Source organism: Streptomyces sp. NPDC001822 (assembly GCF_042892135.1).
GTDB lineage: Bacteria > Actinomycetota > Actinomycetes > Streptomycetales > Streptomycetaceae > Streptomyces.
The window spans coordinates 57,672-103,405 of record NZ_JBIATW010000022.1 but is presented as its reverse complement, the minus strand read 5'-3'; the positions used below and the strand labels follow the sequence as shown (position 1 = coordinate 103,405).

The following is a 45,734-nucleotide window of genomic DNA, read 5'->3' as shown; positions in this document are numbered from 1 at the left end:
AACTCCTGGGGGTAAGGCTTGGGCACAGCGACATCCTTCCCACCTGCCCTACAAGGCAAGCCAGTTCAGATGTCACCCGATCGTGCATCAGACCCATGTGTGCTGTGGGCGGCCTCACCCTTCTGATGTCCGCACAGCAGTCGAGTCCCCACCCCAGGCGCATCTGCAGCCGTGTGCCCCCATCCATCGTGTACAGGGCTCGGGTGAGGAGCCCGTGGGACTGCCGCCCCGGGGCCGGCCCCGGCCCCGGCCCACCAATGGTGCGTCAACTCGGGAAAGGAGCACGGTGGCCCGGGCAGTGGCGCCATGCCTGTGTCCACGGGCTCGCATCTCGCAACAAGTGCCGGCCAGGCGCTGATCAAGCAGCTCATCAAGGCGCTGATCAAGCTGTCAGGTAACTGTTGTCGCATCGACCGCCAAAGTGCTCACGGCGGATCGACAACCGTCACGACAACAGCCAGCTCGCACCCCAGTCCGGCCTCGTGGAGATACAACATCATGGCTATCCAACGCCCCTCGACCCGCCACAACTGCAGGTATTCGCAACCTGAGACGGGGTCGGCCCAGGGCTCGGCTATCCTCTCGCCCGCCATCATGCGTTCCTGCGCGCTCCACAAACTGACGGCCTGCGGTTCGCCCCAGCGAAGCGTGAGCAGTGTGAGCAGTGCGTCATGTTCCGCCAGGCACTGCGCGCGCCGCTGCGCAGGGTCTGGGGTGTCGTCTTCTCCGTCGAGGTCTTCTCTGACAAGTAGCGCTGTGTGGTAGCCGGGTCCGCTGACGCCTGTGCCCGAGTGGAGGCGCTCCGAAGGGAAGTCCTGGGTGCGCATTCCATCGATGAGGCCGAGGTGATGTGCGGTCGTCATATCGTCAGTAAACCCCTCCCCACTGACACATGGCCTTGCACTGGGACACATCCCGGGCCTGGACTCCACCAACGGGACGCTGACGTTGGTTCAGCCTGCCCGGCGTTCGGGGCGACCAGCCCGGGCCGTGGCTGTCGCTCCGCTCCCCGGGAGCACTGACCGCTCTCGCGCGAAACACGCACCGACCCGGTAAAAGCCTCCGTTCCCAGGCAGACCTTGAACCCCGGCCACCACTCGCCCGGCGGCTGTCGGGATTGGCGCGGTGCTGCCGCCGCACCCAACCAGGGAAACGTCCGGCGGGTCAGTTCTCTGGCCAGAGGGCGGCGTGAGTCATGTACTCACAGCTCTCGCGCCGCGAACCGCGTCCCTCGATGTACTTCCCGTGTCCCGCGATGCACGTCCCGTGTCCCGCTATGCACTTCGCGCATACGTGGCCCATCCCGTCCGGTCCACAGGTCCACCCCGCCTCTAGGCATCGCGTCGGCTCATGGACCACCACCCGGCGAGGAGCGCGAGGCCGGCCCACCCTGCGGTAACGGCAAGCCCCGTCCAGGCGCCCAGCCCTGCCTCGTGATGTGTGTGCAGTACCAACTGCCCGGCTTGGTCAGGGAGAAATTGAGCAGCGTCTCCGGCTATGTCTCCAATGACGAAGGACACGATCAGAATGAAGGGAATCAGCAGGCTCAGCACGGCGACCGCGCTGCGCAGGAGTGCTGTCAGTCCCGCCGCGAACAGCGTCATCAGCGCGAGATAGAGACCCCCACCGAAAGCCGCTCGTAGCGCACCTGGATGTCCCAGGCCGATCGCGTAGTCGCCCATGAACAGCTGCCCCACGAGAAAGGTGGTGAAGCTGGTGATCAGGCCCACGCCGAGAGCGAGCCCTCCGACCACCGACATCTTGCAGCCGTAGAGAAGGCCACGTCGGGGGACTGCGGCAAGCGATATACGCAAGGCGCCGTTCAGGAACTCCGACGACACGGCGGTCGCCCCGAAGCTTATGGCGGCGAGCTGACCGAAGTTCAGCGCGTAGAAGGCGGAGAAGACCGCATCGTAGGCCGCGTCATTCGCCTCGGCCTGCCCTACGGAGGCGAAGACGAGCACGGTGATGCACAGGGTCGCGCCGAAGACCGACATCAACGAACCGGACACCGAACGGACGGATATGGTCTTGATCCACTCGGATCGCAGGACCGCTTTTCCAGGCATTGTCACGGCGCTCAGATCTCCTTCCGGCCGACAGGCTCGTCACGCAGGGGCGCGGATGCGGAAAACTGGGTCTCGCTCGCGGTGAGGTCGAGGTACGCCTCTTCCAAGGTCGCCCGCATCTGCGTCAGCTCGATGAGAGGGATGCCCTCCCTGGCCGCTATCGCACCGATCTCCTCCACCTCTGCTCCTGCGATCGTCCAGTCCCCGCCGTCGTCCCCGACGGGCACGTGCCCCTCGCGCGTGAGGGCGCCCCGAAGACGAGAGGCCTCGGTGGTCCGCAACCAGACACCTGGTCGTGTGCGAGAACTGAGGAACTGCCGCATCGGCACATCGGCCAGGAGCCGACCTCTGCCCAGAACGATCAGGTGGTCGGCGAATGACGAGGTCTCGTTCATCAGGTGGCTGGAGACCAGGACGGTCCGGCCCTCGCGCGCCATGCGGCGCAGCAGCTCGCGGATCCAGACGATGCCCTCCGGGTCCAACCCGTTGGAGGGTTCGTCCAGCATCACCACCTCGGGCTCGCCGAGCAGCGCCGCGGCAATACCGAGTCGTTGCCGCATGCCCAGCGAAAAGGTCTTGATTCGCCGCCCTGCGACCTCTGAGAGGCCGGCCTCCTCGAGCGCTTCCTCGACCCTGCTGTCGGCTATGCCGTTGCTCGCGGCGAGGAAACGCAGGTGATGGCGAGCGGTCCGTGAACCGTGCGCCGCTTGGACGTCGAGCAGGGCTCCGACTCGGCGCAGCGGGTTGTCCAGGGCGGAGTAGGGCCGTCCGCCGATGGTGGCCGAGCCGGCCGAAGGACGGGCCAACCCCAGTGCGAGTCGCATGGTGGTGGACTTCCCGGCGCCATTGGGTCCGAGAAAGCCCGTGACGCGCCCCGGCCGCACACTGAACGTGAGGTGGTCCACAGCGCGGACAGGCCCGTAATCCTTGGTGAGTTCGTGAACTTCGATGCTGGTCATGGCTCAAGGCTGGCCTGCCTCTTACCCTCGCCGCCTCCCCCGCTGGAGGGGTCGATATCCCTCGCTCGGGGGAGCCGCCGGCAAGCGCGACGCTGACACGATTGCGGCATGCACCGTTTCCTCGGACCGCTGGCCCGACCCGTCACGTACAGCCGCTGGCTGCATTTGCTCATTCCATCCGCAGTCGTCAGCGTGTGGCTGTTCATTTCCATGGACACACCGTGGATGCCCTGTCTCTTCGCGGTACCGGTCGGTCTGCTGCCCGGGTTTCGCCTCGCGGAGGGCTTGCAGGCGCAGTTGCTCCTCACACCCGCAGAACGCGGCAAGCCCGGTGCCTCGATCTCAGCGGCTCCCGCAGCCACATGGGCCGAGCGGTGGCGGACCGTGGCCTGGCTCGAGGTCAGGCTGCTGCTCGCGGCAGCAGCGGGCTTCGCCACTGTCTGGTTGCCGGCGATAGCGTTCGACCTCGTGGGCGCCGCGATCGGCGCCCAACCGACCACGGACTGGCTGGCGGAGGTGCTCCCGGGGCGCTGGGTCTGCGCGCTGCTCGCGCCGGTGCCCTTGCTGTTGCTGCTCGGAGTGGTCGTCATCTGCGGTGAAGTGGCTACAGCAGCCGCACGCGGGCTGCTGGGCCCCTCCCCGGCCGAGCGCATGACCGCCCTGGAGGAACGCACCCAGCTGTTGCTGGAGCGCAATCGGATAGCCCGGGAGCTCCACGACTCCATCGGACACGCACTGACGATCGCGGTGGTGCAGGCAGGAGCGGCCAGGACCGCGGACAGCCCGGAGTTCACCGCACGCGCCCTCGCAGCCATCGAGGAGACGGGACGCGCTGCGCTGGAGGATCTGGAGCGGGTCCTGCGGGTTCTGCGCGAGCCGGACCTTCCCGTCGGCGGACGCCCGACGCTAATCGAAGCCGACAGGCTCCTGGATTCGGCCCGCGACTCCGGGGTGACCATAGACGTCGACATGACGGGATCACTGGATCTGCTTCCGGGCCCGGTGTCGCGCGAGGGGTACCGGATCCTGCAGGAGTCGCTGACGAACGTGCTCCGTCACGCAGGCGCTGTTCCCGTACGGGTGAGGATCGCCGTGGAGGAGACGCGTCTGGATCTGGAGGTGGCCAATCCTCTTGTGGGGTCGTCGCGCGGCCGCGGCGGCGGAAGCGGTCTGCGGGGCATGAGGGAGCGGGCCGCGCTGCTCGGCGGAAAAGCGAGGACGGGACCGCACAAGGGGGAATGGATCGTGCACGCGAGCCTCCCGCTGGACCGCATACGCTGACCTGATGCCGGTTACCGTACTTCTGGTCGACGACGAACCCTTGGTGCGTGCGGGGTTGCGCGCGGTCCTGGAGGCCCAGCCCGATATCGAGGTGGTGGGCGAGGCCGGAGATGGCGCGGCAGTGATTCCGCTGGTGAGCCGGCTTCGGCCCGATGTCGTCGCGATGGACGTACGCATGCCGTTGATGGACGGCATCGAGGCGACCCGCCTGGTCCTGCGGACCGTTCCCGATCCGCCAAAGATTCTCGTGGTGACGACATTCGAGAACGACGAGTACGTGTACGAGGCACTGCGGGCCGGGGCTGACGGGTTCCTCCTCAAGCGCGCCCGACCCTCGGAAATCGTGCATGCCGTACGCCTGGTGGCGGAGGGCGAGTCGCTGCTGTTTCCAGCAGCGGTCCGGCAGCTCGCCGCCGAGTACGGCAGCAGCAAGGCGCGAGAACGCATGCACAGAGCCGCGCTCACCGACCGGGAGGCTGCGGTGCTCCGGCTCATGGCGCGGGGGCAGTCCAACGCTGAGATCGCAGCCGAGCTCGTCGTCGGAGTCGAGACCGTGAAGACACATGTCAGCGCGATTCTCGCGAAGTTGGGAGCCAGGGATCGGACCCAGGCGGTCATCGCGGCCTACGAGTCGGGCTTCGTGGCTCCGAGCTGACCGGGACAAGCCTCCGCCCGCTCGGTGCACCCTATGCGGTGACCAGTAACTCCCGTCGGCTGGTGGTCGCCGTGGTTCGAGGCAGCGAGTACCATCCGGCAGACACGCACGACCTGGGAGGACACACGGTGGGCAGGCTGACCGGTGGGGATCCGTCTCTGCTCCGGCGGATCAATTCCGCAGTGGTGCTGCATGCCCTTCGAGGCGCGGATTCGCCCACACTCACGGATCTGACGCGAATCACCGGTCTGTCCCGTCCCACGGTCGAGGGGGTCGTCGAGGGCCTCTTCGGTGAGGGTCTGGTCGTCGAGGCGCTGCCCGACGACAGCGGAGCCCGCCGCCAGGGGCGGCCTGCCCGGCGGTTCAGGTTCCGAGCCGAGGCGGGGTATCTGCTGGGCATCGAGATCGGCCCCCATCGGGTGTCCGCCCTTCTCTCGGGGCTGGACGGCAGGGTGGTCGGGGCCGGGTCACGCGATGTCTCGGAAACGGCGTGTGCGGATGACAGGCTCGAACAGGTCAGGGCCATGATCGTGGATCTGTTGCGGCGTACCGGGGTGGCGAGGAGCAGTTTGCGCGCGGTGGGGGTCGGTAGCCCGGGCATCGTGGAGGCTGACGGCACCGTAAGACTGGGTACGGCGCTGCCCGACTGGACGGGGCTCGCGCTCGGCGAGAGGCTGCGGCGTTCCTTCCGTTGCCCGGTCCTGGTGGAGAATGACGCCAATGCCGCCGCGGTGGCCGAGCACTGGAAAGGTGCGGCGACCGAGTCCGACGACATCGTCTTCGTCCTGGCGGGCTTGAGCCCGGGCGCCGGTTCGCTGATCGGGGGACGACTGCACCGCGGGTTCGGTGGAGCGGCCGGCGAGATCGGCGCGCTTCATCTGCTGGGCAGGGACGTCACACCGGAACACCTTCTCTCCACGACGGACACCCCGCTAGATCCTCTGGACGAGCAAGCGGTCGCTGCGGTCTTCGCCAAGGCCAGGGACGGGGACTCGGGTGCCCAGGCAGCAGTCGCACGGTTCAATCAAAGGCTGGTCCACGATGTCGCCGCTCTGGTACTCGCGCTCGATCCCGAGCTCGTGGTGATCGGTGGGTGGGCCGCCGGCCTGGACGGAGTGCTGGACCCACTTCGCGACGAGCTGGCCCGCTACTGCCTGCGGCCGCCACGTGTCACTCTCTCGCTCCTCGGCGAGGCCGCCGTCGCCACAGGCGCGCTGCGGCTGGCCCTGGACCATGTGGAAGAGCAGCTCTTCGCCGTCGAGGGAACGATGACGGCCCGCCGCTGACAGCGGCGGGCCGTTCGAATGAGCTGGCCCACACCGGACTCGCTCCGAGGCGTCATCACGCAGACGTCGACCCGCACATGACATACCCGAGGCACCGAGGCACCGAGGCACCGAGGCACCGAGGCACCGAGGCACCGAGGCACCGAGGCACCCGCGAACGGTGTCAGGAGGCCTTGCGTTCCTGCTCAGCGTGACTGATTTCGAGGGCTCCCGAATCGCCGAAGGTGAGCCTGCAGGTATCAGCCCGGTAGGTGGCGACGGAGACGGCCGCTGTGGCCCGTGCCACGAGGTAACGCGTAGTGACGACGAGCACGGGGGCTCCTGGCAGCCGATCGAGCTCCTTGGCGTCATCCGCACGGGCTGACCCCAGCTCGACCGAACGGTCCTGGCCGTCGAGGTCGAGACGGTGCAGCTCCCTCAGGACGCTGCGGGCCCTGGCCGGCCCGGACGCCGCCTCGATAGCGGAGAGTTCGGGTACGGAGGACGCCGGGACGTAGAGGAGCTCAGCGGCTACGGCCTGCCCATGGGTCATCCGGATGCGACGCACCACATGCACCGTCTCACCGGCTTCGACGTCGAGCGCGGCAGCGACCACTGCGGGCGCGACGGCCATGGTGCACTCGACGGGTTGCCACGCCTCGTCCCCGTCGCCGGACCATCCGTGCTGCGCAGTCGCGACGGCCACTCCGACACGCGGCGGTGCGACGGTCGTGCCCACGCCGCGTCGGCGCTGCAGCCGCCCTTCGAGTTCGAGCTGCTCGAGTGCCTGCCGGAGCGTCGCGCGTGCGACGCCGAAGCGCGCTGCGAGATCCCGCTCGTTGGGCAGTACCTCTCCCACCGCGAAGTCCGAGTCGAGTGCCTCACTGAGCACGGTCTTGAGGTGCCAGTACTTCGGCTCCTGCACCGATTCCAGCTGCGTGGTCCCCACCCTGTCCTCCGCAATCGCTCGACAGCTTTTCCGCGACGTTATTTATTAAAGGTTCCTGCCTTAACGTTCAGACCTTAGGGCGGCTCACCACCTTGGTCAAGACCAATCCTCGCGCGGTAACGGAGAGAAACTGCTTCCTGCCGCAGAGCGTTCACGGGACGTTCGTGCGGCCGTGGGCGTAGGCAATGCGCCACCTCGCGACTGCCCTGATCCGTGCTGCCCGGATCCGTTGGGCCCACGAAGCATGAGAGAGGCGAAAGCACGGAACGCGCGGAAGCGTGATCGGCGCGACTGCGGGAGAGCTCCGGCGGACCAGTCAGGCGCTGCGGGCGGCACGCACGTGCCCGGGCGGTCCTGACACTTCGCCGACCTGACACCTCGCCTACCGGCACCTCGTCAACAAGCAGAGCCGAAGGCACCGGAACCCGGGTCACCGGAGTCAAGGGCGTCCTCAGAGAACATCACGAGCGAGCGGCCCGGTCCCCGTGCAGGATCCGGGCACATGCGAATGCCGGGCCTCCGAACCGCCCTGAGGCCCACCCCCGCAGGCCCGCAGGCCCCAGAAGCGCCCGGAAGTCCGACCCGGCCTCACACCTCGCGTCTCGCGCCACCCCGGCAGTCGCAGGACGGCCCCCGCACGGCGAGGTTCCTGCGCTACCTGACGCGCAGCCCCGTCAGCTTGTCGGGGTTGCGAATCACGTAGACACACCGGATGACGCCGTCGGTGACCTCGGCCTGGAAAACGGTGTCCACCTGCCCGTCCACACTGAACACCAGGGCGGGTCCACCGTTGAGTTCCAGGATCCGGGCCTCCATCCGCGAAGGCCAGTCGTGGGCCACCGCGAACAGGAAGCGTCCCACCTTGTCCGCGGTCTCGATGATCCGTCGGGGTGCCTTTGCCTTGCCACCGCTGTCACTGACGAGCCGCACGTCGGGCGCCAGCAGGGCGAGCAACTGGTCGAGTCCGCCGCCCGAGGCGGCGGCAAGGAAGCGCTCCGTAAGATCGCGCCGCTCGGCCGGGTCCACGTCGTAGCGAGGCCGGCCCTCCTCGACATGCCGCTTCGCGCGACCGGCGAGCTGGCGTACCGCCGCCTCCGACCGGTCGAGGGTGACGCCGATCTCCGCGTACGGAAAGCCGAACGCCTCGCGCAGGACGAAGACCGCGCGCTCCAGCGGGGAGAGCGTCTCCAGGACGATGAGGACCGCCAGGGAGACGGAGTCCGCGAGGACCGCCTGTTCGGCGGAGTCGGGAACCGCTTGCCCGAATCCGGTGATCACGGGTTCGGGCAGCCAGGGCCCCACATACGCCTCACGCCGGGACTGCAGGTGGCGGAGCCTGTCGATGGCGAGCCGAGTGGTGATACGCACGAGATAGGCCCGCGGTTCCCGCACATCGTCCCGATCGGCCGACGACCAGCGCAGCCATGCCTCCTGCACCACGTCCTCGGCGTCGGCGATGCGGCCGAGCATGCGGTACGCGACCCCGGTCAGGACGGGCCGGTGCTCTTCGAAGAGATCAGTCGCGGTGTCGGCAGTCACTTCCCCATCCCAGCCGACGCACCGGAGGGTGTCCAGCGGGAATCGGGGTGACCTCTTGAACTACGAGCTACCGGACGGCAATTCTTGTTGACGTGGAGTCTCATTCACTCCGTCCCCACGCCCGATGATCCCGAGGAGCGGTACGGCCGACGCGCTCTTGTTCGCCGCCGACTCCCCCGCAGGCTGGACACGGTCCGTCCGGCGTACGAACGAACAGGTGAGGGCGAGCCGTTGGTGCTGCTGCACGGCGTCGGTAACCACCGACAGGCCTGGGATCCCGCGCTGCGCATCCTGGCGGCGGAGCGGGATGTCATAGCCGTCGACCTCCCTGGATTCGGCTCCTCGCCATCGCTGCCGGACGGGCTCTCGTGCGGTGTGCGAACAGTGGTGCCGGTGCTCGCGTCGTTCTTCGAGGCAGTCGGCCTCGTACGCCCGCACGTCGCGGGCAACTCCCTGGGCGGTCTCCTGGCCCTGGAGCTGGGCCAGGAGAGAAGCGTCCGATCGGCCTCCGCCTTCTCCCCCGCCGGGTTCTGGACCCGAGAGCGAGCGCAGGTACGCCTTCGGGGTACTCCGCGCGATGCGCGGAGCGGCGCTCGCAATGCCGTTGCCCTTGCCCTTGATCACCCGTCTATCGCGCAGCGCTGCCGGCACCCTGGCGGCCGGGCGGTTCCCGCCTTCACCGACGATCTGCCCGGCATCCCCGTCACCGCCGCCTGGGGCGCCCGGGACCTGCTGCTCCCCGTCGGCAGGGCGTCAGGGTGAAGAGGGTCATCCCTGGTGCCCGGCTCGTCCGCCTGCCGCGATGCGGCCACGTCCCCATGAACGACGACCCTGACGCTGTGGCACGGGTCATCCTCGACGCCGGCTGCTGATCCCTTCTCGTCGTGCCGCCCGGGACCGGGCCGCGCGACGGCCTCGCAAGGACGGAGGCAGCGGGGAGCTGACGGTTCGACCGCGGGCAGATGGTGCCTCAGTCCTCCTCAGCAGGACACTGCAGCCGGGGCGCATCGGCCGGTGAGCGACTCCGCCCGCCACGTCCCTAGCCCGTCATGTCCGGCCCCCCTGAGCCCCCAAGCTCACGCCTGATCCCCCACGCTCATTCCTGATGCCCCACGCTCACCCCCACGCCCACGCCCGCAGAAAGGTGCCGAAGGCGATCAGAACGGCCGGATCCACACGTAACCCATCAGTCACAATGCGTTCGTGGTCAGGCAACACCGTTCGGTCACAGTGGCTGCATGACTGATGTGACATCTGCGAAGAGCGCCCGCCACCCGCACCACTGGCGGCGGGATCTGATCGAGCTGGCCGCGCTCTTCACCGCGGTCGCGGTGGCCGACGCAGTCGCCAACCTGATCGGGCACCAGCCCGACGGCCCCTACCTGCTCGTCGCCTCGGCCGTGGCCCTCGCGGCCACGGCCGCGTTCCACACATGGTGGGCACGACGCCACAGCCACGCACCGCCTCCGGATTCCGATACGGATACCGATATCCATGCCGAAACGGATGCCGGTACACGGGCGGAGCTCGCCTCGGCCGGCGCGGAGGATGAGCTGGAGACGGTGCTGTGGCGGATGCGGACGACCGTGCAGGACACCCCGGGTGCCCTGGCCGCCCTCTGCATCGCACTCGCCCGTCACCGGATCGACATCCTCACCCTGCAGACGCACCCTCTGGCGGAGGGCACCGTCGACGAGTTCCTGCTGCGGGCGCCCGGCGCGCTGCCGGCGCGGCGGCTCACCCGGGAGATCGCCTCCGCCGGCGGGACCTCCACCTGGATCGAGCGCGCGGACGCACACGACCTGGTCGACACCCCGACCAGGGTCCTCGGCCTCGCTACGCGCACGGCCATGGACGCGGCCGAACTCCCCCTGGCCCTGCGTCAGCTGCTCGGCCGCTGCACCATCCACTCGCTGCCCGCCCTGTCGGTCACCGGGCGGCCCACCGGGGAGAGTGCGCCCGTGGAAGGTGTCCTGGAGGACACCGTGATGAGGCTGCGCGATCCGTCCGGCGGTGTCATCAGCGTCGAACGCCCCTACCTGCCCTTCACTCCCACGGAGTTCGCCCGCGCGCGGGCCCTGGTCGAGCTCGATGCCCGGCTCGGACCTCGGGTGCCTCGCAGCGAGGACGTCCTCACGCTGCCGGAGGGCAACGAGATCACGGTCCGCCGGGCCGATCAAGGCGACCTGGAGGCAGCGGTCGCCATGCACGGCCGCTGCTCCGAGCGCACCCTGGGCCTGCGCTACCACGGTCCGGTCCGCGACGCCGACCGGTATCTCGACCACCTCCTGAGCCCGCGTTTCGGCCGCACCCTCGCCGTGCAGACGGCCTCCGGCCGGCTGGTGGCGCTCGGGCACCTGCTCTGGGACGGGGACGAGACCGAGGTCGCTCTCGTCGTCGAGGACGACTGGCAGCGCCGCGGCATCGGTTCGCAGCTCCTCGACCGCCTCGTGGGCCTGGCGGTCGAAGCGGGATGCGAGAGCGTCTACGCCGTGACGCAGGCCCACAACACGGGGATGGTCGCCGCCATGCGCGCGCTGTCGCTGCCCCTCGACTACCAGATCGAGGAGGGCACCCTGGTCATCACCGCGCGCCTGGCCCCGTCTCCCGCCCGGCCGGACGCGGAGCCGGCGGACCGGCCCGCTACCGGGCCTGCGGGACAGGCGCCGCGGCCGCTCCCCCGGTCCGGGCGGGCGGGACAGCCGTTCCGTCACTGAGCGCCTGGCACAGATCGGCCCACAGGTCCTCGACGTCCTCCAGGCCGACCGACATACGCAGCAGCCGGTCGCCGACGCCCGCGGCCCGCCGGTCTCCCTCACCCACGATGCGGTGGCTGATGGAGGCCGGATGCTGGATCAGCGTGTCCACGCTGCCCAGGCTCACCGCGGGCGTGATCAGGCGCACCCCGGCGATGATCCTGTGCGGATCCCCGTACACCTCGAAGGACACCATCGCCCCGCCCACCTCCGGGTAGTGGACACGGGCGATACGGGGGTCGGCCGAGAGCCTGCGGGCGAGTTCCGCGGCGGACGCCGACGCGGCCCTGACGCGTACCGGCAGTGTGGAAAGCCCGCGCAGCAGCAGATATCCGGCCATCGGGTGCAGCACGCCCCCGGTCGCGAACCGGACCTGCCGCAGGGTGGAGGCGAACTCCTCGTCGCAGGCGACCACTCCGCCCATCACGTCACCGTGTCCGCCGAGGTACTTGGTGGCGCTGTGCAGGACGATCCGGGCCCCCTGCTCGACCGGCCGCTGCAGGACCGGTGTGGCGAAGGTGCTGTCGACCAGCAGCGGTACGGACCCGCAGGAGTGCGCGACCGCTCTGATGTCGATCTCGGCCAGGGTCGGGTTGGCGGGTGTCTCGACCATCACCAGGCCGGTGTCGGGGCGGATCGCCTCCGCGATGCCCGCCGGGTCCGTCCAGGTCACCTCGGTGCCCAGCAGACCGGCGTTCAGCAGGTGGTCGCTGCACCCGTAGAGGGGACGGACCGCCACCACGTGGCGGAGCCCCAGGCTCGCGCGGGCCAGCAGGACGGCGGTGAGCGCCGCCATTCCGCTGGCGAAGGCCACCGCGCTCTCGGCGCTCTCCAGCCGTGCGAGCGCGGTCTCGAAGCGGGCCGTCGTGGGGTTGTCGAGCCGGGCGTAGACGGGCGGGCCGTCGGGCCTGGCCCCCGTCGTGGCGAAGGCGTCGATGCGCTCGGCCTCACCCCGGGAGTCGTACGACGGGTAGGTGGTGGAGAGATCGATCGGCGCGGCGTGCAGACCGAGAGAGGCGAGATCATCGCGTCCGGCGTGCACGGCTTCGGTGGCGAGCGCCCTGGACCGGAAGGGGGCCTGGGATGTCAGGGAGGAGGCTTCGGTGTCCATGGTGCCAGCCTGAACAAGCAACGGGCGATAGTGCCGGTAGGCCGTGCTACGTTCGCCGGATGCCTGAATCCGTCGCTCTCGATCCGGTAGACCTGCATATTCTGCGACTGCTGCAGAACGATGCCCGGACGACGTACCGGGAACTCGCCGCGGAGGTGGGTGTGGCGCCGTCCACGTGTCTCGACCGGGTCGCGCGGCTGCGCCGCTCGGGGGTGATCGTCGGACACCGGCTGCGCATCGATCCGGCGCGGATCGGCCGCGGTCTGGAGGCGCTTCTGCTCATCCAGGTCAGGCCGCACCGCCGGGAGCTGATCGGCCCGTTCGTCGAGCGGATCCGGGTTCTGCCGGAGTCACGGGCGTTCTTCCACCTGACCGGCCCGGACGACTACCTGGTGCATGTGGCCGTCGCCGACCCGGCGGACCTGCAGCGGCTGGTACTGGACGAGTTCACCTCACGCCGGGAGGTCGCCCGGGTGGAGACGCGGCTGATCTTCCAGCAGTGGGAGTGCGGCCCGCTGATGCCGCCACCGTCCGGCCCCGGTGTCAGGGAACAGCATCAGGATCCTCCGGCCCCGTAATGGATCTCTCCCGGCCGAAGTCGTATTACCCGTGACGCGAGGGCCTCAGCCGTACGAGGATGTCCACATGCCAGACACATCGAGCAGCGCGCTGCCCCGTCAGGTCGCCGACGCCTACGTCGACGCGTACATCGAACTCGACCCGATCACAGGCACCTATCTCGGTGTCGCGGAAAGCTCCCGCAGGCTGCCCGATCTCTCGCCCGAGGGCCAGGAGGCAATGGCCGGTCTCGCCCGGCGCACGCTGGTGGAACTCGACGCGGCGGAGCAGGTGCCGGGCGCCGAGGCGGCGGAGGAGAAGCGCTGTGCGCGGCTGCTGCGCGAGCGCCTGACGGCCGAACTCGCCGTCCACGAGGCGGAGGAGGGGCTGCGGGCGGTCTCCAACATCCACTCTCCGGTCCACAGCCTGCGGGACGTCTTCTCGGCGACGCCGACGGACACCGACGAGGACTGGTCCGCCGTCGTGGACCGTCTGCGCGCGGTTCCGGCCGCGATCGAGGGGTACCGCTCCTCGCTCGCGCTCGGTCTGGAGCGCAAGCTGTACGGGGGGCCCCGGCCGACCGCCACGTTCATCGGTCAGCTGGGGGCCTGGACGGGCGACGACGGCCCGGCGTTCTTCGAGGGCTTCGTGGCCGAGGGACCCGGCTCCCTGCGCACGGAGCTGGACGGAGCGGCCGCACAGGCGACCGCGGCACTCATCGCGCTGCGCGACTGGCTGAGCGAGGTGTACGCCCCCGCGATCGAGGGTGCCCCGGACACCGTGGGCCGCGAGCGCTACGCCCGCTGGGCCCGCCAGTTCAACGGCACGGACCTCGATCTGGACGAGGCGTACGCCTACGGCTGGTCCGAGTACCACCGGCTGCTCGCCGAAATGCGGACCGAGGCACACAAGATCCTTCCGGGCGCGGGCCCGTGGGAGGCTCTCGCCCACCTCGATGTGCACGGGAAGCACATCGAGGGTGAGGAGGAGGTGCGGGAGTGGCTGCAGGGCCTGATGGACGAGGCCATCGAAGCCCTGGACGGCACGCACTTCGAACTGGCCGAGCGGGTGCGGAAGGTGGAATCCCGCATCGCCCCGGCGGGCGGCCCGGCCGCCCCGTACTACACGGGCCCCTCGGAGGACTTCTCGCGTCCCGGCCGCACCTGGCTGCCGACGATGGGTGAGACCCGCTTCCCCGTGTACGACCTGGTGTCCACCTGGTACCACGAGGGCGTGCCAGGGCACCACCTGCAGATCGCGCAGTGGACGCACGTGGCCGAGAGCCTCTCGCGCTACCAGGCGTCGATCGGTCATGTCAGTGCCAACGCCGAGGGCTGGGCGCTGTACGCCGAGCGGCTCATGGACGAGCTGGGCTTCCTGCCCGACGCGGAGCGCCGCCTCGGCTATCTGGACGCGCAGATGATGCGCGCGTGCCGCGTGATCGTCGACATCGGCATGCACCTGGAACTCGAGATCCCCGCGGACTCGCCGTTCCACCCGGGCGAGCGGTGGACGCCGGACCTGGCGCAGGAGTTCTTCGGCGCCCACAGCGGCCGGCCGGCGGACTTCGTGGAGAGCGAGCTGACCCGCTACCTGTCGATGCCGGGGCAGGCGATCGGCTACAAGCTGGGCGAGCGTGCCTGGCTGCTGGGCCGGGAGAACGCGCGCAAGGCGCACGGGGACGCGTTCGACCTCAAGGCGTGGCACATGGCCGCGCTGTCGCAGGGGTCGCTCGGCCTCGACGACCTGGTGGACGAGCTGTCCAGGCTCTGATCGCGTCGTCGGCGGGGTCCGGGGGTACGGCCCCCGACCCCGCCGTTTCCTCGCTGCCGCCCTCGATGGGGCGATGCCGCCCGAGAATGAGTGGTGCATGACTCCGCCCGGATTCCTGTTCTGCCGCGACCCCCTGCTGCCCGGCCGGCCGGACGGCGCGTTCGCCGGGGAGGCCGCCGCGGCTCGTCGGGCCGGTGCCCAGGTCGTCACGATCGACCACGACGCGCTGCTCGCCGGCGACGCGGGGAGCGCGGTGAGCCGGGTGCCGCGCGATTCGGGTCCGTACTGGTACCGGGGCTGGATGATCCCGTCGGTGCGATACGTGGACCTGGAGCAGGCTCTCGTCGCCCGTGGCTGCCGCCTGCTGACCGGCGCGGCCGGCTATCGGAAGGCACACGAACTCCCAGGCTGGTACGGCGTGTTCGCTGATCTCACCCCGCGCAGCGTCTGGCAGCCCCGGCACACCGGCGAGATCCCGGCCGATCCCGCGCCGTGGTCCGCCCTCGCCCGGTCGCTCGGCCCGGGGCCGGGGATCGTGAAGGACTTCGTGAAGTCCCGCAAGCACGACTGGCACGAAGCCTGTTTCGTGCCGGAGCTCGGGGACCCGGCGCGGCTCACCGCCGTGGTGGACCGGTTCCTCGCCCTGCAGGGCGAGTTCCTGGCCGGCGGTGTGGTGCTGCGCGCCTTCGAGCCGTTCGTGCCGGAAGGTGAGGCGCGTGTCTGGTGGGTGGACGGCGAGCCCGTGCTGGTGACGGCTCATCCCGACACACCCGGCCGCGTGCCGGAGCCCGCCCTCGGCCCGGTCCGTGAGGCCGTGCGGGAGCTCGGCTGCCGGTGGGTCACCACCGACATGGCCCTCCGCGAGGACGGGGTGTGGCGGGTGGTGGAGGTGGGGGACGGCCAGGTCAGCGGGCTGCCCGCGGACGACGACGGCGGGAACCTCTTCGCCGCCCTGCTCGCCGTCCGGGCGGGTCAGCAGCCGCAGTCCGCATCGCCGGCAGGTGCGGTGAGCGGGTCGGCGACGCGCCGCTCCGGCCCCTCCCGGGTCTCGTAGGCGAAGCCCTCCCGCACCCAGTACTCGAATCCGCCGAGCATCTCCTTGACCTGGTAGCCGAGTTCGGCGAGGGCCAGCGCGGCACGGGTCGCGCCGTTGCAGCCCGGCCCCCAGCAGTAGGTGATCACGGGAACCTCCGGATCGAGGAGCCCGGCCGCCCGGTCCGCGACGAGGGCGGTCGGCAGGTGTATCGCGCCGGGGACGTGGCCCTGGTCCCAGGAGGCGGTGGAGCGGGAGTCCAGCACGACGAACCCGGGCTCCGCCCCGGATCCGAGCGCCGCCGCCACGTCGGACACGTCCGCGTGGAAGGCGAGCGAGGCGCTGAAGTACGCGGCAGCGGCAGCCGGGGAAGCGGGCGGGACACGGAGGACGGGGTTACCGGTGGCGATCGCCTGTGTGTTCATGACCAGAAATCTATGGTCGGCAACCCGCCACCGGAAGTGAGGTTCCCCGGCAAATGCCTTGTATCCAAGGGGATATCACTGTTGTCTGGTCGCCATGACCGAGTATTCCCCGGACGCCACGGACTGGCACCTCCTCGACGTCCTGCAGCGGGACGGACGTGCCTCCTTCGCCGAACTGGCCCGCGCGGTGGCGATGTCCCCGAGCGCGGTGACGGAGCGGGTCCGCCGTCTCGAGGAGGCGGGAGTGATCAGCGGGTACTCCGCCGTGGTGGACCCGGAACGCCTGGGGATGCCGATCCTCGCCCTGGTGCGCCTGCGCTATCCGAACGGCAACTACAAGCCGTTCCACGACCTGACGGACACCACCCCGGAGATCGTGGAGGCGCACCATGTGACGGGGGACGACTGCTTCGTCCTCAAGGTCACCGCCCGGTCCATGCGTCATCTGGAGGAGATCACGGGCCGGATCGGGACGCTCGGTTCCGTGACGACGAGCATCGTGTACTCCTCACCGCTGCCACGGCGGGCCATCAGCCGCTGAGCGACCCGCCCGCCCGGTGGCGCACCGCCGAACCGTGGCGCTCCTTCACCACTTCGAGCTGGGCGGGGATGCGGCGGCGCAGGTCGGCGACGTGGCTGACGATGCCGACACTGCGGTCCCGCTCCCGCAGGGAGTCCAGGACGTCCAGCACCTCGTCGAGGGTCTGGTCGTCCAGGCTGCCGAACCCCTCGTCGATGAAGAGCGTGTCCAGCCGTACGCCGCCCGCCTCGTCCGTCACGACGTCCGCGAGGCCGAGCGCGAGGGCGAGCGAGGCGAAGAAGGTCTCCCCGCCCGACAGGGTCGCCGTGTCGCGCTCCCGGCCGGTCCAGGCGTCGACGACGTGCAGGCCGAGCCCGGCCCGCCGGCCGCCGCTGCGTTCGTCGGAGTGGACGAGGGTGTAGCGGCCGGAGGACATGCGCTGCAGGCGGGCCGTCGCGGCGGCCGCCACCTGTTCGAGGCGGGCGGCCAGCACGTACGCCTCCAGGCGCATCCTGCGTTCGTTGTCCGCGGAGGTCCCGGCGGTCAGGCCCGCGAGCCGGGCCACCCGCTCGTACTCCTCGCGCAGCGGGCCCAGAGCGCGCACTTCGTCCGCCGTCCGACGCGAGAGCCGGCCGAGTTCGACGGTGCGCTCCTGCGCGGCGGCGTGGGAGGCCGCGCCCTCGCGCAGCGCCTTCACCGAGAGGTCGTACGCCGCCTGGGCGTCGGCGGGCGCTGCGGCCGGGCGCTCCGCGGCCTCCCTGGCGTCCTCCTCGGCGAGGCGGTCGGCGACCGCGGCGGCCTCCGTCTGCCAGGCGTCGATCCGGTGCTGGAGTTCTCGCTGCGCCGTGTCGTCGAGGACCTTCGCCGCGGCGGCCCGGGGGGTGTCGAAGCCGGCCCGGAACGCCGCGTCGGCGAGCCTGCCGTCCGCTTCCTTGAGGCGTTCGGCGGCGGTCTCCTCGGCGCGGAGCGCCTCCGCGGCGCCCGCGAGCAGCCGGGCCCGCCGGCCCAGCAGGCCGGCGTGCTCGGCGACCGTGCCGAAGGGGCCGCGCGCCTTCACCAACTCGGCTTCCAGCGCGCCCTGCTCACGGTCGAGGGCTTCCTTCTGTGAGGTACGCGCCGCCGCACGGCGTTCGGCCTGCCGGCATTCGTCGAGCCGTCCGAGGTGCTCGCGCTCGGCGGCGGCGAGGGCTTCGCGGGCCGCGTGCGTGCCGGCGGCCAGCCGGTGCGCCTGTGTGTGCTGCCCGGTGAGCAGGTCCACGGCCTCCTGGAGTGCGGCGACCGAAGAAAGGCGCTCGGTCTCCGGCACGCCGGGCCCGGGCCCCTCTCCGCCCGGATCGGCGGATTCAGCGGGGTCCGCGTCCCGGGCCGCTTCCGCCCGGGCCGCCGCGAGCCGTTCGCGCAGCACACCGAGCGCGCTCTCCGCTTCCGCGCGTGCCCGATCGGCGCTCCGGTGAGCGGTGAGGGCCGCTTCCTCCGTGGCCCGGTCCACGTGGCCCGCCGCCGGGCGGGCGGGGTCGGGGTGTTCGGCGGACCCGCACACCGCGCAGGCCGTCCCGTCGACCAGCCGGTCCGCCAGTTCCGCGGCGATGCCCTGGAGGCGCTGCTCACGGAGCCCGAGCCAGTGCTCGTGGGCTCCGACCGCGTGTTCACGCGCCCGCGCGAGGTCCGCCGCCGCCCGGTCCTCCTGTCCGGCGAGCGCGTCACGCCGGCGTGCCGCGTCCAGCCTCCCGCGGGCCGGGCCCAGCCGGCCCGCCAGCTGTTCCGCCCGGGTCGCCGCGAGTTGCGCGGCCTCCACACGGTCGGTGAGGCCTCGGCGAGTGGCGTCCCAGCGAGACAGCCAGTCCGCCGCCTCCTGGATCAGTTCGTCATCGGCGCGGGACTGCCTTTCGAGATCGGCCCGTTCGTCGTCGATCTCCGCGCTGCGGCGTTCGGCCCGGCGGGCGGCGTCGAGGGCTCCGATTTCCGCACGGATCCCCCGCTCCCTCTCGGCGAGCTCGTCGGAACCGGCGTCGGCGAGTCCGGCCGGGAGTCCGGCTCGGGACCGCTCGCGCTCCGCGACGGCGGAGCGGTGCGTGCGTTCGGCCTCGTCCCGTAGTTCGAGCGCGGGGACGACGAGGTCCGCCTTGCGCGCGCGGGTCAGCTGTTCGTGGCAGCGGTCGCGCTCGGCGCGGCGGTCCTCCAGTCCCGCGGCACGACGGCGGGTCTCCTCGTACCGCTGCTGGAGGCGGGCCAGTTCGCGCTCGGCCTCGAGTGCCTCACGCGCGGCCGCGTTCCTGCTCTCCGCTTCGTCCAGGACGCATCGGGCGACGTCGAGCCGTTCCCGGGCTCCGCTGCGCGCGATCGCGGCCCACTGGAGCACTCCCTCGGCCAGTCCCGGTTCGCCCGCGCGGTCCTCGGGGAGGTCCGTCTCGCCCGCGGCAGGTCCGGCCGCCTGCGCGATGCGCTGGGCCAGGGCGAGGATCTGCTCGTCGGCGGCCCTGACCCGGGCCTCCGCGGCCCGGCGGAGTTCGGCCAGGCGGTCTTCGACGGCCGCGAAACGGCGGGTGTCGAAGAGCCTTCCGAGCAGTTTGCCCCGCGCCTCGGCGTCGGCCCGCAGGAAGCGGGCGAAGTCGCCCTGGGGCAGCAGGACGACCTGGCAGAACTGCTCTCGGCTCATCCCGATGAGCGTGCCGATCTCCTCACCGATCTCCTGGTGCGAGCGGCTGAGGGCCTGCCAGCCCTTCTCGGTGGCGTACTCCCGCAGCAGGCTCTGGGCCTTCTCCGTCGTGAATCCCCCGCCGCGCTTCTTGGGGCGTGGCTGCGCGGGCCTTCTGGTGATCTCCAGGCGGCGTCCGCCGACGGTCAGTTCCAGGATCACCTCGGTCGGGAGACCGGCCTCGGCGTGGTCGCTGCGCAGCGAGGTGCCGGGACTCTGCCGGGCGCCGGGCACGGCGCCGTACAGCCCGTAGCAGACGGCGTCGAGGACGGACGTCTTGCCCGCGCCCGTCGGTCCGTGCAGCAGGAAAATCCCGGCGGCGGACAGCGCGTCGAAGTCGACTTCCTGGGTGCCGCCGAAGGGCCCGAACGCGGTCAGGGTGAGTTTGTGCAGCCTCAACGGGCCACCTCGTCCACCGCGTCGTCGACCCGCACGTCGTCGAAGGCGTCGCGCAGCACCGTCCGCTCCTGTGTGCTCGGGCCGCTTCCGCCGCGTACGTGGGCCACGAAGTCCTCCGCGATCTGCTGGTCGTCGCGTCCCCTGAGCCGCTGGGCGTACGACGCGAGGGGGTCCTCGGGGGTCCGTTCCGGCTCGAAGACGAGGCTGAGGGTGTGCGGGAAACGTTCGGCGAGTCTGGCCATGGGCTCGTCGGGGCGGGCGGGGTCGGTGAGGGTGGCCTCCACCCAGGACTCGCGGTGCCGTTCGAGCGCGGGGTCGTCGAGGAGGCCGGCCAGGCGTCCGCGCAGCCGGGCGAGGGGACGCGGTACGGGGCAGTCGATCCGTTCGGCCCCGATCTCACCGCCGGGGCCGAGATCGACGAGCCACATGGACTTGCGGTGCACGTGCTCGGAGAAGGAGTAGGCGAGCGGCGAGCCCGAGTAGCGCACCCGCTCCGTGACGGCCTGGGAGCCGTGCAGGTGGCCGAGCGCGACGTAGTCGACGCCGTCGAAGACGCCGGCGGGCACGGCGGCGACGCCGCCGACGGTGATGTCGCGTTCGCTGTCGCTGGGTTCACCGCCCGCGACGAACGCGTGGGCGAGGACCACGGAACGAGTGCCGGCCGGCCGGGAGGCCAGGTCCGCCCGTACGCGGTGCATGGCTGCCGTGAGGACGGCCTCGTGCCCGGCCTTCGGGGCGCCCAGCGTGTCCTTCACGAGAGCGGGTTCGAGATAGGGCAGCCCGTAGAACGCCACCTCGCCGTGGGTGTCGTGGAGCACGACCGGGGTGGCGCAGTCCGCCGGATCGGTACGCAGGTGAATGCCCGCCCGCGCGATCAGCCCGGAGCCGACACCCAGCCTCCGGGCCGAGTCGTGGTTTCCGGAGATCATGACCGTGGGTACTCCGGCGGCCGCCAGCCGGTGCAGCGCGTCGTCGAACAGCTGGACGGCCGTGAGCGGCGGAACGGCCCGGTCGTACACGTCACCGGCCACGACGACGGCCTCGACCGACCGCTGCCGCACCGTCTCCACGAGGTGGTCGACGAAGGCCGCCTGGGCGTCGAGCAGGGAGACCCGGTGGAGCGACCGGCCCAGGTGCCAGTCCGAGGTGTGCAGGATCCTCACCACGTCACCCCGGCCTTTTCGCCCCGCATGTTCCGTTTCCTTCGCCCCCGGGGACCCCACGGGTCCCGCCCTCCGCCGGCCGCGGGATTCCGCGCCGGGCCGACCACGCTAGTGCCGTGCGGCTCCGGACACCTCATCCGTCCCTGACGTCCCCGTAGGCCTCGCCACCCAGTTCGAGTGTCGCGGAGCCTGCGGTGGCGTCCGCCAGCCAGCTCCTGAAGGCGTCGACCTCGGCGTCCGGGAGCCCGATCCCGAAGGTCACGGCCTCCGCGTACGTGACGTCGTGGACGGCGTGGCCGCTCGCGCGCAGATCGTTCTCCAGCTTGCCCGCCCTGTGATGGTCCACCGTCACGCTGGCGAGCCGGAACCGGCGCCGGGTGACCGTGCCCAGAGCGTCGAGCGCCTCCCCCACCGCACCCCCGTACGCGCGGATCAGTCCGCCCGCGCCGAGTTTGACGCCGCCGAAATAGCGGGTGACCACGGCCACGGTGTACCGGACGTCACGGCGCATGAGCATCTGCAGCATCGGGACGCCCGCCGTCCCGCCGGGCTCGCCGTCGTCACTGGCCTTCTGCACCGAGGCGTCGGCGCCGATGACGTACGCGAAGCAGTTGTGGTTCGCGGTGGGGTGCTCCTTGCGGACGCGCGCGACGAACTCCTGCGCCTCTTCCTCGGTGGCGGCGGGAGCGAGTGCGCAGAGGAAGCGCGATCGGCTGACCTCGGTCTCGTGCACACCCGCGCGGGCGACGGTGTGGTACTGCTCCTGCATCCGCCCACCCTATGCGCCGGTTCCAACACGCCGTTCACCCTCCCGTGGGGAATGGTCCGGCGTCACCGTCCGTTGTCCGGGCATGTACGCAGACGATGACACGATCCGCAGGATTCTCCAGGACACGGGCGACACCTGGGCGGTGGTCGGCCTGTCCGGAAACCGCTCGCGCGCCGCGTACGGGGTGGCCGAGGTCCTCCAGCTCTTCGGGAAGAAGGTGGTGCCGGTCCACCCCAAGGCCGAGACGGTGCACGGCGAACAGGGATACGCCTCGCTGGCGGAGATCCCCTTCCCCGTCGACGTGGTGGACGTCTTCGTCAACAGCGAGCTGGCCGGAGCCGTCGCCGACGAGGCGGTGGAGGCGGGAGCGAAGGCAGTCTGGTTCCAGCTCGGCGTGATCGACGAACAGGCCTGCGCGCGCACTCGGGCAGCCGGGCTCGACATGGTGATGGACCGCTGCCCCGCGATCGAGATACCCCGCTTGCGGAGCCGCGCCTGACCGCTCCGCGCGCTCCCCGCGCGCGCCGCGGGCATCCGTCTCTCCGTGTTCGCCGGGTAGGCGTGGTGTCGCAGCGGGTCACCGGCGTGGAGAATGTGCGCCGTGACACGGCATCTCCTGCTCACTCGCGACGGCGCGGCCACCCAGTTGCGCGAGCTCGGCGTGCGGCGGGGCGGCGTCCTGCTGGTGCACGCCTCGATGCGCTCGGCCGGTGCGGACGCCCGCTCGATGGCGCATGCGCTGCTCACGGCCCTGGGCCCGGGGGGCACGCTGGTCGTCCCGTCCTTCACGCCGGAGAACTCCGACACCTCGCGCTCCTACCTGGACCGTGTGCGGGGTCTCGGCGAGGAGGCGCGCACGGCCCTGCGCGCGGCGATGCCGCCGTACGACGCGGAGACCTCTCCGGCACCGGCCATGGGGGCACTGGCGGAGACGGTGCGGCTCACTCCGGGCGCCGTGCGCAGCGCACACCCGCAGACCTCGTTCGCGGCCCTCGGTCCCGCGGCCGAGAAGCTGATCACCGGCCACCGCCAGGACTGCCACCTGGGCGAGGACTCCCCTCTCGCCCGGCTCTACGAGTCCGATGCCCAGGTCCTGCTGCTGGGCACGGGCTTCGACAGCTGCAGCGCCTTCCATCTCGCGGAGTACCGCCTGCCCGCGCCGCTGCCCAGACGCGCCTACCGTTGTGTGGTCGCGCCCGACGGCAGGCGCCGCTGGTGGGAGTACGAGGACGTCGTGCTGGACGACGGCGACTTCGCGGCCCTCGGCGACGACTTCCTGCGGGAGGACCGCGCGGGATCGATCCGGTCCGGCACGGTGGGCTCGGCGAGCAGCCGCCTCTTCGGTATCCGGGCGGCGGTGGACTTCGCCCAGGGGTGGCTCGGGCGGCATCGGCCCGCGCCGCGGTAGTGCCCCGAGGGGCCCCGGCTCACTCCGGGAGCCCCCGGGCGCGGCGCACCTGTTCTCTCGGCTCGCCTGTTCCGGCGGCTCACCTGTTCTGGCGGCTCACCTGATCTCGCGGCGCACCGGCGGGATCGCCACCGCCATGGTCATCTCGGCAGGCTCGGCACCGTCGTTGCGGTAGCTGTGCGGCACATGCGCCTCGAACGTCGCCGATGTCCCCGCCGGTACGGCATGCGGCTCACCGTCCACGATCAGCGTCAACTCGCCGGCCGTCACGTGGAGGAGTTCGACCGTGCCCTCGGGGTGCGGGTCCGAGGTGCTGGCATCGCCCGGCATGAGGCGCCAGGACCAGAGTTCGATCGGCCCTCGGGCCTCGGTGCCGACCAGGAGCGTGGTCGAACTGCCCGCCTCCGTCGACCACATGCGCACCGCCTGGTCCTCGGGCACCAGTCGCACCTGTGAGCCCTGCTCGTAGTCGAGGAGGGTCGTGATGCTGACCCCCAGGGCGTCGGCCAGTTTCACGGTGGTGCCGACGCTGGGGTTCGTACGCGCCTGCTCGATCTGGATGATCATGCCCCGGCTGACCCCCGCCCGGGCTGCGAGGGCGTCCAGCGTGAACCCACGCTCACCTCGCCAGCGCTTGAGGTTGCGAGCCAGCGACTGCGTGAGCTGATCGAGGTCAGACACATTCCGTCCAATATTTTGGATGACAGAGTCGAAAATACTGCACTACGGTGTGGTGCACCCACCGACCACGGCACTGTACTGCGAGGCGCACGATGACAGCCCTGTTCGCCCTGGCCACGAGTCTGCTGTGGGGTCTGGCCGACTTCGGCGGCGGTCTGCTCACCCGGCGCACGCCCGCCCTGACCGTGGTCGCCGTGTCGCAGTGCATCGCCGCCGCCGTGCTCGGCACCGTCGTGCTCGCGACCGGAGCCTGGCACGAGGCCGGGGGACGGCTCTGGTTCGCGGTCGCGGCGGGCGCCGTCGGGCCGGTGGCGATGCTGAGCTTCTACAAGGCCCTGGCACTGGGCCCGATGGGTGTGGTCTCCCCGCTCGGCTCGCTCGGGGTGGCCGTGCCGGTGGCGGTGGGTCTGTTCCTCGGCGAGCGGCCGGTGGCGCCCCAGTTCGCCGGCATCCTGATCGCCGTCGCCGGGGTGGTCCTGGCCGGCGGGCCGCAACTGCGCGGAGCGCCCGTGCAGCGCCGGGCCGTCGCACTGACGCTGCTGGCCGCCTTCGGCTTCGGTGCCGTGATGACGCTGATCGCGCAGGCCTCCACGACGGTGACCGGTCTCTTCCTCGCCCTGTTCGTGCAGCGCGTCACGAACATCGCCGTCGGCGGATCGGCCCTGTACGTCTCGGTCCTCCGGGGCGGGCGCGCGCTGCCGGAGGACGGTGGCCGGCACACCGTGCGGGCCGCACTGCCCGCACTGGCCTTCGTCGGGCTGGCCGATGTGGCGGCGAACGGCACGTACGCGGTCGCGGCGCAGCACGGCCCGGTCACCGTGGCCGCCGTCCTGGCGTCGCTGTATCCGGTCGTGACGGCACTGGCCGCACGGGGTGTTCTCGGGGAGCGACTGCGCGGGGTCCAGGCCGCGGGCGCCGTCCTGGCTCTGCTGGGGACGGTCCTGCTGGCGACGGGCTGAGGCACGGCCGACGGGCACGGGCACGTGGCCGGGGCCGGGACATCGGACGGACCAGGCAGGAGTCCCAGTGGTTCCGGGGGCAGGAGTCCGCGCGGTCCCGGGGCAGAGGTCACCGCGGTCCCGAAGGCAGAAGCCCGCGCGGTCCCGGGGCATCAGCACCCGCGCGTGCCCCGGGATCAGCTTTCCGTCGCCGGCTCCTCCAGCAGGAGCGCCACGGCCTGGAGTTGTTCGGGCGTGACCCCGTCCGGGATGGGCACGGGTGCCGGCGTACGCAGCGGCGGCTGCCACCCCTGCTCCGGGTCCCAGCTCCGCACCACCCTGGCCGGAGCACCGGCCACCACCGCGTGATCGGGCACCTCGCCGCGCACGACGGCTCCGGCCGCGACGACGACGTTCCGGCCCAGCCTGGCACCCGGGAGGATGACCGCTCCGGTGCCGATCCAGCACCCCGGCCCGATCGAGACCGGCTCCATCCGCGGCCACTGCTTGCCGACGGGCTCGTGGGGGTCGTCATAACTGTGGTTGGTGGAAGTGATGTAGACGTACGGGCCGCAGTACGTGTCCGAGCCGATCGACACCGTGGTGTCGGCGATGACATGACTGCCACGGCCCAGCACGACACCGTTGCCCAGCGTCAGGATGGGTTCGGAGCCGAGGTCGAGGTCGGGCATGAGCCCGGCGGTGAGTGTCACCCGCTCACCGATGATGCAGTGGTCGCCCAACTCGATCCAGGGCTCCCCGAACACCGTCCCCTGCGGAAACGCGAGCCGGGTGCCCGCACCGATGCGGCCGAACCTCAGCCGCCCGGGGTGCTGAGCGGTGACCGCACCGGTCTCCTGCGCCCAGGCCCAGACACGGTGGACGGCGCGGGACGTGACACCACGGCGAAAGCGGGCCAGGGAGGAGAACGTGTTTCGGTTCTTCGGCACCCGCTCACGGTAGCCGCCGGTCCGGAGCGGGTCCGCGCGACGAGCTGTGACGTTCACCCCACCTCACCGGGCAGGTGGGGCCGTCCATTACGGTTCGTCCGGAGCAGGGGCGCCGAGCGCGCCACATTCCGGCGGAGGAGCAGGCGATGGCAGAGCAGGCGTTGGTCACCGGCATCGGCGGCAGGGAGCCGCGCATCGACCCGGACGCCTTCCTCGCACCGACGTCCGCCGTCGTCGGCGAGGTGTCGCTGGCCGCGGGCTCCAGCGTCTGGTACCAGGCGGTGCTTCGCGCGGACTGCGGCCCCATCTCGCTCGGGCCGGACAGCAACATCCAAGACAACTGCAGCGTCCACACCGACCCCGGCTTTCCGCTGACCGTGGGCGCCCGGGTCTCCGTCGGCCACAACGCCGTGCTGCACGGCTGCGTGATCGAGGACGACGTGCTGGTCGGCATGGGGGCCACGGTGCTCAACGGCGCCCATATCGGGGCGGGTTCACTGATCGCCGCGCAGGCGCTCGTCCCACAGGGGATGCGGGTCCCCCCGGGCTCCCTGGTCGCCGGCGTACCCGCCAAGGTGAAGCGGCAGCTGACCGATGAGGAGCGGGAGGGCATCGCCTTCAACGCGGCCGGCTACGTGGAACTGGCGAAGGCGCATCGAGAGGCGCACCGGAACTGACCGGGGCGGAACTGCCCCGAGTGGGACTGACCCGGGTGGAACAGACCTGGCGGAACCGACCGGGTGGAACCGCCCGCGCCGGAAGCGGCCCGGCGAAGGCGTCCCGGATCCGGCCGTCGGCGCCCCGGGCGTGAGCGACCGGTCTCAGTCGGCCGCCGACACCGCGTCCGGTTCGCGTGCCGGTGCCTGACGGTCGGCCTGTTCGGCGGCCTTCTTGGCCCGGTTCTTCAGCACGAGCATGGAGACCAGGCCGATCAGCACGGCCACCAGCAGCCCCAGCCACGAGAACCGCTTGAGCCATGCCTCGGCGACGACGCCCACGGAGTAGATGACGGCGGTGGTGCCGCCGGCCCAGACGATTCCGCCGAGCACGTTGGCGATCAGGAACTTCCAGTACGGCATGCGCAGGACGCCCGCCAGCGGCCCCGCGAAGATCCTCAGCAGTGCGACGAAGCGGCCGAAGAAGACCGCCCACATGCCCCACTTCTCGAAGGACCGCTCCGCCAGGGCGATCTGCGGCTCCCCGAAGTGCTTGGGGAACCTGCCGCCGAGCCATGCGAGCAGCGGGCGGCCGCCTCTGCGGCCGATGGCGTATCCGACCGAGTCGCCGATGATCGCGCCCGCCGAGGCGCAGGCACCGAGCACCACCGGGTCGATGTCGCCGTGCTGCGAGGCGAGGAGAGCCGAGCTCACGAGGATGATCTCGCCGGGCAGTGGGATACCCAGGCTCTCGAGCCCGATGACGACCCCCACCAGGAGGTAAACGCTGACCGCGGGTACGGTCTCCAGCCACTCCTGGACGTGCATCGCCGGTCCTTCCCGTCATGAGTCTGTCGCCGTGCACCGCAAAGGGTGCACGGCGGGCAGCCTACCGGTCCGGCGGGCGGGAGCGGCCTTCGCGGCCCCCGGGCAGGAGCGTGCGGGGGCGGTGCCCCGTCAGCGGTTCGGACGCAGGGTCCAGACCACGCTCATCTCGCTGGTCACGGCCCCGTCGGCACGCCGGATCTCGACGCTGACCGGGAATTCGGGCCGCTTGCCCTCGTCGAGCTCGGCCACGACGTCGGCCGCCGGGCGGCCCAGTACCGCGGTGGCGGTGAGATCGCCCATGGCGACCTTCTTGAACGCCATCTCCGTGGTCACGGGCAGCGGGACCGCCCGCGCCATCTGGTCTCCGAACGCGGCGACGACGATCGCGCCGCTCGCCGACTCCGCGAGGGTGAACATCGCTCCGGCGTGCGGCCCGCCGAGGTGGTTGTGATAGTCGGCCTGGTCAGGAAGTGAGAGGACAGCGCGCTCCGCGGTCGTCTCCAGATACGTGATGCCGAGGGTCCGGACCATCGGGACGCTCGCGGACAGCATGTCGCCGACTGTCGTCTCTTGAGTGCTCATGACGGTGACGTTACTAGCGAGTAGCAGGCTTTGGCCATCCCCTCTCAGGGGCGCCCGTAGCTAGGGACGCCCCTCCCCTCTATGGTTACTGGCCATGTGGCCAGGACAGCAGCCGCCCGGGGGCGAGCAGAACCCGCAGGACCAGAACCAGAATCCGTACCAGCAGCCGGGGTACCAACAGCCGAATCCCTATCAGCAGCCGGGATACCAGCAGCAGGGTCAGCCGGGCTACCAGCAGCCCAATCCGTACCAGCAGCCGACCGTTCCGCAGTACGCCGTTCCGGGTCAGCCCGGCGGCCCGCGGCCCGACGACAAGAGGAAGACGGCGATCGTCGCCGTCGTGGCCGCCACCGCGGTCGTCGTCGCGGCGGTGGTCACGGGTGTCGTGGTCATGAACAAGAAGAACGACGAGGGCGGGCCGACGGCCGACGGCAAGATGTCCGAGTCGCCTTCGGCGAAGCCGTCCGACACGGCCTCCTCCCCCGCGGCGAACCCGCGCGGCGGCGAGGACAGCGCGCCCACCGTGCCGGGCTGGAAGGTCGTGACCAACCCCAAGTGGGGCACCCAGTTCGACGTGCCCGGTGACTGGGAGGTCGCGGGCACCGGAGTGTTCTCCGGCTTCGAGGACGAGAAGAACCCCACGGGCCCGCCGGCCGTCGGCTTCTCCGCGCCCGCCCACTACAAGAGCAAGTGGTGCATCGACGACGCGGACAAGGACGGCACCAAGGAGGACACCGGCCTGGCCGGTGTCGGCACCAAGGGCGGCCAGGGCGCCAAGAGCACCGACGAGGCGGCGAAGAACGAGGCGGCCAACTGGGTCTGGGCCGCCTACGCGCAGGGGGACCCCAAGAACAAGGTCAAGATCGGCGAGCCCAAGCCGTACACGACCAAGTCGGGCCTCTCGGGGAGCGTAGCCACGGCCACCGCGACCGGGCTGGCGAACAAGGACAAGTGCGACACCGACGGCAAGTCGATCGCCTTCACGTTCAAGAACGCCAAGGACGAGTTCGCTTCCTGGATCCTCTACGCCAACGCCGGGGTCGACGACGAACTCCCGGACGCCACCATCCAGAAGATCCTCAGCACCGTACGCCTGGCGGAGGGCACCGCGAGCCCCTCCTGACCTCCGGCTCCAGGCACCCGCGGGCCCGCCCATTTGGCGGCAGGGGGTCGCGGCGGGGATAGTCCCTTGGTGACTTCCCCCGCCTCTTCCCCCGTTCCCGCGCGCCGCGCCCCGCGGGGAAACCGCAATTTCGGTCTGCTGACCGCCGCCGCGATCATCACGAGCCTCGGAACCAGCGGCGCTCTGATCGCGGCGGCGTTCGCGGTTCTGGAGTCGGGCGGCGACGCCGGCGACGTCGGTCTCGTCGCCGCCGCACGCACGGCGCCCCTGGTGCTGTTCCTGCTCATCGGCGGCGCCGTCGCGGACCGTATCCCGCGTCACCGGGTGATGGTGGCCGCCAACGCGCTGAACTGCGTCTCCCAGGCCGTGTTCGCCTGGCTGGTCCTCACCGGCTCCGCCGAGCTGTGGCACATGATGGTGCTGACGGCACTCTGCGGTACCGGCCAGGCGTTCTTCGGCCCGGCGTCCGAGGGCATGCTGATGTCCAGCGTCGACGGCGAGCACGCGGCGCGGGCCTTCGCCCTTTTCCGGATGGCGATGCACGGCGCGGCCATCGGCGGGGCGGCGCTCGGAGGCGCCATGATCGCGGCCATGGACCCGGGGTGGGTGCTGGCCGTCGACGCCGCGGCGTTCGCGGTCGCCGGTGTGCTGCGGGCCTTCCTGGACGTGAGCCACATCCCCGGGCGGGCCGCGGGCGGGGGGCTGCTCTCCGATCTGCGTGACGGCTGGCGGGAGGTCGCCGGACGCCCCTGGCTCTGGGCGATCGTGCTCCAGTTCAGCGTGGTGGTCGCCGTCGTGGGTGCGGCGGAGGCCGTCTACGGACCGCTGGTGGCGCGGGACCAGCTCGGCGGTGCCCGCCCCTGGGGGCTCGCACTCGCCGCGTTCGGCGTCGGCACGCTGGGCGGGGCGCTGCTGATGATGCGCTGGAGACCGCGACGGCTGCTGCTGGCCGGGACCCTCTGCGTGTTCCCGCTGGCGCTGCCCTCCGCGGGCCTCGCGATCCCCCTCCCGGTGGCCGGGCTCTGCGCGGTGATGTTCGTGACCGGCGTCTCCATCGAGGTGTTCGGGGTGTCCTGGATGACCGCGCTGCACCAGGAGATCCCGGAGGAGAAGCTGTCCCGGGTGTCCGCGTACGACTGGTTCGGGTCGGTCGCGATGGTGCCGCTGGCCACGGCGGCGGCCGGTCCGGTCGAGTCGCTCGTCGGCCGCAGCGAGGCGTTGTGGGGCTGCGCGGTGCTGATCGTGCTGGTGACGGCAGGCGTGCTGCTGGTTCCGGACGTACGGAATCTGAAGCGCCGCGGCACGGTCAAGGGCATCGGGTCGCCGGCCGCCGCCCCGGAATCAGCCGATGCTGAAAGCCCCGTCGGGCGGCTCGGGTGAGGCGACGGCCTCGCTGTCCCGCACCGGCCTCGCCCCGTTGAGGAGTCGCTTCAGCGACGCACCGTGCTCCACCCTCGCGGGGAAGGCGTCGGCTGCGCACAGCCGGGTCAGCGACGCGATGTCGAGCGGCGCCCGGGAGGCGAGCAGCACGGTGTTTCCGAAGCGCCGGCCGCGCAGGACGGCCGGTTCGGCGATGAGGGCGAGCTCGTCGAACACCTCCGCGAAGTTGGCCAGTTGCGAGCGGAGGAACGCGAAGGGGGCGCTGTCGGCCAGGTTGGCCGCGTAGATCCCGTCGGCCCGCAGGACGCGGGCGGCGGACCTGGCGTACTCCGCGGACGTCAGGTGGGCGGGCACGCGCGCGCCTCCGAAGACATCGGCGATCAGGAGGTCGGCGGAGTCCTGCGGCGCCTTTTCGAGCCAGGCCCGGGCATCGGCGGCGTGCACGGTGACGCCGGCTCCGTCGGGCAGCGGCAGGTGCTCGCCGACCATGGCGACGAGCCCGCCGTCCGCCTCGGCCACGTCCTGGCGTGAGCCGGGACGGGTCCGCGCCGCATAGCGCGGCAGCGTGAGCGCGCCGCCGCCGAGGTGCACGATGTCCAGCGGGACACCGGGGGCGGCGGCACGGTCGACGACGTGGCCGAGCCGGCGTACGTACTCGAATTCCAGGTGCGCCGGGTCGTCGAGGTCGACGTAGGACTGCGGGGCGCCGTCGACCGTGAGCAGCCACGCCCGGTCCCGGTCGACGTCGGGCAGCAGCCTGGCGGTGCCGTGGTCGGTGTCGCGGATGACGGGTATCGGCTCGTTCACTCCCCCATTGTGACGTGCGCGGGAGCGGCGGCTGCCCGCGTCCCCGGGGCGGGGACGCGGGCAGCCGCGGACGGGTCAGAGCAGTGCGGTGACCGTGCCGGCGCCCACCGTCCGGCCCCCTTCGCGGATCGCGAAGCCCAGACCGGACTCCAGCGGGACGTCACGGCCGAGCTCGACGGTCATGGTGACCGTCTCCCCCGGCCGCGCGACTGCCGCCTCGCCGAGGTCGACGTCCCCGACGACGTCGGCCGTACGGATGTAGAACTGCGGCCGGTATCCCGTGGTGACCGCTGTGGTCCGGCCCCCTTCCCGTGCCGACAGCACGTACACCTGCGCGGTGAAACGCCTGCTGGGCGTCACGCTGCCGGGCGCCGCCACCACGTGGCCGCGCCGGACCCGGTCGCGCTCCACCCCGCGCAGCAGGAGCGCGACGTTGTCGCCGGCCTCGGCGGACTCCATCGGCTTGCCGAAGGTCTCCAGTCCGGTCACGACCGTCTCGACGTCCGCGCCGAGCACCGACACACGGTCGCCCACGCGCACCGTGCCACGCTCCACGGCCCCGGTGACGACGGTGCCCCGGCCCGTGATCGTCAGCACGTTCTCCACGGACAGGAGGAACGGCGCGTCGGTGTAGCGGACCGGGATCGGCACGTACGTGTCGACGGCGTCCAGCAGGCCCTCGATGGACGCCGTCCAGCGCGGGTCGCCCTGCAACGCACCGAGGCCCGACACCCGCACGACCGGTACGGCGTCGCCGCCGTAGCCGTGCGCGGTGAGCAGTTCGCGTACCTCCAGCTCGACCAGGTCGGTGAGTTCGGGGTCGCCCGAGTCGGCCATAGTCAGCGCGACAACGATGTGGTCGACGCCGACCTGACGGGCCAGCAGGACGTGCTCCGCGGTCTGCGGCATGATGCCGTCGAGCGCGGACACCACGAGGATCGCCCCGTCGAGCTGCGCCGCTCCCGTCACCATGTTCTTGATGTAGTCGGCGTGACCGGGCATGTCCACGTGCGCGTAGTGCCGGGTGTCGGTCTCGTACTCGACGTGCGCGATGTTGATGGTGATGCCGCGCTGCGCCTCCTCGGGGGCCCGGTCGATCCGGTCGAACGGCACGAAGGTGCCGGTACCGCGGTCACTGAGGACCTTGGTGATCGCGGCGGTCAGGGTGGTCTTCCCGTGGTCGACGTGACCCATGGTGCCGATGTTGAGGTGCGGCTTGGTGCGCACGTATGCCGTCTTGGGCATGGCTCGTTCCTTGGTTTCGAAGCTGAGAGAGAAGACCCCAGGGCCCCGCCGACCCTCCCCTCACGGGGTCCGCCGGACTGTCGGGGGAGGGTCAGCTTCGGGCGCCGCCGAAGGGCGCCGGGGCAGCGCCGAACGCCGCGTCGAGTGCTGCTGCTGCGGTCGCGGCCGCAGGGCTCACGGCAGCCTTCGGCGTGTCCGCGACTGCGGACTGCGCTGTGGGGAAGGCGTACCGGAACATGCCCTGATCATGGCGGAGCGGCCGGGCGCCGTCGAATGGTTTTCCCGGCCGCCGGGACCGCGCTCCGGGACTCCTCAGCCGATGTTCTTGAGTGCCTCGCGTACGGAGAGCGGCGACAGCCGGTCCCGGGCACCGTCGACGAAGTCGCGTACGGCGTCCGGGGCCGTCTTGGCGTACTCCCGCAGGGCCCAGCCGATCGCCTTTCGGATGAAGAAGTCGGGGTGACCGGCGCGCAGCAGGCAGTAGCCGAAGAGCCGGCCGGTGTCGGTCCGCTCCCTGTAACGGAGTTGGTGCAGCAGCGCGGTCCGGCCGATCCAGACGCTGTCGTCCTCGATCCAGTCGTCCATCGCGGTCCGCAGTTCCGGTTCGGCCATGACGAGGGGCCCGGCCACGTGGGCCGCCAACACGTCGACGGTGTCCCACCAGGGGACCGTCGAGACGAGATGGCGCAGGACCGGGAGGAAGCCCGCCGAGCAGCGTGCGGAGTGGCGGCGCAGGAGGTCGGCGGCGAAGTACTGGTACTCGCGCTCCGGCAACTCCCAGCAGCGCAGGGCGATCGCGGTGAGATCGGTCTCGTCCGGCCTGTCCGTGCCCGCCAGGACGGTCCTGGACAGCTCCCTGCGTCGCGGGGCGGGGATGCCGAGGAAGGGTGCGACGTTCTTCATGTACGCGGCGGCCTGGGCTGCGCGTTCGGGATCGGCGGCCTCGGGATACACCCGGACGAGCCGGTACAGCACGGTGTCGGCGAGCGCGCTGGGCGGCACGACGGGGACGGGCTGGGCCGGGGTGCTCATGCCGTGCACATTACGGCGATCACACACCTGTTTCGGTTACGCTCCCCAGATGTTCGACCCCGTCCCCGCAACACGGCCCTCCGGCGGCCTGGCAGTGCGCTGTACGAGGGCGCTGCTCTCCCCCTGGTCCCGGTTCTCCCTCCTCGTGGCGGTCCTGCTCGGCGCCGCCACCACCATGGTGCTGTTCGAACCACAGAGACTGCTGGCCTCCGGCTGGCCGCCCCAACTCACCGGTTCCGCCGCCGCGATGCTGTTCGGTCTCGCGTACGGGGTGTGCACCGTGGCGTTCGTGCCACGCCCGCTGCTCAACCTCGCCGCCGGCGCCCTCTTCGGCGCCCAGGCGGGACTGGCGGCGGCGCTGGCGGGCACCGTCCTCGGTGCGGGGGTCTCCTTCCTGCTGGGCAGAGTGCTGGGGCAGGACGCGCTGCGCACCCTGCTGCGGGGCAAGTACCTCAAGGCCGCGGACGGACTGCTGAGCCGGCACGGCTTCCGGTCCATGCTGGCGCTGCGGCTCTTTCCCGGGGTGCCGTTCGCCGCGGCCAATTACTGCGCGGCGACCTCACGCATGGGATATCCGCCGTTCCTGCTGGCCACCGGGCTCGGTTCCATCCCCAACACGGCCGCGTACGTCATCGCGGGCAGCACCGCGTCGTCGCCGACCTCGCCGGTGTTCCTGGCGGCGATGGCCTTCATCGTGATCTCCGGCGCCGGCGCGGCCCTGGTCGCCTGGCGCAGGCGCCACCGGCTGGCCGTGGCGGCCGGGCCCTCCTGACGGGGCGGGCGGCGCGGCGAAGCCGGGGGCAGCGGGCAGCCCGTTCACCCGCAGGCGATACGCTGCGCGCATCCGACAGAGGATGTCCGGGACCGTGGTGTCCCGCCCCCTTTTCTGACCGCATACGCACACCGCCGACGGCTTTCGTGTCCGTCGGCCGTTGCATGAGCATCTCCGGGATGGCCAAAGCCCCATGAGCTGGTTCGAATCATTCGTCCTGGGCCTCGTTCAGGGACTGACCGAGTTCCTGCCGATCTCCTCCAGCGCGCATCTGCGGCTGACCGCGGCGTTCGCGGGCTGGCACGACCCGGGAGCGGCGTTCACCGCGATCACCCAGATCGGCACCGAGGCCGCGGTCCTCATCTACTTCCGCAAGGACATCGCGCGGATCGTCTCGGCCTGGTTCCGGTCGCTGACCAACTCCGCCATGCGCAGTGACCACGACGCCAAGATGGGCTGGCTGGTCATCGTCGGGTCGATTCCGATCGGTGTGCTGGGTGTGACCTTCAAGGACCAGATCGAGGGCCCGTTCCGTGATCTGCGTCTGATCGCCACGACCCTGATCGTGATGGGTGTGGTGCTCGGCGTCGCGGACCGCCTCGCCGCCCGCGACGAGACCGGGGGCAAGCACAGGGCGATCAAGGAGCGCAAGTCCCTGAAGGAACTGGGCGTCAGGGACGGCCTGATCTTCGGCTTCTGCCAGGCCCTGGCGCTGGTCCCGGGCGTCTCACGGTCAGGCGCGACGATCAGCGGTGGTCTGCTGATGGGCTACACCCGTGAGGCGGCGGCGCGCTACTCCTTCCTGCTGGCCGTTCCGGCGGTGCTCGCCTCGGGCGTGTTCGAGCTGAAGGACGCGGGCGAGGGCCACGTCTCCTGGGGCCCCACCATTTTTGCGACAATCATCGCTTTCGCGGTCGGATATGCCGTAATCGCATGGTTCATGAAGTTCATCACCACGAAGAGCTTCATGCCGTTCGTCATCTACCGCATCATCCTGGGCATCGTGCTGTTCGCCCTGATCGGCGCGGGTGCCCTGAGTCCGCACGCCGGTGAGTCGGCGGGCTGAGGCAGCTGTTCCGAGCGGTTCTCCCCAGCAGGCGGCCGGGTACGGCCGGGGCCCTCGTCCCCGGCGGTACCCGGCTGCGGCGTGTGGGGGCAAGCGGTGACCCGTACGGGGTGGCCCTCGGCATGTCGGCGCGCTCCCGCGGGCGGCCGCAGCAGGATCGGTGTCCGCGGCGGCTGTTCCGGCGCCGCCGCGCGTTCACGATACCGAGGAGCAGCCCGTGTCCCAGCAGGAGAACATCGCCGTACAGACCGCGTTCGGAGAGGCGGTCAGCACGGGGAACCTCGACGCCCTCACCGATCTGGTCGCTCCGGGAGCGGTGGACCACGACCCTGCGCCCGGTCAGGGCCCCGGCCCGGAGGGCTACCAGAGCATGTTCCGCGATCTGAGGCTCGCGTTCCCGGATCTGCGGGTCGAGGTCGAGCATCTGGTGGCCACCGACGACGAACTCGCCTTCGCCTACACCATCAAGGGCACACACCGGGGCGAACTGCTCGGCCACGCGCCGACGGGGAAGGCGGTCGCCTACCGGGGCATGCAGATCAGCCGCTTCGAGAACGGCAAGCTCGTGGAGCGCTGGGGAAGCAGTGACGAACTCGGCATGATGCGGCAGCTCGGCCTCGTCTGACGCGGACGGAGGCGGCGCGGGGCGGGGCCGCCACCTGCGAAGACGGAGGGATGCCCTGCCCCGGGCCCCCTGCCCGGCACGGCCCGCCGGCCGACGTCGCGAGGGCCCGGGCGCCGGTCGCGTGACCGCAGGATCCACGGCGATTCAGGAGTACGCCCTGCGCGGCCGGTCGGATTGTCGGCCCACGCCCTTAGAATCGACGTATGCCCACCCCCTACACCGAGCCGACACCGGTCCGCTCGCTCGCCGAGCTGAACGCGCAGATCCGCACGCTCGTGGACGGTGGCCTGAGTACTCTGGAGGCCCGTCAGGAGTACGAGCGGCTGCTCGTCGAGTGGGGATCGGCCGTGCAGCAGGGCGCCGCCGAAGCGGCGTGACCGGCGGCTCCGGCGTGTCTCCAGGAGCCGCTCCGTCTGCGGACGCCCGGACCGGGTGCCCGCAGGCGGCGAACGACATACGAGGAGTTGCGGACATGCCCGGTCGCCCGAGCGCGCGTTGACATCCCGGCCGTCACCGGCCCGTCATCGCGTGCTGCCCCCGAAGTAGCGGCACAGCGAGCCTTCTTGAGCCCGGAGCAGGGGCACACCTGTGGTGTGCCCCGCCGCGGGCAACCTCGTCCGCAACCCGAGGGGTCCGCGTGCCGCCCGCTTCCTTCCCCGATTCCGATTCCGGCCTGCCCGGCGCGTCGAAGCTCCGGCGGGACCGTGACTTCCGCCGGCTGTGGTGGGGGCAGACGGCCTCCCAGCTCGGCGAACACGCGACACTCGTGATCCTGCCGCTCTACGCCGTCCTCACGCTCGGCGTCGATCCCGGCAGGCTCGGTGTCCTGCGCGCCGTCGGCCAGGCGCCGGTCCTGCTCCTCACGCTCTTCGTGGGCGCCTGGGTGGACGGTTGGCGGAGCCGCACGGTGATGGTGCTGGCGGACGGCGGCCGGGCGCTCGTCCTGGGCGCGACCGCTCTGATCGCACTGTTCGGACGGTTCGGCCCGGCCACGCTGTGCGTGGCCGTCCTCGCCGTCGGGGCTCTGTCCGTCCTCTTCGACGTCGCCTACCAGGCGTCCCTCGTGCGTCTGGTCCGACGCGACCAGTGGGTGCGGGGCAACAGCGCGCTCGAGGGCAGCCGTTCGGCGGCCCAGGTCGGCGGTCCCGCGCTCGGCGGCGCCCTGGTCTCCCTGCTCTCCGCGCCCTTCGCGGTGGCGTCCGGCGCCCTGTTCTTCGCGCTCTCGTGCGTGTCGATCCGCCGGATCCGCCGGGCCGAACGGCTCCCTGAGCGCCCGGAACGGCAGCCCCCGGTACGGCGGCGGATCCGCGAGGGCCTTCGTCTCGTCCTGGGCGACGCCTCGTTGCGCGCCGTGTGCCTGGCGTCGGCCGTCTTCCAGTTCTCCTTCGCCGCGCTGATGACGGTCCATCTGCTGTTCCTGCCACGGGAACTGCACCTGTCGGGCACAGCCGTGGGCCTGGTACTCGCGGCGTCGGGGCCGGGTGCGCTCCTGGGCTCCCTGCTGGCCGCCGACCTGCCGAAGCGGTTCGGTTACGGCGCGGTACTCGTATGCGCCGCGGCGATCGGCGACGGCGCGTTCCTGTGCGTACCCGCGCTGCGCGGCTCCTCCGCGGTGACCCTTCCCGTCCTCATGGCCGTCGGCTTCGTGTTCGGGGCGGGAGGGCAGGTGGTGAACGTGGCGGTCATGGCCGTCCGGCAGAGTGTCACGCCGGAGGGGATGCAGGCCCGCGCGGCTGCGACGATCACCTTCGCCGGCATGGGGCTGACGCCCTTGGGTTCCGTGCTGGGCGGGGTCCTCGCCCAGGAGTGGGGGCTGCGCACCGGTCTCCTGGTGACGGCCGCCGGCATGCTGCTGTCCCCGGCGGTGATCGCCCTGTCCCCGCTGGCCCGCCTGGGACGGGCGCTTCCCGCCGTGGCCGCCGGGCAACCCTCCGGCCGGTGCGCGGATCCCGGGACCGGCGGCGTCCCCAGCCCGGCCGCCGAGTGAGGGGACGCGCCGGCGGTGGTCCACTCGGGCCGCTGCTGAGCGTGCACGTCAGGCCACCGCGGCGCCGACGGCCGTCGCCCGTCGCGTGGTTCCGGTCCGGTCGGGGCGCTGCAGGACTCTTGGCGTGCCGCCCCCACTGGCCGAGACTTGGGCGATGACACAGCGCGTGGCTCTCGCGACGGTGATGGACCGGCTCTCCATCGACTCGGTGATCAGCGAATACGCCGCCGCGGTGGACGGCGGCGCGTGGGAGGCGTACCGCGCCCTGTTCACGCCGGACGGCCGCGTCGACCACCGGGGTGCGGGCGGGCGGGAAGGGCCGGTGGGCGAGGCGGTGCACTGGCTGGAGGACACCTTGCGGCTCGTCCCCGTCCGTCAGCACCTGATCGTCAACCGGCGCTTGGACCTCCAGGACCTGGGCGGATACCCGGGCGACCTCGCGCGTGTGCGGGCGGACTACCTCAGCCCGCGTGGAGGCGGGGGGACGGGGACGGCGGCGCCGACGACGATGTCCGGCGGCCGGTACGTCTTCGATCTTCGGCGCACGGACCCGGGCTGGCGGATACACAAGGTCACGATGGAAGAGACGTGGCGGCATGGCCCCGGGGCCGCCGCCACCGCCTGATCACCCCGTCACGTCCGGCTCGGACCGGCCGGCGCCGGGGCGTTCCCCCTGTGCGCTCCTGATCTTCTGGCGCACACTGGGATCAGGCGGAGGACCGGCGAGGAGGACAGGGCATGCCGATGCGGGGCACGCGGCTTCCGGATGCGACGGCCGACGGGGACGTGCGGCCGCACGTACGTCTGCTGCGCTCGCGCGTCGGACGGGGAGCCGTCGCACTGTGCGCCGGTGCGCTCCCCGCCCTGGCCTTCCCTGCTCCGTCCCTCTGGTGGTTCGCGTACGTCGCGCTCGTGCCGTGGATGCTGCTGATCCGGTCGGCGGGCACGGGCCGGAGGGCCGCCCTCGACGGCTGGCTCGGCGGGGTGGGCTTCGTCATCGCCGTCCACCACTGGCTGATGCCGAGCCTGCACGTGTTCATCGTGGTGCTCGCCGCCCTCCTCGGGCTGCTGTGGGCTCCCTGGGGGGTTCTGGTGGCCCGGCTGCTCGGCGGACCGCCGTCCGTGCGCAGGTCCTTCGCCGCGGTCGTCGTGGTGCCGTCCGGCTGGCTGATGATCGAACTGGTCCGCTCGTGGGAGGGGCTCGGCGGGCCGTGGGGCCTCCTGGGGGCCAGCCAGTGGAACGTCCCGTTCGCCCTCAGCACCGCGTCGGTGGGCGGCGTGTGGCTGGTCAGCCTCGGTGTGGTCGCCGCGAACACGGCCGTCGCGCTGCTGGTCGCCGTGCCCTCGGCCCGGCGGACGGCCGCCGTGTGCGTCGCCGTGGGTGCGTTGGGTGTGGGAGCGACGGCCCTGTGGGCACCGCGGCCCGAGGAGAAGGGCACGGTCCGTATCGCCGTCGTGCAGCCGGGGGTCGTCGACGGCCCCGGCAGCATCGGGCAGCGCTTCACACGCAGCGAGGAGCTGACCCGGAGCCTCGCGGGCCGGGACGTGGACCTCGTGGTGTGGGGCGAGAGCAGCGTGGCGGTGGACCTCTCACGGCATCCGGAGACGGCGGACCGCGTCACCGCCCTGTCGCGTCAGGTCGGCGCGGACATCCTGGTCAACATGGACGCCCGGCGCACGGATGGCCCCGAGCGCACCGGAATCTTCAAGTCGGCGGTGCTGGTGGGCCCTGACGGTCCGACCGGGGACCGGTACGACAAGATGCGCCTGGTGCCGTTCGGCGAGTACGTCCCGGCCCGCTCCCTCCTGGGCTGGGCGACCTCGGTGGGCAAGGCCGCCGGCGAGGACCGGCTGCGCGGCACCGCCCCCGTGGTGATGGACCTGCCGGACGGGCTCCGGGTGGGGCCGCTGGTGTGCTTCGAGACCGCGTTCCCCGACATGAGCAGGCGGCTCGTGGAGGACGGCGCCGAGGTGCTCGTCGCCCAGTCCTCGACCTCGACGTTCCAGCACAGCTGGGCTCCCGAGCAGCACGCCTCGCTGGGAGCACTGCGCGCGGCGGAGACGGGCCGTCCGATGGTGCACGCCACGCTCACCGGGGTGAGCGCCGTGTACGGCCCGCGGGGTGAGCGGGTGGGCGCCCCGCTCGGTACGGACGCGAGCGAGGCGGCCGTGTTCGACGTGCCGCTCGCCCAGGGCACCACGCTCTTCGTCCGGCTGGGCGCCTGGCCCGTGTACGGCGCGCTGGCCGTGCTGGCCGTGTTCTTCGGCGTACTCGGGCTGCGGTTCCTCAGGAAGCCTGCTCCAGCGCGTCCAGGACCACCCGTTCGCACAGCCGGTGGGTCTCCAGAGCGTCCTGCGCACTGAGCACCTCGCCGGCCCGCACCGCGTCCAGGAAGGACAGGACGCACTGCTCGATGCCGCGCTGACGGGCGACCGGCACCCAGTCGCCGCGGCGCCGCAGGGTCGGCTGGCCCTTGTGGTCGACGACGTCGGCGAGGTTGAGCACCTGCCGCTTGGAGTCCTGGCCGGAGACCTCGAGGATCTCCTCGGTCGACCCGTTGAGCCGGTTCATCATCCCGATGGCGGTGAATCCGTCGCCGGACAGCTGCAGCACCACGTGGTGCATCAGCCCGTCGACGATCCGCGCCCGCACGACGACGCCCGTCACGGGGCCCGGAGCCAGGAAGCGAAGGGTGTCGACGACGTGGATGAAGTCGTCGAGCACCAGGGTGCGCGGATCCTCGGGCAGCCCCACCCGGTTCTTCTGCAGGAGGATCAGCTCACGCGGGTGCTCGGCGCACTGGGCGTAGGACGGGGCGAGCCTGCGGTTGAAGCCGACGGCGAGCGTGACACCGCGCTCCTCGGCCAAGGCCACCAGCCTCTCGGAGTCGGCGAGTTCGTACGCCAGCGGCTTGTCGACGTAGGTGGGGACGCCCGCGGCCAGGAGGCGCTCGACGATCTCCGCGTGCGCCGCGGTCGACGCGTGCACGAAGGCCGCGTCCAGCCCATGCTCCAGGAGTGCGCCGAGGTCCTCGTGGCACCGCTCGTCCGGGATGCGGTGTGCGGCGGCGACGTCCGCCAGCGTGGCCGGGGTGCGGGTCTGCAGATGCAGTTCGACGCCGGGCAGGGCTGTCAGTACCGGCAGGTACGCCTTCCTCGCGATGTCTCCGAGCCCGATGCAGCCGACCTTCACGAGGTTCTCCCTGTCGCCTTGACCAGGTTCCCGTCACGGCCGCGTCGTCCGCCCGTCCCTGGTCCCGGCAGCATACGTGCGCTGCGGAGGCCGCCAGTCGGCGATCCCGTCGAACGTCCGGAGGACCAGCCCGGGACCCAGCCTGGAGACCGCGGACATCAGTCCGTCGCGGAGGGCGACGGCGGGCCTGCCGGAGAGCCCCGTCAGCCGGGACACCTGCGCCGCCTTGCGCACGATGGCGGTCGTACGCGGCACCCTGGCCGCGCTGTAGGCCGCGAGGCCCGCGCCCAGGTCGCCGTCCGGTGCCGCGTGGTGGGCCAGCACGACGGCGTCCTCGATGGCCTGGTTACCCCCCTGTCCGAGGAAGGGCACCATGGCGTGCGCCGAGTCGCCGACGAGGACGGCGCGGCCCCGGTGGAAGGCCGGCAGCGGATCCGCCAGGTGGTGGACGTCGTGGCGCAGCACATCGCCGGGCCCGACGGAGGCGATGATGCCGGGGATGGGGTCGTGCCAGTCGCCGTACCTGCGGAGCAGTTCCGCCTTCTCGTCGTCGGGGGCCCGCCCTCCGGCGGGGACGGCGGCCGCGGCGTAGGCGTAGATCCGCCCGTCCTTCATGGGGTGGCTGCCCCACAGCGCGCCACGCCCCCACGTCTCGTGCGAGGCGAAGGGCCGGCCGGGCCTGGGGGCGATGACGCGCCAGGTGGTGAATCCGCTGTACGAGGGCCCCGGATGGCTCGGGAAGAGCGTGCCGCGCACCACCGAGCCGATTCCGTCGGCTCCGACCACGAGATCGGCCTCCAGGTCGCCCCCGGACGTCCTGACGACGGCACGCCTCCCGTCCGTGCGGCCGGCAGAGACGAGCTCGGCCGTCGTGGCCGTGTGCACGGCGGACTCGGGGAGCCGGGCTCGGAGCAGACCGATGAGGGCGGACCGGTGGAGCAGGACCAGCGGGCCGCCGAAACGCTCGGCGGCCGCGGCGCTGTCCGTGCGGGCGAGCCAGCGCCCGGACGGAGTGCGCATCCCTCCGTCGCCCTGCCAGGCGGCGAGGGATCTGACCTCGTCGCCGAGGCCGATGACGTCCAGTGCGCGCTGGGAGTTGGGGGCGAGGCTGATGCCGGCCCCGACGGGTTCCAGAGAGGGGGCGCGTTCGAGGACGGTGACCTGCCAGCCGCTCCGGTGCAGAGCCGCCGCGGCGGCCAGACCTCCGATGCCGCTTCCGACGACCACCGCTCTGGACGTCCCCATGACCGAACCTCCCGCTCACTACACCTGTAGTAACAACCTCAAGGTACTACAGGTGTAGTGACGGCGGTAGATTGGCCCCATGCCCCCACGCTCCGCTTCCGCAGGCACCACCCGCCCTTCCGGGCCCTCCCGCGCCGACCTGATCGCCGACGCCGCGCTGGCCCTGCTCGCGGAGCGCGGAATGAGGGGCCTCACCCACCGGGCCGTGGACGAGCGGGCCGGGCTCCCCCAGGGATCCACGTCGAATCAGGCGCGCACCCGGGAGGCGCTGCTGGAGGCGGCCGTGCGCCGGCTCGCGGAGCTCGAAGCCAGGGTGCTCGACCCCGGGGAACTGAGCGCGGACGGTGGCCCCGACCGCATGGCGGCGGGACTCGCACACGCGCTGCACCGCTACCTGACCGGCGGCACCGCCCTGCTGGTGTGCCGCTACGAGCTGGCCCTGGAGGCCACCAGGCGGCCCGCGCTGCGGGAGTTCTACGACGAGGCGGGCAGACGGTTCCGCGAACCTCTGGTCGCCCTGATGGCCGCCGCCGGGTCGAGTGAACCGGAACGCCACGCCCTGTCCGTCGTGGCCTGGGCCGAGGGGATGATGTTCGCCTGCGCGGCCGGGTCGTACCACCGGGCCGTGCCGACGGAGGCCCAACTGGCCGTCGGCTGCGGCGAACTGCTGCGGGGAATGCTGGTGACCGGTCCCGCGTGAATCCGCATGGGACCGGTCCTGCGCGAATCCGCGCGGCGACACCGGCCCCGCGTGAATCCGCCCGTCACAACGGCCACGCCGACCTCGTAGGCGAACCGATCGACCGCGCCGCCGGGCAGTGACGTCCGGGCCCGCGGGCGGGGTCCGTCACTCCCCCACGGGCGTCCCCCGCATCCGCCGCTCCAGGCGGCCGATCGCCGCGCGGACCGCGTCGCCGTAACCGTCGTCCTCCAGCACGCCGACGGCGTCCCAGGCCAGGTCCAGATGGGTCCGCGCAGCCTCGAAGCGCTGGAGCTTCAGGTAGTCCGCGGCCAGGTTGAGGTGCAGGGAGGGAAGGAACGTCCGGACCGCCGACGCGTCCCGGCGCTGCTGGGGCGCGCCCGTCCCGTCACCTTTGCCGGCCGCTTCTCCTGCGGCTCCGTCCGCCATGCCCTCGGCTGCGGTCAGCGCCCTCAGGTCCCAGGCGAGCTCGTCGCCGGGATCGTCCTGCGTGTCGGCCATGTAGTGGGCGAGCGTGCAGCGGTGCAGGGCGTCCCCGCACTCCCCGAGCTCCGACCAGAGGGTGCCGAAGCGGTTGCGTGCCTCTTCCCTGTCCCCCGCGTGAAGCAGCATGATCGCCTGGCCGATCCTGGTCATGACGGGGTCCGCCCGCACGTCCCGCTGCTCCACGTCAGAGGTCTCCCTGGTCGGCGTCCGGCCTGTTCCGGTCGGTCGAACGCTAACCGCAGCCGTGCGCAATAGCGCTCAGGCGCGGGCCCGAGCCGTCGGCCGGGTCGCCTGAAGGCCCAGGTCAGGGATGCGCCAGTCGATGGGCTCGTGCCCCTGGGCGGCCACGGCCTCGTCGATCTGCGTGAAGGGACGGGAACCGAACCACTTCTTGGCCGAGAGCGGCGAGGGGTGCGCACCCTTCACCACCACATGGCGCTCCTGGTCGATCAGGGGGATCTTCTTCTGCGCGTAGTTGCCCCAGAGGACGAAGACCGCCGGGTCGGGCCGCTCGGCCACCGCCCGGATCACGGCGTCGGTGAACTTCTCCCAGCCCTTGGCCTTGTGCGAGTTCGCCTCGCCGGCGCGGACCGTCAGCACCGCGTTGAGCAGGAGCACGCCCTGCTCGGCCCACGGCATGAGATAGCCGTTGTCCGGGATCGGCAGGCCGAGCTCGTCGTTCATCTCCTTGTAGATGTTGCGGAGCGAGGGGGGTGTCCTGACGCCCGGCCGCACCGAGAAGCACAGCCCGTGCCCCTGGCCCTCGCCGTGGTAGGGGTCCTGCCCGAGGACCAGCACCTTGACCCGGTCGTACGGTGTGGCCTCGAGCGCGGCGAAGACCTGATCCCGCGGCGGGTACACCGGCCCGGCGGCCCGCTCCTCCTCGACGAAGTCCATGAGCTCCTTGAAGTAGGGCTTCTGCAGCTCTTCGCCGAGGACGCCGCGCCAGGACTCGGGCAGCAGGTCGGTGTCGGTCACGTCCACAACCTCCGGTAAGCAATCGGTTCTTGACCACAGAACCTACCGGGCACCACTGACAGCGCCCCTCCGAGCCCGCTTCCGCCCGGTCACCAGCTGGTCTTGCGGTACAGCTCCCACATCTGCATGACGGTCTGCGGGTCGAGCGCCCGCTCGCCGCCGCCGATGTCCTCGCCCGCCGCGACGTAGAGCTTGCCCTGCCACAGCGGGAGCAGCCGGACGTCCTCCACGAGGATCTCCTGTGCCCGCTTGAACTGCTGGGAGACGGAACCGCGGTTGCTCTCCTTTCGGGAGGACGGCAGCAGTTCCCGAGTGATCTCGTCGGTGACGTAGGGGGTTCCGGTGACGCTGTCCTGTCCCACGAACGGGGCGATGAAGTTGTCCGGGTCCGGGAAGTCGGGGAACCAGCCCCGCCCGAAGACCGGGTAGTCGCCCTTGTTGAAGCCCTCCTGGAAGGTCGTCCAGGGCGCGCTCCTCAGCTTGATCCGGAACAGGCCGGACGCTTCGAGCTGCCGCTTGAGCTCGGCGAACTCGGGGGCGGTCGAGGAGCCGTAGCGGTCCGTGGTGAACCACAGGGTCAGCTCGACCGGCTCGGTGATGCCGGCGTCGGTGAGGATCTTCTCGGCCTTGGCCGGGTCCGGGTCGCCGAAGGAGTCGAAGAAGCTGGTGGTGTGACCGGCGATCCCCTTGGGGACCATGGAGTAGAGCGGTTCCGCGGTGCCCCGGTAGACCTTGGCGACGAGGGCGTCGCGGTCCACGAGCTGCGCGATCGCGCGCCTGACGGGAAGCTCCCCGACAGCCGGGTCCTTGGGGTTGAACACCAGGAAGCGGATGTCGGCGCCGACCGTCTCGACGATCTGGAGACCGTCGTTGTCCTTCTTGTTGTCCTCGAGGCCGACGACCTCCTCGGCGGTCAGGCCGCGGTAGGTGGCGTCGATCTCCTTGTCCTTCAGGGCCTCCACCATGGGGGCGGAGTCCTTGAAGTAGCGGATCGTGACAGCGGTGTTCTTGCGGTCGGCGAAGCCCTTGTAGCCGGGGTTCTTCGTCAGCTCGGCCCTGTTGCCCGGCTCGTACGACTCCAGGACGTACGGCCCCGATCCGGTGACCTTCCCGTCGTCGCGGATCCTGTCGGC

45 protein-coding genes (1 of these 45 only partly in view) are annotated in these 45,734 nt (G+C 71.5%); 23 read left to right on the top strand and 22 right to left on the bottom strand.

Annotated features, from left to right (window positions below):
- Positions 1–425: 425 nt before the first annotated feature.
- The 3 genes from ACFYY2_RS33125 to ACFYY2_RS33115 all read right to left on the bottom strand — a co-directional run bounded on the left by ACFYY2_RS33125 (position 426) and on the right by ACFYY2_RS33115 (position 3,028).
- Positions 426–863: a hypothetical protein gene (locus ACFYY2_RS33125; protein ID WP_388749984.1), complete on the bottom strand. Its 438-nt coding sequence runs from the start codon at positions 861–863 to the stop codon at positions 426–428.
- 468 nt (positions 864–1,331) lie between these two features.
- Complete coding sequence (locus ACFYY2_RS33120) at positions 1,332–2,069, bottom strand: ABC transporter permease (RefSeq protein WP_388749999.1); 738 nt, start codon at positions 2,067–2,069, stop codon at positions 1,332–1,334.
- Between the two features lie 11 nt (positions 2,070–2,080).
- Positions 2,081–3,028: an ABC transporter ATP-binding protein gene (locus ACFYY2_RS33115; RefSeq protein WP_388749981.1), complete on the bottom strand. Its 948-nt coding sequence runs from the start codon at positions 3,026–3,028 to the stop codon at positions 2,081–2,083.
- 108 nt (positions 3,029–3,136) lie between these two features.
- Here ACFYY2_RS33115 and ACFYY2_RS33110 point away from each other — a divergent pair, with 108 nt between their 5' ends.
- From ACFYY2_RS33110 to ACFYY2_RS33100, 3 genes are all read left to right on the top strand, one after another.
- On the top strand, positions 3,137–4,309 hold the full coding sequence (locus tag ACFYY2_RS33110; RefSeq protein WP_388749979.1) for a sensor histidine kinase: 1,173 nt from the start codon (positions 3,137–3,139) through the stop codon (positions 4,307–4,309).
- A gap of 4 nt (positions 4,310–4,313) precedes the next feature.
- Positions 4,314–4,964 (top strand): response regulator, encoded by a 651-nt coding sequence (locus tag ACFYY2_RS33105; RefSeq protein WP_388749976.1) that lies wholly within the window; start codon positions 4,314–4,316, stop codon positions 4,962–4,964.
- 128 nt (positions 4,965–5,092) lie between these two features.
- On the top strand, positions 5,093–6,250 hold the full coding sequence (locus ACFYY2_RS33100; protein ID WP_388749996.1) for an ROK family protein: 1,158 nt from the start codon (positions 5,093–5,095) through the stop codon (positions 6,248–6,250).
- 163 nt (positions 6,251–6,413) lie between these two features.
- Here the strand turns inward: ACFYY2_RS33100 and ACFYY2_RS33095 are convergent, their stop codons facing one another.
- A complete protein-coding gene (locus ACFYY2_RS33095; protein WP_388749974.1) occupies positions 6,414–7,178 on the bottom strand; it encodes a GntR family transcriptional regulator in 765 nt (254 codons plus the stop codon).
- Between the two features lie 654 nt (positions 7,179–7,832).
- Positions 7,833–8,717, bottom strand: a complete 885-nt coding sequence (gene sigJ, locus ACFYY2_RS33090; protein ID WP_388749972.1) for an RNA polymerase sigma factor SigJ — start codon at positions 8,715–8,717, stop codon at positions 7,833–7,835.
- A gap of 234 nt (positions 8,718–8,951) precedes the next feature.
- Between sigJ and ACFYY2_RS33085 the strand changes: the two genes are divergently transcribed.
- Both ACFYY2_RS33085 and ACFYY2_RS33080 read left to right on the top strand, forming a co-directional pair.
- Positions 8,952–9,479 (top strand): alpha/beta fold hydrolase, encoded by a 528-nt coding sequence (locus tag ACFYY2_RS33085; protein WP_388749993.1) that lies wholly within the window; start codon positions 8,952–8,954, stop codon positions 9,477–9,479.
- Between the two features lie 485 nt (positions 9,480–9,964).
- Positions 9,965–11,434, top strand: a complete 1,470-nt coding sequence (locus ACFYY2_RS33080; RefSeq protein ID WP_388749990.1) for a GNAT family N-acetyltransferase — start codon at positions 9,965–9,967, stop codon at positions 11,432–11,434.
- Here the strand turns inward: ACFYY2_RS33080 and ACFYY2_RS33075 are convergent.
- Positions 11,361–12,584: a trans-sulfuration enzyme family protein gene (locus ACFYY2_RS33075; RefSeq protein ID WP_388749969.1), complete on the bottom strand. Its 1,224-nt coding sequence runs from the start codon at positions 12,582–12,584 to the stop codon at positions 11,361–11,363. The two genes, ACFYY2_RS33080 and ACFYY2_RS33075, sit on opposite strands and share 74 nt — an antisense overlap.
- 59 nt (positions 12,585–12,643) lie before the next feature.
- Between ACFYY2_RS33075 and ACFYY2_RS33070 the strand changes: the two genes are divergently transcribed.
- The 3 genes from ACFYY2_RS33070 to ACFYY2_RS33060 all read left to right on the top strand — a co-directional run bounded on the left by ACFYY2_RS33070 (position 12,644) and on the right by ACFYY2_RS33060 (position 15,969).
- A complete protein-coding gene (locus ACFYY2_RS33070) occupies positions 12,644–13,162 on the top strand; it encodes an Lrp/AsnC family transcriptional regulator (protein ID WP_388749966.1) in 519 nt (172 codons plus the stop codon).
- 67 nt (positions 13,163–13,229) lie between these two features.
- Positions 13,230–14,915, top strand: coding sequence for a DUF885 domain-containing protein (locus ACFYY2_RS33065; protein WP_388749963.1), 1,686 nt, complete (start codon positions 13,230–13,232; stop codon positions 14,913–14,915).
- A 97-nt stretch (positions 14,916–15,012) separates the two neighbouring features.
- Positions 15,013–15,969: an ATP-grasp domain-containing protein gene (locus ACFYY2_RS33060; protein ID WP_388749961.1), complete on the top strand. Its 957-nt coding sequence runs from the start codon at positions 15,013–15,015 to the stop codon at positions 15,967–15,969.
- On the opposite strand, the gene ACFYY2_RS33055 is transcribed toward ACFYY2_RS33060, so the two are convergent.
- Positions 15,888–16,373, bottom strand: a complete 486-nt coding sequence (locus ACFYY2_RS33055; RefSeq protein ID WP_388749958.1) for a rhodanese-like domain-containing protein — start codon at positions 16,371–16,373, stop codon at positions 15,888–15,890. The two genes, ACFYY2_RS33060 and ACFYY2_RS33055, sit on opposite strands and share 82 nt — an antisense overlap.
- A 94-nt stretch (positions 16,374–16,467) precedes the next feature.
- Here ACFYY2_RS33055 and ACFYY2_RS33050 point away from each other — a divergent pair, with 94 nt between their 5' ends.
- Positions 16,468–16,914 carry an Lrp/AsnC family transcriptional regulator gene (locus ACFYY2_RS33050; RefSeq protein WP_388749955.1) on the top strand — a complete coding sequence of 149 codons (447 nt, stop codon included), beginning with the start codon at positions 16,468–16,470 and terminating at the stop codon, positions 16,912–16,914.
- On the opposite strand, the gene ACFYY2_RS33045 is transcribed toward ACFYY2_RS33050, so the two are convergent.
- The 3 genes from ACFYY2_RS33045 to ACFYY2_RS33035 all read right to left on the bottom strand — a co-directional run bounded on the left by ACFYY2_RS33045 (position 16,904) and on the right by ACFYY2_RS33035 (position 21,919).
- Entirely contained in the window at positions 16,904–19,987 is a 3,084-nt protein-coding gene (locus tag ACFYY2_RS33045; RefSeq protein ID WP_388749952.1) for an AAA family ATPase, read from the bottom strand. The genes ACFYY2_RS33050 and ACFYY2_RS33045 overlap by 11 nt on opposite strands.
- Entirely contained in the window at positions 19,984–21,150 is a 1,167-nt protein-coding gene (locus ACFYY2_RS33040) for an exonuclease SbcCD subunit D (protein ID WP_388749987.1), read from the bottom strand. The genes ACFYY2_RS33045 and ACFYY2_RS33040 overlap by 4 nt, the downstream gene beginning before the upstream one ends.
- A gap of 133 nt (positions 21,151–21,283) precedes the next feature.
- Positions 21,284–21,919 (bottom strand): YigZ family protein, encoded by a 636-nt coding sequence (locus ACFYY2_RS33035; RefSeq protein ID WP_388749949.1) that lies wholly within the window; start codon positions 21,917–21,919, stop codon positions 21,284–21,286.
- A gap of 82 nt (positions 21,920–22,001) precedes the next feature.
- Between ACFYY2_RS33035 and ACFYY2_RS33030 the strand changes: the two genes are divergently transcribed.
- Together ACFYY2_RS33030 and ACFYY2_RS33025 are read left to right on the top strand one after the other, a co-directional pair.
- Positions 22,002–22,418, top strand: a complete 417-nt coding sequence (locus ACFYY2_RS33030; protein ID WP_388749946.1) for a CoA-binding protein — start codon at positions 22,002–22,004, stop codon at positions 22,416–22,418.
- 93 nt (positions 22,419–22,511) lie between these two features.
- A complete protein-coding gene (locus ACFYY2_RS33025) occupies positions 22,512–23,327 on the top strand; it encodes an aminoglycoside N(3)-acetyltransferase (RefSeq protein ID WP_388749943.1) in 816 nt (271 codons plus the stop codon).
- 96 nt (positions 23,328–23,423) lie between these two features.
- Here ACFYY2_RS33025 and ACFYY2_RS33020 read toward each other — a convergent pair whose 3' ends face one another.
- Positions 23,424–24,008, bottom strand: coding sequence for a helix-turn-helix domain-containing protein (locus tag ACFYY2_RS33020; RefSeq protein WP_388749941.1), 585 nt, complete (start codon positions 24,006–24,008; stop codon positions 23,424–23,426).
- Between the two features lie 92 nt (positions 24,009–24,100).
- Here ACFYY2_RS33020 and ACFYY2_RS33015 point away from each other — a divergent pair, with 92 nt between their 5' ends.
- Complete coding sequence (locus ACFYY2_RS33015; protein WP_388749938.1) at positions 24,101–24,967, top strand: EamA family transporter; 867 nt, start codon at positions 24,101–24,103, stop codon at positions 24,965–24,967.
- A 176-nt stretch (positions 24,968–25,143) separates the two neighbouring features.
- Here the strand turns inward: ACFYY2_RS33015 and ACFYY2_RS33010 are convergent, their stop codons facing one another.
- On the bottom strand, positions 25,144–25,896 hold the full coding sequence (locus ACFYY2_RS33010; RefSeq protein ID WP_388749936.1) for an acyltransferase: 753 nt from the start codon (positions 25,894–25,896) through the stop codon (positions 25,144–25,146).
- Positions 25,897–26,042: 146 nt separating this feature from the next.
- Here ACFYY2_RS33010 and ACFYY2_RS33005 point away from each other — a divergent pair, with 146 nt between their 5' ends.
- Positions 26,043–26,573 (top strand): gamma carbonic anhydrase family protein, encoded by a 531-nt coding sequence (locus ACFYY2_RS33005; RefSeq protein WP_388749933.1) that lies wholly within the window; start codon positions 26,043–26,045, stop codon positions 26,571–26,573.
- Positions 26,574–26,717: 144 nt separating this feature from the next.
- On the opposite strand, the gene ACFYY2_RS33000 is transcribed toward ACFYY2_RS33005, so the two are convergent.
- Positions 26,718–27,380 carry a DedA family protein gene (locus ACFYY2_RS33000; protein ID WP_388749931.1) on the bottom strand — a complete coding sequence of 221 codons (663 nt, stop codon included), beginning with the start codon at positions 27,378–27,380 and terminating at the stop codon, positions 26,718–26,720.
- A gap of 129 nt (positions 27,381–27,509) precedes the next feature.
- Positions 27,510–27,962, bottom strand: a complete 453-nt coding sequence (locus ACFYY2_RS32995) for a DUF4442 domain-containing protein (RefSeq protein ID WP_329035275.1) — start codon at positions 27,960–27,962, stop codon at positions 27,510–27,512.
- A 94-nt stretch (positions 27,963–28,056) separates the two neighbouring features.
- Between ACFYY2_RS32995 and ACFYY2_RS32990 the strand changes: the two genes are divergently transcribed.
- Both ACFYY2_RS32990 and ACFYY2_RS32985 read left to right on the top strand, forming a co-directional pair.
- The gene (locus ACFYY2_RS32990) at positions 28,057–29,085 is read left to right on the top strand and encodes a hypothetical protein (RefSeq protein WP_388749929.1); all 1,029 of its coding nucleotides are present in this window, start codon (positions 28,057–28,059) and stop codon (positions 29,083–29,085) included.
- A 69-nt stretch (positions 29,086–29,154) separates the two neighbouring features.
- The gene (locus ACFYY2_RS32985) at positions 29,155–30,465 is read left to right on the top strand and encodes an MFS transporter (RefSeq protein ID WP_388749926.1); all 1,311 of its coding nucleotides are present in this window, start codon (positions 29,155–29,157) and stop codon (positions 30,463–30,465) included.
- Here the strand turns inward: ACFYY2_RS32985 and ACFYY2_RS32980 are convergent.
- The 3 genes from ACFYY2_RS32980 to ACFYY2_RS32970 form a co-directional block, all read right to left on the bottom strand.
- The gene (locus ACFYY2_RS32980; protein WP_388749923.1) at positions 30,427–31,272 is read right to left on the bottom strand and encodes a spermidine synthase; all 846 of its coding nucleotides are present in this window, start codon (positions 31,270–31,272) and stop codon (positions 30,427–30,429) included. The genes ACFYY2_RS32985 and ACFYY2_RS32980 overlap by 39 nt on opposite strands.
- Positions 31,273–31,347: 75 nt before the next feature.
- A complete protein-coding gene (tuf, locus tag ACFYY2_RS32975; protein ID WP_388749921.1) occupies positions 31,348–32,517 on the bottom strand; it encodes an elongation factor Tu in 1,170 nt (389 codons plus the stop codon).
- Between the two features lie 312 nt (positions 32,518–32,829).
- Positions 32,830–33,549: a DNA alkylation repair protein gene (locus tag ACFYY2_RS32970; RefSeq protein WP_388749918.1), complete on the bottom strand. Its 720-nt coding sequence runs from the start codon at positions 33,547–33,549 to the stop codon at positions 32,830–32,832.
- Positions 33,550–33,598: 49 nt separating this feature from the next.
- On the opposite strand from ACFYY2_RS32970, the gene ACFYY2_RS32965 reads away from it, so the two are divergent.
- From ACFYY2_RS32965 to lnt, 7 genes are all read left to right on the top strand, one after another.
- Positions 33,599–34,321, top strand: a complete 723-nt coding sequence (locus ACFYY2_RS32965) for a TVP38/TMEM64 family protein (protein ID WP_388749916.1) — start codon at positions 33,599–33,601, stop codon at positions 34,319–34,321.
- A gap of 193 nt (positions 34,322–34,514) precedes the next feature.
- The gene (locus ACFYY2_RS32960) at positions 34,515–35,387 is read left to right on the top strand and encodes an undecaprenyl-diphosphate phosphatase (RefSeq protein ID WP_388749913.1); all 873 of its coding nucleotides are present in this window, start codon (positions 34,515–34,517) and stop codon (positions 35,385–35,387) included.
- Between the two features lie 217 nt (positions 35,388–35,604).
- Positions 35,605–36,012, top strand: a complete 408-nt coding sequence (locus ACFYY2_RS32955; RefSeq protein ID WP_388749910.1) for an ester cyclase — start codon at positions 35,605–35,607, stop codon at positions 36,010–36,012.
- Between the two features lie 203 nt (positions 36,013–36,215).
- The gene (locus ACFYY2_RS32950) at positions 36,216–36,389 is read left to right on the top strand and encodes a hypothetical protein (protein ID WP_388749907.1); all 174 of its coding nucleotides are present in this window, start codon (positions 36,216–36,218) and stop codon (positions 36,387–36,389) included.
- A 260-nt stretch (positions 36,390–36,649) separates the two neighbouring features.
- A complete protein-coding gene (locus ACFYY2_RS32945; protein ID WP_388749904.1) occupies positions 36,650–37,999 on the top strand; it encodes an MFS transporter in 1,350 nt (449 codons plus the stop codon).
- 154 nt (positions 38,000–38,153) lie between these two features.
- Positions 38,154–38,624: a nuclear transport factor 2 family protein gene (locus ACFYY2_RS32940; protein ID WP_388749901.1), complete on the top strand. Its 471-nt coding sequence runs from the start codon at positions 38,154–38,156 to the stop codon at positions 38,622–38,624.
- 113 nt (positions 38,625–38,737) lie between these two features.
- Positions 38,738–40,363 (top strand): apolipoprotein N-acyltransferase, encoded by a 1,626-nt coding sequence (gene lnt / locus ACFYY2_RS32935; RefSeq protein ID WP_388749898.1) that lies wholly within the window; start codon positions 38,738–38,740, stop codon positions 40,361–40,363.
- On the opposite strand, the gene ACFYY2_RS32930 is transcribed toward lnt, so the two are convergent.
- Positions 40,287–41,192 carry a Gfo/Idh/MocA family protein gene (locus ACFYY2_RS32930; protein WP_388749896.1) on the bottom strand — a complete coding sequence of 302 codons (906 nt, stop codon included), beginning with the start codon at positions 41,190–41,192 and terminating at the stop codon, positions 40,287–40,289. The genes lnt and ACFYY2_RS32930 overlap by 77 nt on opposite strands.
- Positions 41,193–41,225: 33 nt before the next feature.
- Positions 41,226–42,437: an FAD-dependent monooxygenase gene (locus ACFYY2_RS32925; RefSeq protein ID WP_388749893.1), complete on the bottom strand. Its 1,212-nt coding sequence runs from the start codon at positions 42,435–42,437 to the stop codon at positions 41,226–41,228.
- Between the two features lie 79 nt (positions 42,438–42,516).
- Between ACFYY2_RS32925 and ACFYY2_RS32920 the strand changes: the two genes are divergently transcribed.
- Positions 42,517–43,137 carry a TetR/AcrR family transcriptional regulator gene (locus ACFYY2_RS32920; RefSeq protein ID WP_388749890.1) on the top strand — a complete coding sequence of 207 codons (621 nt, stop codon included), beginning with the start codon at positions 42,517–42,519 and terminating at the stop codon, positions 43,135–43,137.
- A gap of 147 nt (positions 43,138–43,284) precedes the next feature.
- Here the strand turns inward: ACFYY2_RS32920 and ACFYY2_RS32915 are convergent, their stop codons facing one another.
- The 3 genes from ACFYY2_RS32915 to ACFYY2_RS32905 all read right to left on the bottom strand — a co-directional run.
- Entirely contained in the window at positions 43,285–43,806 is a 522-nt protein-coding gene (locus ACFYY2_RS32915) for a hypothetical protein (protein WP_388749887.1), read from the bottom strand.
- A gap of 75 nt (positions 43,807–43,881) precedes the next feature.
- Complete coding sequence (gene ung, locus ACFYY2_RS32910) at positions 43,882–44,601, bottom strand: uracil-DNA glycosylase (protein WP_388749885.1); 720 nt, start codon at positions 44,599–44,601, stop codon at positions 43,882–43,884.
- Positions 44,602–44,690: 89 nt separating this feature from the next.
- Positions 44,691–45,734, bottom strand: the 3' portion of a protein-coding gene (locus ACFYY2_RS32905; RefSeq protein ID WP_388749882.1) for an ABC transporter substrate-binding protein. 537 nt of this gene lie beyond the right edge of the window; the window shows 1,044 of its 1,581 coding nt (coding positions 538–1,581); its start codon lies beyond the right edge, outside the window — the gene reads right to left on this strand; its stop codon occupies positions 44,691–44,693.

Bases quoted from the DNA above. Each gene is read 5' to 3' on its own strand.
- ACFYY2_RS33125 (WP_388749984.1), bottom strand. From the start codon at position 863: ATGACGACCGCACATCACCTCGGCCTCATCGATGGAATGCGCACCCAG.
- ACFYY2_RS33120 (WP_388749999.1), bottom strand. From the start codon at position 2,069: ATGCCTGGAAAAGCGGTCCTGCGATCCGAGTGGATCAAGACCATATCC.
- ACFYY2_RS33115 (WP_388749981.1), bottom strand. From the start codon at position 3,028: ATGACCAGCATCGAAGTTCACGAACTCACCAAGGATTACGGGCCTGTC.
- ACFYY2_RS33110 (WP_388749979.1), top strand. From the start codon at position 3,137: ATGCACCGTTTCCTCGGACCGCTGGCCCGACCCGTCACGTACAGCCGC.
- ACFYY2_RS33105 (WP_388749976.1), top strand. From the start codon at position 4,314: ATGCCGGTTACCGTACTTCTGGTCGACGACGAACCCTTGGTGCGTGCG.
- ACFYY2_RS33075 (WP_388749969.1), bottom strand. From the start codon at position 12,584: ATGGACACCGAAGCCTCCTCCCTGACATCCCAGGCCCCCTTCCGGTCC.
- ACFYY2_RS33070 (WP_388749966.1), top strand. From the start codon at position 12,644: ATGCCTGAATCCGTCGCTCTCGATCCGGTAGACCTGCATATTCTGCGA.
- ACFYY2_RS33065 (WP_388749963.1), top strand. From the start codon at position 13,230: ATGCCAGACACATCGAGCAGCGCGCTGCCCCGTCAGGTCGCCGACGCC.
- ACFYY2_RS33060 (WP_388749961.1), top strand. From the start codon at position 15,013: ATGACTCCGCCCGGATTCCTGTTCTGCCGCGACCCCCTGCTGCCCGGC.
- ACFYY2_RS33055 (WP_388749958.1), bottom strand. From the start codon at position 16,373: ATGAACACACAGGCGATCGCCACCGGTAACCCCGTCCTCCGTGTCCCG.
- ACFYY2_RS33050 (WP_388749955.1), top strand. From the start codon at position 16,468: ATGACCGAGTATTCCCCGGACGCCACGGACTGGCACCTCCTCGACGTC.
- ACFYY2_RS33035 (WP_388749949.1), bottom strand. From the start codon at position 21,919: ATGCAGGAGCAGTACCACACCGTCGCCCGCGCGGGTGTGCACGAGACC.
- ACFYY2_RS33030 (WP_388749946.1), top strand. From the start codon at position 22,002: ATGTACGCAGACGATGACACGATCCGCAGGATTCTCCAGGACACGGGC.
- ACFYY2_RS33025 (WP_388749943.1), top strand. From the start codon at position 22,512: ATGTGCGCCGTGACACGGCATCTCCTGCTCACTCGCGACGGCGCGGCC.
- ACFYY2_RS33015 (WP_388749938.1), top strand. From the start codon at position 24,101: ATGACAGCCCTGTTCGCCCTGGCCACGAGTCTGCTGTGGGGTCTGGCC.
- ACFYY2_RS33005 (WP_388749933.1), top strand. From the start codon at position 26,043: ATGGCAGAGCAGGCGTTGGTCACCGGCATCGGCGGCAGGGAGCCGCGC.
- ACFYY2_RS33000 (WP_388749931.1), bottom strand. From the start codon at position 27,380: ATGCACGTCCAGGAGTGGCTGGAGACCGTACCCGCGGTCAGCGTTTAC.
- ACFYY2_RS32995 (WP_329035275.1), bottom strand. From the start codon at position 27,962: ATGAGCACTCAAGAGACGACAGTCGGCGACATGCTGTCCGCGAGCGTC.
- ACFYY2_RS32990 (WP_388749929.1), top strand. From the start codon at position 28,057: ATGTGGCCAGGACAGCAGCCGCCCGGGGGCGAGCAGAACCCGCAGGAC.
- tuf (WP_388749921.1), bottom strand. From the start codon at position 32,517: ATGCCCAAGACGGCATACGTGCGCACCAAGCCGCACCTCAACATCGGC.
- ACFYY2_RS32970 (WP_388749918.1), bottom strand. From the start codon at position 33,549: ATGAGCACCCCGGCCCAGCCCGTCCCCGTCGTGCCGCCCAGCGCGCTC.
- ACFYY2_RS32965 (WP_388749916.1), top strand. From the start codon at position 33,599: ATGTTCGACCCCGTCCCCGCAACACGGCCCTCCGGCGGCCTGGCAGTG.
- ACFYY2_RS32960 (WP_388749913.1), top strand. From the start codon at position 34,515: ATGAGCTGGTTCGAATCATTCGTCCTGGGCCTCGTTCAGGGACTGACC.
- ACFYY2_RS32950 (WP_388749907.1), top strand. From the start codon at position 36,216: ATGCCCACCCCCTACACCGAGCCGACACCGGTCCGCTCGCTCGCCGAG.
- ACFYY2_RS32940 (WP_388749901.1), top strand. From the start codon at position 38,154: ATGACACAGCGCGTGGCTCTCGCGACGGTGATGGACCGGCTCTCCATC.
- lnt (WP_388749898.1), top strand. From the start codon at position 38,738: ATGCCGATGCGGGGCACGCGGCTTCCGGATGCGACGGCCGACGGGGAC.
- ACFYY2_RS32925 (WP_388749893.1), bottom strand. From the start codon at position 42,437: ATGGGGACGTCCAGAGCGGTGGTCGTCGGAAGCGGCATCGGAGGTCTG.
- ACFYY2_RS32920 (WP_388749890.1), top strand. From the start codon at position 42,517: ATGCCCCCACGCTCCGCTTCCGCAGGCACCACCCGCCCTTCCGGGCCC.